Source organism: Saccharomonospora sp. NPDC046836, from assembly GCF_040645195.1.
Taxonomy (GTDB): Bacteria; Actinomycetota; Actinomycetes; order Mycobacteriales; family Pseudonocardiaceae; genus Prauserella_A.
The window spans coordinates 54248-110797 of the sequence record NZ_JBEYXW010000007.1 but is presented as its reverse complement, the minus strand read 5'-3'; the positions used below and the strand labels follow the sequence as shown (position 1 = coordinate 110797).

Here is a 56550-nt window from a genome sequence, read left to right as displayed (position 1 = left end):
TCGATCATCCACGCGGCGCACAGGTGGAAGCCGCCTTCACCGCCGGGCAGCCCGTCGTCGCGGTGGTAGCGGTATACGGTCGAGCCGCTGCGCAGCTCCGCCTCGATGGCCGTGACCGTCGACTGGAACCGCTCGTCCTGGGGATCCACCAGCCCCGCCAGGCCGACGAACAACGACGCAGCGTCGAGGTCGGTGCCGTCGTAGGCCGTTGTGAACGCCTGAACCTCGGCGTTCCAGCCCTTCTCCAGCACATCGGCGGCGATCTCGTCGCGCAGCGCCGCCCACTCCGGCGGGATCGGCCGGTTGTAGACCTCGGCGAGCTTGATGGCCCTGTCGAGGGTCACCCAGCACATCACCCGCGAGTACACGCGGTGGCGTGGCATGTGCCGCTCTTCCCAGACACCGTGGTCGGGCTCGGACCAGCGCCGTTGGACGGCTTCCGCCATCGCGTGGACCATCTCCCAGTCCGCGTCCCGCAGCATGCCGCGCGCCTCGGCGAGCGTGACGACCAGCTCGACCACCGGGCCGAACACGTCGAGCTGCACCTGGTGGTTGGCCAGGTTGCCGACGCGTACAGGGCGGGAGCCCTTGTACCCGGGCAGCGAGTCGATCACGGCCTCAGCGCCCAGCTGCGCACCGGCCAGCGTGTACAGCGGGTGCAGGCGCTCGGGGCCGGCCAACGTCTCCAGGACGCCGTGCAGCCAGCGCAGGAACCCGTCCGCCTCCTCGAGCGAGCCGAGAGTGACCAGCTCGCGCACCGTCATCGCGCCATCGCGGATCCAGCAGTACCTGTAGTCCCAGTTGCGGACGCCGCCGATCTCCTCCGGCAGCGAGGTCGTCGCGGCGGCCATCACGCCGCCCGTGTCGGCGTCGGCCAGCCCGCGCAGCGTGAGCGCGGAGCGAGCCACCAGTTCCGGTTCCACACTCGGCAGCTTGAGCGTGGTCGCCCACGAGCCCCAGTACGCGCCTGCCCGTGCACGCCGCTCCCGCTCGGGCAGCTCGTGCGGGCTCAGGTCGTCGGTGCCGCAACGCAGTTCGAGGACCACCGGGCTGTCCGGCGCCGGCTGCACGAGCGCAGTGGCGGTGTCATGCAGGCCGTCGCTGGTGATCTCCCACCGGACGCCGGGCGCGCGCAGCACGAACGGCTCCGAGGTGCCGAGCACGCGCAGGCCGTCCTCCTCCTGCCGCAGCCGTACCGGCACGCCGCCGAACTCGGGACGCGGCGCGAACACGATCGACGCCGCCGTCTCACCGGAGATCACCCGGATGATGTCGGTGCGGTGCGCGAGCGTGTCCGGCTCCATGTAGTCGGTGACCAGCAGCCGCGACCAGCGTGTCTCGACCGTCATCGTGTTGGGCAGGTAGCGCTGGCCCAGCGGCAGCCCGTTGCGATGCGGCTTGATCGTGAAGTGCCCCGCGGACTCGCCGCCGAGCAGGTCGGCGAACACGGCCGGAGCGTCCGGCCCAGGGTGACACAGCCAGGTCAGCTTCGCATCCGGCGTGACCAGGGCGACCGAGCGGCGGGACGCGAGCATGGACAGCCGCTCGATCGGCGGGGACTGCTCGCCGTAGAGCCAGTTCCGCCGTTCTTCGAGCATGAACGCGAGCACTGTCGCAACCTGCTCGGTGTTCGCGATGCGGTACTGAGCGAGGCTTTCGCCGGCCCCGACCTTGATGCCGAGGTCGGGGCCGGTCAGCCGCGCGAACGCCTTCTCGTCGGTGACGTCGTCGCCGATGAAGAGGGCTGCGGTAGCGCCGACCTGGTGACGCAGAGTGTCCAGCGCCTTGCCCTTGTTGGTCTGGATGACCGAGAGCTCGACGACCTCCTTACCGTCGGTCGTCGAGACGCCCTCCCAGGTGCAGGGGCCATTGTGGACGGCGTCGATGATGCGGTCGGCGTCCTCGCGCGGCGCGCGGCGTACGTGCACTGCGATGCTCGCCGGCTTGATCTCCAGCGAGGCGCCGTTCACGCCCTCGATGACAGCGTCCAGCTCCGTCTCGAGCCTGCGGTGCAGGTCGCGGGCGCTGGCGTCGATCTCATGGACGAAGCCGATGTCGAACTCCGAGCCATGGCTGCCGACGAGATGTACCTCGGAGGGAAGGCGGGACAACGTCGCCAGGTCACGCAGTGCGCGACCGGAGATCACCGCTGTGGTGGTCTCGTGCAGTCCGGCAAGGGAACGGAGCGCACCAACGGACTCCGGACGCGGACGTGCCTCGTCGGGATTCTCGGTGATCGGCGCCATCGTGCCGTCGTAGTCGCAGGCGACCAGCAAGCGCGGCGTACGGGCGATCTGCACGATCGCGCGCCGCAGCTCAGCAGGCAGGGCCTCGGCGGTCAACACTCCTCCTCTGGGAGCTTCGCAATGGTCTGTGGGGTCAGGCGGCGGTCTCGGACCCGAGGGCTTCGAGGAACGAGCGCGCCCACCTGTCGACGTCGTGCGTCAGGACCTGACGACGCAAGGCGCGCATCCTACGCCGACCTTCCGCGGGGTCGAGGGTAATAGCCTGCTCCAAAGCGTTCTTCACCCCGTCCAGGTCATGGGGGTTGACCAGGAACGCACTGCTCAACTCGGCCGCGGCGCCCGCGAACTCGGACAGAACGAGCGCGCCGCCCAGATCGTGCCTGCAAGCAACGTACTCCTTGCAGACGAGGTTCATGCCGTCACGCAGGGGCGTCACCACCATGACGTCCGCCGCGGCGAAGAAGGCCGCCAGTTCCGTGCGGTTCACCGACTGATGCAGGTAGTGCACGACCGGGTGGCCGACACGGGCGAACTCGCCATTGATGCGGCCCACCATCTGCTCGATCTCGCTGCGCATTCGCTGGTAGTGCTCGACCCGTTCCCGGCTCGGGGTGGCCAGCTGGATGAACGTGACGTCCTCCGGTTTGACCCGGCCTTCCTGGAGCAGTTCGTGGAAGGCCTGCAGCCGCAGGTCGATGCCCTTTGTGTAGTCGAGCCGGTCCACGCCGAGCAGGATCTTCTGCGGGTTGCCCAGATCGCTGCGGACCTGGGCGGCGCGGTCGGCGACGGTCTTGGTGCGGGCCAGTACGTCCAGCCCGGCGGCGTCGATGGAGATCGGGAAGGCACCCACGCGCACTGTGCGGTCGCCGACCTGCACCATGCCGGGGCGGGAGCGGACGCCCACCGAGCCGCGGCTCGGTTCGAGGCCGATCAGCTGACGGGCCAGCCACAGGAAGTTCTGTGCCCCACCGGGCCGGTGGAAGCCGACGAGGTCCGCCCCGATGAGACCGCGCACGATCTCCGCTCGCCACGGCAACTGCATGAACAACTCCACCGGTGGGAACGGAATGTGCAGGAAGAAGCCGATGCGCAGGTCGGGCCGCAGCTCCCGAAGCATCATCGGTACGAGCTGCAGCTGGTAGTCCTGTACCCACACGGTCGCGTACTCGCCCGCCACCGCCGCGCTGGCCTCGGCGAAGCGGCGGTTGACCCGGACGTAGGCCTCCCACCAGCCGCGATCGAAGATCGGGCGAGCCACCACGTCGTGGTACAGCGGCCACAGCGTGGCGTTGGAGAAACCCTCGTAGTAGTCCCGGACTTCGGCGTTGCTCAGCGTGACCGGATGCAGGACGAGACCGTCGTCGGTGAACTCGTCCACCTCGACGTCCGGGACGCCGGGCCAGCCGACCCAGGCACCTTTTCGCGAGCGCAGAAACGGTTCCAGCGCCGAGACCAGGCCACCGGGACTCTGGGTCCAGCGCTGTGCGCCGTCATCAGCACGTTCGAGGTCGACCGGTAAGCGGTTGGCGACGACCACGAACTCGGCACGGGCATCCAATGACAATGACTCCGTCGTAGCTGAGGGCGGCATGTTGTGAACACTATCGCGATAACGTCACTCGAGTCGGCGACCAGGATCGAGGGGGCCGACCATACGCGGGCCGGCAAGTTTCCTTTCCAGTCTGCCAAGTCCGGTGCGCACGGGCTGGGCGAGGAACTCGCCGAGCACCACGCCGGCCGCCAGCGCCAGACCGATCGCGACAGCTCCCATGAGCGGGGCGACCGTGCCGTTGTCCGCCAGCTCCGACAGGCCGCGGTAGGTCCCGAACCCGGGAAGCAGGGGCGTGATTCCGGACACGGCGACCACCAGCGGCGTCACCCGCAACCGGCGGGCGAGCACACCACCGCCGAGACCGACGAGGGTCGCCGCGAGTGCCGAAGCGATGATGGGGCTGGTTTCGGCCACCGTGAGCAGCCCGTAGGCACCGGCACCCGCCGCGCCGGCAACGGCTGACACGAGCAGCGGGCGCAGGCTGGAGTAGGAGGCCAGTGCGAAGCAGGCCGCCGCGCCAGAACCGGCCACCACGACGATCGGCAGGTTGACCGCGCTGAGGTCCGGGATGGCGGGGACCGGGGTGCGGCCGGCGCCGACCCGTTCGGCAAGGCTGATGGCGGCCGCCACACCGGTGATGAGGCCCGCGCTCATCAGCCCGACTTCCATGCTGCGGCCGGCGGCGGTGACGTAGTAGCCGGTGATGGCGTCCTGCACCGCGGAGACGGTCGAGAGCCCCGACAACAGCACCGTGAGCGCCGCCGCAACGACCAGTGTCGGTCTTTCCAGTGGCAGCAGCTCCAGGTTCACCACCGCGATCGAGGCGAGTGTGGCGATGAACCCGCCGGCCACCTGCTGGAAGAAGAACGGCAGCGAGGCCTTGTTCAGCAGCCTGCCGACCCGGTCGACGACGGCACTGATGACGAACGCGACGAGCGCTGCCCACAGCGAGCCACCGAGCAGCAGCGAGACGAACCCGGCCATGCCGCCCCAGGCCAGTGTGGAGACGAAGCGCGGGTAGGGGTGCGGTGCGTTGGTGATGCTTTGCAGCTCGGTGAAGGCCTCCTCCGCGCTGAGCCGGTTGCGCAGCAACCGCTGCACCAGCCGCTCGGTTGCGGACAGCCGGGTGTAGTCCAGGCTGCGGGACCGGACTACTCGCAGCGCGGTCACCGGTGGCAGGTCGCTGCCGCGGTGGCAGCTCACGGTGATCGACGTGAAGATGACGTCGACCTCGCAGTGGGGCAGTCCGAGGGTGCTGGTGAGGGCGAGAATCGTCGCGGTCACGTCGGAGGCGCCCGCGCCGCTGGCCATCTGGATCTCGCCGATGCGCACGACGAGGTCGAGGACAAGGTGCAGGGTGGCTTCGTCGGGCAGTTCCGGCCCCAGCGGCGGACCCGTTTCGACGACGGGCAGCTCACCGGTTGGTGCTTCGAGGATGTGCCAGGCACGTTGCCGGAGGCTTCGCCCCCGCGGCACACGCTTGTCGGCCTGGCCGTCGGTCGATGTTTCCAGGATCTGCCACGCGTGCCGGCGGTTGTTCGCCGTTCTCGCGCGCGGCCGCAGCTTCATGTGCCACCTCCGTGTTGGTTCCCGGAAGGCATCGACCCGCATGGCCCGGTCGTTGCACGCTGACCACAGTGGCGTGCACCACGTTGGATGTTGACCGAGGCTGATGTCAACTGGCCTTCAGGATGGGGGTGGGGATGCAGTCGGGGCCGTGGAGTCGCGGGCCACGGGCTCGCCGCGCTGACTCGGTTCGCGTGGTCCATACCGGCGCTCCACCGAATCGAGCTGTACATCGAGCCGTGGAACGGGGCCTCCGTGCGCACGGCCGAACGTGCGGGGTACGAGCGCGAGGGGTTCCTGCGAAGCCATCAGGAGATCGGCGGCGAGCGCGTGGACATGCTCTTGTACGCCGCGATCCGTCAGGCCGGCTGACATCTCCGCGCCCTGTCGAGACGGCACGGACCGGCCGATATAGTGAGCACGCGCCCGTGCGCGGGCCACGCCGGTATAGCTCAGTTGGTAGAGCAGCTGTCTTGTAAACAGCAGGTCAGGGGTTCGAGTCCCCTTGCCGGCTCCACTCTCACCAGGGAAAACAGCCCTGGTGAGAGCCGCGGTCAGAAAGCATGTCCATCACGGTGACTGCGAGTATGATGTCGTCGTGGCTGGTCGCGTTGCTAAGAAGCGCCCGAAGGGCTCAGTACGCAAGCGGGGCAACTCGTACCAGGTCAACGTCTACGCGGGAATCGACCCGTTGACCGGTAGGCGCTTGTACCTGAGCGAGTCGACTACGGACGAGCGCCAGGTTGACAAGATCCTGCGTCGGCTCCTGACGGAGGTCGACGAGCGCGATCACGCCCGAACGAAGGGAACTCTCCGCGCAGCGATCGACGCGTTCATGGAAACGCACGAGATGGAGCCTGCGACGCGGCGCAACTACAAGTTGTTCGACAAGAACTTCATCGGCCCCGCCCTGAGCAACGAGCCCGTATCCAAGATCGACGCCCGCGCGCTCGAAACGTTCTATGCGCAGCTACGCCGGTGTCGACGGCGGTGCGATCGCCGGCCCTTCATCGAGCACAGGACGACGGAGGAGCACGAGTGTCGCGTGGTTCGACACAAGCGCCCACCGGGGCGGCGACCGGCTGGCGGCTACCCGGAGCACAACTGCGCCGAGGCCGGTTGCAAGGTGATCGAGTGCAAGCCGCACGAATGTGACCCATTGCCGCCCGGCACGGTGCTGAAGATCCACTACGCGTTGAGCGCGATTTTTGCGGCCACGGTGCGGTGGGGCTGGTTGCAGTCGAATCCGTGCGATGTAGCCAAGAAGCCGTCGCAAACGCCGCCGCAGCCGAAGCCACCGTCAAGCGACGACGCCGCGAAGCTGGTTAACGCATCCTGGGACGAAGACCCGATGTGGGGCACGCTCGTCTGGCTCGTGTTCGTGACTGGCGTCCGGCGTGGCGAAGTTCTCGCCCTGCGCTGGACCGACCTGGCTGTCGAGCGCCTGCACGGGTGCCCCGATGCTGCCCTTTGCTCGGCCGCGCAGCCTGCCGACTGTCCTAACGCTACGGTCGCCGGGAAACTGGCCGTCAGGCGCGCGGTGTCACGCGTTGAGGGTGTTCTGGTAGAGAAGGACACCAAGACCCACCAGATGCGGCTGATCTCGCTGGACTCGACGACAACGGAGCTGCTCGTGGAGCACCGTCAACGATACGAGGCCACGATGCGCGACCTCGAAGCCCATCCTGCACCAAACGCCTTGTTGTTCTCGTACGCGGCGACCGCCGATCGCCTCGCCGATCCCGACGCCGTCACCCATCGCTACACCAACATGGCCAAGTCGCTCGGCATTGACAGCAACCTGCACGCGTTGCGGCACTACTCCGCAACGGAGCTACTCACCGCCGGCGTCGACCTTCGCACCGTCGCTGGCCGGCTAGGTCACGGCGGCGGAGGCGCAACGACCCTGCGCGTGTACGCCGCCTGGCAGAACGAATCCGACCGCCGTGCTGCCGAGATCCTCGGTGGCCGACTCACCCGTCCCGCACGTAAACCGAATTCCGAGAGCTGACGGCGTGCCCGCCGCGCATGACTGGGGGCAGATCACGGTTCCGGCCGAGATCGTGTGCGCCGCCTGCACACGCTGGCCGAACCGTGGACCCGCCTGGGCAACCTCAGTCAACGCTGAACTCGACGAGTTGTGCCGCCGATACCGTGCCCGTCCCTTGAAAGTCCTGGATGCTCGATACGGGTTCGTTGTGTCGGTACATGCGGCCAACGGTCGCCTGTTGGTCTTGAAGTCCACGCCCGATCCGGCGGGTGCGCTCCAGGCGTCCGCGGCCAGGCAGCTCGCCGCGTTGGGTATCGGTCCGATCGTTCATGAGGTCATAACGTCCGATGTCGCGACGTGGACCGTCATGGACCAGGTCCAGCCGGGAACGCGCGCCGCGGGCTCGTCGTCGCTCGACGAGCTAGCCAGCCTGCTCCGCCCGCTCATGGCCGGGCCACCGATGGGCCGCGCGTTCCCGCCGATTTCGGCGTGGCTGAGGCAGCGTCTGCTCGACGGCGGACTAGCCGACCTACCTCCGGGCGCGGCTCCGGTAAGTCAGTCGGAGCGCGAACGAGCTTTGTCGACATTGGGCGATCTGGTCGTCGACGAGTCTCGGTCGTTGTGCCACGGCGACCCGTCGGACGGCAACGTGCTTCGCGGTTCGCACGGTCTCCAACTGGTCGACCCTCGTGGCGCTTCCGGCGACGTCGAGTACGACGCTGCTGTCCTAGCACTCAAGGCGGGGCAGCAAATTGTTGACCTGGCTCGCAGGATTCCGCTCGACGTTGCGCGAGCGGAGGCGTGGGGGTCGGTCGCGATTGCGGCGAAAGTCTAACTTGGACGATTGAGCGCCACTACAAGGGCGTACCGACACCGACCAGCTCTGACATGTCGTCGATGATTGTGTCCGGTCGAAGGCGTTCGAAGCGTTCGCGCTTGCCAGGCTTGTTCGCATACGCGATCACGCGAGCGCCAGCGGCTTGCGCCGCCTGGATGTCGGTGCTGGAGTCCCCGACCATCACGCAATCTCGCACGCTTCGGTTGAGTAGTTCCGCAGCCTGGAGAAGCAGGTGCGGGTGTGGTTTGAGCAAGTTCGGATCGGGCTCGGTCCTGGCGGAAACACCGACCACGTGGCGGGCAAGGTCATGTTGGTCGAGGTATGTCCGGACGGATAGCGCAGAGTTGTTGCTTACCACGACGACCGGGCGGCCGGATTCGCTGAAACGGTGAAGCACGGCGGTTGCTCCGGGAGTCGGAGTTGCTCGGCTCACTGCGTGAGTTTCGAGCTGGGCAAGTTCTGCTTCTGCGCGCGCAGCCGCTGACGGTTCGCTGCGCGCGACATAAGCCAGGATGTCAAACGGCTCGTTCGTAGCGGGCGCATCAACCAGTTTGAGTCGGGCGCGGAGTTCTTCCGCGACAGCAGCCGGGCTGAAGGCGCTGAAGACCGAGCAGATCGGGCCGTCGAAGTCGAGGAGGACCGCAGATGTCCGTGCGAGGACCGCGGCCAGCGCATCGTTGCTCACTGTTCGAAGTCCCGTGCGACAGTCGACCAGATCGAGTCGAACCACATGCGGGACTGTCGGACGTACTGCGACGCCATGCTGTCCTCCTCGCCGTCGGCAGAGTGGTGGAACAGCGTTGCGTCCTTGCCCATCAAGTCCCAGATCGCCGTCTCCTCACCGTCGAGCTTCAGCTTGTGCTCCTGCACGGGGTAGTAGCCGAAGAACACGTCGGTGTCGTTGAGCAGGTAGAGCTTGAACAGAGGCACTGCGGGGTTGATGCGTACCTGCGCGCGGGCGTTCGGCACGAGCCCGAGCTCGGCAAGCTCATTGACGGCATCGACCACGGCTAGCGTGTGCCGCTGCATGATGCGCGACGCGCGGGCACGAAAGGCCGGGCTGTCGGCCAGGTCATCGACGCGGGCCGGGAGCGTCCACGGTCGGCCGGGGTCCGGGACGAGCAGCCGGACCGACAAGGTTTCCGGACGAAGCCGACCGTCTCGGATCTTGTCGAGCGGCTCCGTGATGGCGCCGTGCAAGGTCTCGCCCGAGAAGCCGGCGAAATCGACCGACACCTCTGGCTCCTCGAACGCGCGTTCCAGGTACGACCGCAGGTCGACGGGCCGCTGCGTTCGCTCTCGAACGTAAACACCGCTGCCCTGCCGGGACACGACGAGCCCTTCGTCGCGTAGCAAGCGAATCGCCTGCTGGACGGTCATCCGTGCGACGCCGAACCGTTTCGCCAGCTCAGGCCCGGACGGCAGCTTCTCGCCGGGCTGGAACGACCTGGTCAGGATCGCAGCGCGCAGTGCGTTCGCGACCTGCTGATACGGCGGCCGCGGGTCGTCAGGGTCGAGTTCCATGCACCAACTTTAGAGCTCATCACCTGTGCACGCTAGGCAGCCTAGACAACCTATTGACATGGCTAGCCAGGCTGGTTAACTTGGAACATGCCTAGGCAACCTAGCAAGGCAGTGCAAGGTTGCCGCTGGCGTAAGTGGCCGACAAAAGGCGGCCCAGGTGGGGAGGCAGCCCCACCCGGGCCCGCATCGGGAGATCTGGAGACCCAATGCAGTCCCAAGCTACGACAGCGACGAACGCGAGTGCTCAGGCGGACCGAGCCGTCGGAGGCAAGCAGACGCGGGAGCTCATGCGCAGCGCCGCGCTCCGCAACGCCATACAGAAGCGCGCCGACGGCGTACCGACCTACACCGTGCCGGAAGCTGCGGCCTTGCTGAGCATCTCGCAGGAGTACCTATACCGCCTGATCCAGGCGGACATGTTCCCCGCGGTCCACATGCGCATTGGCCGCAATCAGGGCCGATACGTCGTGCCCGCGAAGGTCGTCGAGAAACTGCTCGACGACGCAGCGCAGGCCGTCAACAGCCTCGACCTTGCCGACTGGGCCGACCGTTCGGGGCTTGCCGGGGGTGCGGCATGAACGCGCTGAGGTGTCTGGCGCTAGGCGCCGGGCTTATCGCCGTCGGGTTGCTGATACGGGGGACGTCGAACGAGGTCGCGATCTACTGGCCTTGGCCGATCACCGGGGGTGTCCTTGTTCTTCTCGCTAGCGCCGTGGCCTCGATCAGGAACCAGGCGCTGCCCCGGGTGGCGCTCACCGGAGCCGGGCTGACCGGGCTGGGTGTGTGGTTCGCCGGCTGGGTGCCGGAGGCCACGCCAGGCCAGTCGTACTGGCCGTGGGCCATCGGCTCTGGCGCGCTGCTGCTGGGCGGTGCGGGGCTGGTGTGGTCGCGGCAGCGCGGTGGTTCGGCCGGTCTGGTGAACCGCTGGTCGCGGCGGTCGCGCCGCAACGACGGTGTGGCGTCGTGGTGGTCGATTCTGCGGGTGGCGTCGCGGTTCGCGGTGCGCCGCAAGGCGACCGTGCTGCGGCCGAGCCTGCGCAACCTCACGTCGTGGCAGCGGCTGCGGGTGCCGACCCGGGAGATGGCGACCCCAGTGGCCCGTGTTGGTGGGTTGTGGGTGTGGTCGACGGTCGAAGACGTCACCCTGCGCCTGGGCGGCCCCCGCACCGGTAAGACCGGCGAGCTCGCCGGCCGGATTCTGGACGCCCCCGGCGCGGTGATCGCCACCAGCACCCGCACCGATCTGGTGGACATCACGGGCCCGGTGCGGCGCCAGCGCGGTCCGGTGCACATCTTCAATCCCAGCGACGTCGGCGACGGCGCGCTGCCGTCGACGATCACGTTCGACCCGCTGTCCGGCTGCGAGGCGCCGGCGGTGGCGACCAGCCGCGCCGCGGATCTGATCGCCGGGGTGTCCTCGCCGGGCGAGGGTGGGGACCGGGAGTACTGGGCGGGGCAGGCCCGCCGGGTGCTGGCCGCCCTGCTGCACGCCGCAGCCCTCGGTGGGGCCACGATGCGGGACGTTCTGGCGTGGGTGGCCGATCCGGACAGTGCGGCGAATGAGGTGCAGCGGTTCCTGCGCCGCTCACCGGAACCGGCCTATGAGTCGGATGCTCTGCAGTTTTTGGGCACGAACGAGCGCACCCGCTCGTCGATCTGCGCCACGATCATGCCCGCCCTCGGCTGGCTGACCGACGCGAAGGCCGCCGCAGCCGCGGAGTCCGGGTCGTTCGACGTCGTCGAGCTGCTGGAGTCGCGGGGGACGGTGTACATGCTGGGCGCCGAGGACGCCCAGGTCGCCCCGCTGGTCACAGCGTTGACGGGACACATCGCGCGGGAGGCCCGCCGCATCGCCGGTTCCCAGCCGGCCGGGCGGCTGGATCCGCCGTTGACGCTGGCGCTGGATGAGGCGGCGCTGATCTGCCCGTTGCCGTTGGACAACTGGACCGCGGACATGGGTGGCCGCAACGTGACCATCCACATCGCCGCCCAGTCCCGCGCGCAGCTGCGCCAGCGGTGGGGCGACACCGGCGCCGGGGCGATCCTGAACAACGCCGCCACGGTGCTGATCTTCGGCGGCACGCGCGATGCCGACGACCTCAACGCCTACTCCACGTTGACGGGGGAGCGGGACGAGCACGTCGAAACCCGGGACATGGACGGCAGGGTCACATCGATGACCACCCGCCGGGTGCCGGTGCTCTCGCCGGGGCAGTTCGCGCAGCTCCCCGCCGGCCGGGTGGTGATCGTCCGCCGCGGTTTGGCGCCGGCAGTGGGTCGGGTGCAGATGGCGTGGAAACGCCGCGACGTCAAGGCCGCCCGCCGCGCCACGATCTGGGCCGACCGGCTCGAGCGCTGGACCGCGGTTCGCGACCGGGCGGTGGAGCGTTTTGCCGGAGCCGTTGACAGCGCGGCGATGCGCCTGGAACGCCGGCAGCGCCGCGCCCACGACCACGACACCTCCTCCCATTCGGCCCCTGGCCGGTGGGTTGACGCCGACGGGCGGTGGTCGCGATGAACCACAACGACCCCGCCAACAAGGACCAGACCTACGCCAGCGCGTCGGCAGTGGCTGGGCTGGCGCGGGAGGTGGAGGCGCTGCGCAAGGCAGTCGAGCCGGTCACCGCGTTGTCGCGGCAGATCGACGACCTTGCCCGCGTCGTGCGGGACCTCGCCGCCAGCCAGGCCGCCGGCGGGCCGTCGGCGCAGGGAGCACCGTCCTGGTTGGACCTGCCCGCCGATCCGGGTGCCGTGCGGTCGGTGCTGGAGGACCTGACCGGCTGGATGCGGGAGGTGTTCCTGCGCTACACCGACGCCGCGCAACACCTGCCGGAGTGCTGGCTGTGGCACCCCGACGTGGTCGAGGAACTGCTGTGGCTCATGTACGCGTGGTTGGCCGCCTACCGCGACGAGAAGGCCACCGTCGCCCGCGCCGGCGACTGGCACGACCGCTACCGCCCCGGCGTGGTCCGCCGGATCAAAGCCCTGGCCGGCAACTGCTCGCTGGAAAACCACCAGCCCCGCGGAAACCGCCACACCAGCGGCCCGGTCGTCCCGCTGGCCGAGGCCATGGCCCCGATCGCCGAGTGGTGGGCCACCCGGCGCGATGAGATCCCGCCCGAGCCCGACGACGACCAGCTCGCCGCCGCGGCCGCCGCGCACCGCCGTCCGGGAGGTGGCCGGCGATGATCGGGGCACTCACCGTCCTGGCCGTATGCGGGTGGCTGATCCCGTCGGTTGTCGCCCGCCACTGGTGGCGGCAAGCCGCGTTCGATCAGCTGACTGGGTTGCCCAACCGGGGCCGACTGGAACGCCTCGCCGCCCGCGCCCGACGTCGCCGCGCGACCGTCGGCGTGCTGCTGCTGGACGTCGACCGGTTCAAGCAGGTCAACGACACCTACGGCCACCGCGTCGGAGACGAACTGCTGACCGCGTTCGCCGACCGGTTGGCCCACGCGACCGATCGACGCGAGACCGCGATCCGCCTGCACGGTGACGAGTTCGCCGTGTGGCTCGGCGCCGCCCGGTCCGACGAGGCAGCTCGCCGCGCCGTCGAGGTCGCGGCTGAGCTGTCCCGCCCGGTGGTCGTGGCCGGGCACGAGCTGGTGATGACCGCCAGCGTCGGCCACGCCACCGGCCCAGCCAGGGCGCCGCTGGCCGAGCTGCTGCACGCCGCCGACACCGCGATGTATGCGGCCAAGCGCGCCGGGCGTGCCGTGCCCAACCTGCCCGCCGCCGAGCCCGCACCCCGGCTGCGTGATCACGGAAAGGACGCCGCCTGATGGATCGCACCGTGAACAAGCGGCCCCGCTGGGCCGTCTGGGGCCTGTGGCTGCCCGGCCTGCTGGTGGCGCTGGGCGCCGGCGTAGCGACCGCGCACGGCCTGTACGAGGTCGCCGCGGCTGCGGAGGTGCCGGCCGTGATCGCATGGTTGTACCCGCTGATCACCGACGGTCTGGCGTTGGTCGCCTACGTGGCCACGGCGCAGCTGCACGGGCCGGGCCGCCGCTACGCGTGGGCGGTGGTGGTACTCGCCGCCGGGCTGTCCGGCCTTGCCCAAGCCAGCTACCTGGCCGGTGGCGTCGGCGACGCCTCGGCGCTGCTGCGGTTCGGGGTGGGGGCGTGGCCGGCGATCGCTGCCGCGATCGTGGCGCACCTGCTGTTTCTGATCGCCGCCGACCGCCCGTCCGACAACGCCGCCCCAGGCGCGGCGGACGACGAGGAGCGTTCAGCCCTCCCTGCCTCTGCAGTGCGGGAGGCGCACGACACGGGGGACCGGCCGACTGTTCAGCTGCCCGCCGTTCAGCCCGTCGCTGTTCAGGCGTCGGCTGTTCAGCCGCGTGTTCAGCGAGAGCCTGTTCAGCCTGTTCAAGCTCCGCGTCCGGTCGAGGCCGCGCGGGATTCCCGGACAGGTGTTCAGCCGGGCCCGTCCAGTCCGGTTCGGCCGGTGGCCGACAAGCGGGTGCAGTCCCCGGCGCGTGACCGCGCCGACCAGGCCGCCCAGCGCTACGCCGCCGAGCACGACGCCCTGCCGACCGTCACCCAGCTCATGGAACTCGCCGAGGTTTCCCGAGGCACCGCAGGCGAGGCCCTCAAGGCCCTGCGCCAGAAGCCCACACCCCTTCACCTGGTCCACAAGCACGACCAGCAGGAGGCCACCTCATGAGGCCAACCACCACACCCACGACTCCAGCAGTCACCAGAACTCTTTCCAGCAGCACGACCATGACCACGACTCACCACAGCAGCACAGTCACCACGACGACGACACCAGTTGACGCTCAAAGAGAAGGAGCACACCTAGGCATCACGATCCGATGGTCCGGTGCGCCGTGGCCGGCGCCCGGGACGCGACCCGCGTTGTTGATCTTCAACGCTGGCGCGTTGATCTTGGTGGGGTGGTTGTGGTGCTGACGATTTCCACGGGATATTCGGTCGAGTACCTCACAAAGGAGGTCGCCGCCGGGCGGGAGAACTACTACACGGGCGCGGTCGCGGCGGGGGAGCCGCCGGGCCGCTGGTACGGCGCCGGCGCGGAGAAACTCGGCCTCACGGGGCTGGTCGACGAGCAGGACATGACCGCGCTCTACGAACGGTTCGTGGACCCGCGTGACCCAGCGTTCAACGACCCGCAACGGTGGGCGGAGGCGTCCACTTTGGGCCACACCGGACGCCGGTACCAGACCGAGGACGAGTTGTACGCGGCCGCGTTGGAGCGGGAGCCGGACGCCAGCCCTGAACGCCGGGCTGAACTCCGGTTGGACGCGGGCAAGCGCGCCCAAAAGAACGTGGCCTTTTTGGACGCCACGTTCAGCGTTCAGAAGTCGGTGACCGTCCTGCACACCGCGTTCGAGGCCCAACAGGTCGCCGCTGAACGCGCCGCCGAACAAACGGCTGCCGCACTCGCCGCCGCTGAGCCGGGCGCGGTCGACGAGCTGCAGCGCCAGCGGGACGAGGCGCTGCGCGCCGCGGAGTCATGGCGCGCGCACCGCGACGCGGTCGAAGACGCCATCTGGGCCGGCAACCGGGCGGCACTGGACTACCTGGCCGAGCACGCCGGCTACTCCCGGATCGGGCACCACGGCGGCGCCGCCGGGCGGTTCATCGACGCGCATGAGTTGGTGGTGGCGTCGTTCTTCCAGCACGACTCCCGCAACCACGATCCGCAGCTGCACATCCACAACGCCATCCTCAACCGCGTTGAGGGCGCCGACGGACAGTGGCGCACGCTGGACTCGCGCGCGGTCCACAAGTTCCGCGGCGCCGCCGCCGCGGTGGGGGAGCGCACCACCGAGGAGCACCTTGCCCGCGCGCTGGGGGTGCGGTTCGCCGCCCGCCCGGATGGCAAGGCCCGCGAGATCGTCGGGATCAGCCCCGAGGTGATGGAGCTGTTCAGCTCCCGCCGGCGGGCGATCACCGCCCGCACCCGCGAGCTGGTCGAGGCGTTCGAAACCAAGTTTGGACGGGAACCGAACAGCTTGGAGCTGGACCGGCTGCAGCGCCAAGCCACCTTCGCCACCCGCAACGCCAAATCCCACGACGGCGAGACCGTCGAGGCCCGCCTGGAGCGGTGGGACCGCCAGCTGCGCGCCGAGGTCGCCGGCGGCCTGGCCCAGGTCGCCAGCGACGTCCTGCACCAGACCACCGAGCAGGCCGAGCCGGTGGCCTGGTCACCGAGCGAGGTGCTCGCTACCGCGCTCGCTGATGTGCAGTCCAAGAAGGCCGGCTGGACCGCACCCGACCTGACCAGGGCGATCAGCGACGCCCTGCCCGACCAGCTGGGCGAGCTCGCCGGCCCGGACATGGCCCGCCTGCTGGACACCCTGACTGAACAGGGCGTGCAGCTCGCCGTGCCGTTGGACGCCGAACGCCCCGGTGCGAGCGAACTTCCGGACGAGCTCAAGTTGGCCAACGGGGCCTCGGCGTATGAAGCGCCGGGCCGGCGACTGTACGCCACCCCGGACCACGTCCACACCGAACGCGCCCTGGTCGCCTCGACCGCCCGCGCCGAGGCGCCCGCGCTCGCGCCAAGCAGCGGCGAGCGGTTCGTGGCCGCTCTCGCCGAGTCCGGGATCGAACTGGGTGCCGACCAGGCCGCCGCCGTGCGCGGCGTGCTGTCCTCCGGCGCCAGCGTGGAATCCCTCGTCGGCCCCGCGGGGACGGGAAAGTCCTTTGTGGTCGGCACGCTGGCCAAGGCGTGGCAGGACCCCACCCTGTGGGACGGCCAGCAGCGCAAGGTTGTGGGTTTGGCGGCCAGCCAGATCGCCACCGACGTCCTCACCGGAGAAGGACTCACCGCCCGCAACATCGCCCAATGGCTCGGTGCGCAGCGGCGCCTCGCCGACGGCGGCCGCGCACCCGAGGACCAAGCGTGGCGGCTGGCCGCCGGTGATCTGGTGGTGGTCGACGAGTCGGCGATGGCCAACACCGCCGACCTCGCGGCGATCCACCAGCACGTCACCGCCGCCGGAGCCAAGCTACTGCTCACCGGAGATCACCGGCAGCTCGCCGCCGTCGGCGCCGGCGGCGGCATGCACCTCATGGCCGAGGCCGGCGCGAGCTACGAGCTCGTGGAGGCCCGCCGGTTCGCCGCCGAGTGGGAACGCGCCGCCTCCCTGCGCCTGCGCGACGGCGACGAGACCGTGCTCGCCGACTACCACAAACACGGGCGCCTGCTCGACGGCGGCACCCTCGACCAGGCCGAAGCCTCCGCCGCCCGCGCCTGGCTCGCGGACACCCTCGACGGGCAGCACGCCCTGCTCATCGTCGACACCAACGAGCAAGCCGCCCGCCTCTCGGCCGACCTGCGCGCGGAGCTGGTGCGACTGGGCAAGGTCGCCGAGGAGGGGGTGCCGCTGGGGTTGCAGGGCACCTACGCCGGAGTCGGCGACCTCATCCAAGCCCGGCTCAACGGGTGGGACCTCGCCGGGTACGAGGGCAACCGGCGTGGCCCGATCAACCGCGAGCAGTACCGCGTGCTCGACACCCGCGCCGACGGCGGCCTGATCGTCGCGCCCATCCTCGGCCGCGGAGCCGAGGGGGAGCAGCTGGGGGAGCGCATGACCCTGCCCGGCGACTACGTGGCCGCCCATGTCGCCTTGGGCTACGCCTCCACTGTCCACAGTGGCCAGGGCCTCACGGTGGACCGCAGCCACACCGTCATCACTCCGAACACCAGCGCGGAAGCCCTCTACGTCGGCATGAGCCGCGGCCGGCACGGCAATACCGCCCACGTCACCACCCGCGCCGTGCCCGCCGACGCCCCCGACGGCGCCGCACTCGACGCGATCCATCGCACGCCCGCCGCCGTGCTCGCCGGCGCATTCCAGGGTGCCGACCCACAGCGGTCCGCGCTGGCCGCGGCGACCGAGTCCGCCCAGGAAAGCGAGGCGATTCGTACCCCTGCCGAGTTGCTGGGGGATGCGACCGAGCTGGCGACTGCTGGGCGCACCGCCCGGTGGTTGGACCAGCTGGTCGACACCGGGCACCTCACCGCCGAGCAGCGAGCCCGTATCGCGGTCGAGGACGGCGCACCGAGCTTGTCGCGCTTGCTGCGCCGCGCGGAGCTCGCCGGGCACGACCCCCGCCAGGTCCTCACCGACGCGGTGACCAGCCATCTGCTGACTGGGGCACGGCAGTTGACCAACGTGCTGCACCACCGCATCACCGCCAGCACCACGTTGAACCCGGTCGGCGACACCTACGCCGACTGGCTGCCCCAGGTCGACGACCCGCAGTGGCATACCTACCTGCAGTCGCTGGCCGGTGCTGCTGATCAGCGGCGCGACGCCCTGGCTGATGAGCAGGCCGCGCAGCCTGAACAGTGGGTCGTCGAGGCGTTCGGCGCAGCGCCCGCCGAGGCGGACGCACTCGACGTGTGGAAGGCCAAGGTCGGGGTCGTCGCCGCGCACCGCGAGCTTGCCGGTCACGACGACCCCGAAACCGCTCTTGGCGCGGCCCCGAAGGCCGGGCAGGTCGAAGCGTACGCGTCGTGGCGGGCCGCCTGGCGTGCGCTCGGCCGCCCGGAGTCCGGGCGCGACGAGCTGGAGATGTCCGACGGGCAGCTGCTGATGCGCGTCCGCGCCAGCGAGCGCGAACAGGCGTGGGGGCCGGCCTATGTCGCCGACGAACTCGCCGGCACCCGCCAGGCCACCGAAGCACAGCGCCAGACCGCCGCCATGCGCCGCGCCGAAGCCGACGCCGCCACCGACGCCGCCGCGCGGGAACGGCTCGCCCAGGAAGCCGCCGACGCCGATGCCCTGGCCGCCGTGCTCGACGAGCGCGCCCGCCAGCTCGCCGACGCCGACGAGGCCAGGGGGATGTGGTTGGCCCACACCGCCGAAACCCGCGCCGCCGCCGATCGCGCCAAGGCCGAACTGTCTGCCCGGCACGTCGACGACACCGAGGTCGAGCCCGTCGTCACAGCAGAGGAATGGCTGGCCGCTCACGCCGAGGACGCCCAGGTCGAGGACCAGCACCGCCAGGTCACCGACGAGCGCGACCTGGTCGACCTCGCCGAGCAGCGCGCAGCCGACATCACTGCCGTCGAGCAGCAGCCCCACGCCGACGCCCCGGAAACCGTCGTCGACGACGTCCGAGACACCACCGCGACCGAGGATGCGCCGGATCAGTATGACGAGGTGCGGGTGCCCACCGCCGAGGAAACCGCCGACGCCGTCGCCCGCGCCCAGCGCGCGTTGCTGGAGATCGAGCAGCGCCAGCAACTCGACCAGCATCACCTTGCCGAGCAGGCCGAGGCGGCCGAACTCGCGCGGCGGCACGCCGAGGACTACGCCGCCGAACAGCAGGCCACAGCCGACGAGGATGCGGCGGTGCTGCGATGAAGCCCGGCCAGTCAGCCGTGCGTGGTCTCCGGGACGGTGATCGGGGCGGGGCCGGTGCGGCGCCACGCCCATGCCAGCGTCGCCACCACGGCTTCCAGCCAGCCTGGCTGGCTGAGCACGCGCGGCGGAACGGGTCGGCGGAAGAGCATCTTCTCCGCGGCCAGGCACTCCGCGGCGATCAGTTCTTCGTAGGCGGACCCGGAACGCCGGGTCACCGGGGCACTCGCGAGTTCGCGGCCACCAGCGATGCTCGGGACTGTGGCGCCGGCCAGCCACCGGCAGGTTGCGACCACGCCGTAGGTGGCCCAGCTCTGTGGGTCTGCCTCCACCTGGCGTTCCGCGGCGAGCCACACCCGGGCGAACTCGACCACCGGCACACGCACATTCCGCGCCGGGATCCGCTCCAGATCGGCCGCCGTGAGGTCCATGCACCGATGGTGCCACCCACCACCGACAACCCCGCCGCCCCAGATTGTCACACCGTGGGTGAGAGCGACCCGACCTCTGCGGTCGGGGGACGGGGCCGACCTACGGCCGGCGCTGATCTTTCTGGACGCGACAAACGTAGCCACTCACCCCGTCTGCGGCGCACAAGTCCGGTTACCACGACGGCACCTCGCCAGCAAGGGGTCCAAAACATCTTGGCCGCAAAAAGCGCGCGTCCAAGATCTTTTGGCCTGATCCCTTGCTGGCGAGCCTCCGCCGCCGTGGTCGCCCTCGCCCGCGGGCAGGCCCCCCAAAAGCACGGGGGCTGCCCGCAGGCCCAAGGGCCGCGGACAACCCAAAAAGCCACTGACCACGGAGGAAAACACCATGGCGCGCAAGAAGACCGCCGACAAAGACGCCGCCGCCGCGTGCGGCATGAACGTTGACCAATGGAACCAGGTCCGGCAACAAGCCGGCGCGGCCCGCACCCGCGGCCGCCGACCGAGCGGAACCGCCGGCTGCGACACCAAGCTCGCCACCTGGGGCCCGGTCGAGGACCAGATGACCCTCTTCACCGACAGCCCCCAGGACGGTGCGGCCTGATGGGCACTGTCTACTGCGGACCCTACGCCGACAAGATCGGCTACGACCTGCACGAAGGCTACGCCGCGCGAATCCTGCCCGACGGCACCGAAACCGGCACCTGGACCTACGAGACCCGTGAGTTCGTCGGCCACCGCGCGCACTGCACCTGCGGCTGGCGCGGTCAGCACCGCTACCCGGCGACCGACCATGGCGAAAACCTCGCCCACGAGGAATGGGACCACGACCACCTCCGCCCCATGGTCGACGCCGAGGCACGCCGGCACACTGTGCCCGCCACTGTGCTGCTCGCCCTCGCCCGCGAGCTGCGCCATTCGGTGACAACCACGGTCAACGACCGGGGCGAGCAGGTGCTCACCGAACGCGGCCGCAGCATGCACGACGCGGCTCAGCTGCTCGACCAACTTTTGGACGAGCTGGCCCGAGGCGAGCAGTGACGTTTCGTGGCTAAGCGGGCCACTGGAGCCCCACACACGACCGCACACGGAAGGGGACGAACCGGGAACCCGGCAGCAACCCGCTGAACGGGCCACCCAACCACGCCCCCGACCCGCAAAACACGGTCGAAAACTAAATCCGAACCCGATCAGGCCAGCACGACAGCCACGCGAAAGATCCGGGCTAGTACCGTCACCACGGCCGCCACCCCCAGGGCGGCCCCTGCCCCCGCGCGCTCCCAACAGGGTCGAGCGTGCGGGGGCTTCTTTCGTGTGCACTCAGACACTGTGATGCGGACGGCATGTTCGCTGCATTGTGTCGCAGGCGCGTTGTAGGCTTTCTGATCAAGGCGAATGGACTAAACCCCTCGAGTTCGCGCAGGTCGAGCAACTTACCGACGCCGGTAACCTAGGTCCTCGAGCCCATGGGACTACGAACTGACCCGCAGGGCTGCTTACCTCGTCGCGATGAACGGCGATCCAAACAAGTCAGAGGTCGCCGCAGCGCAAGGCTACTTCGCGGAACGCACCAACCAGGCCGAGACGATTGAAAATGATCTCGCGGGCTTGCCGGAGTGACCCCGCCAGCAGATCGACACGATTCTGCGGGTCGGCAAGATCGAGGTCGAGCAGATGCGCCAGCGGGAGCGGCTTGATGACGTTGAGCACCGACTCGGCGGCATCGAAGCTCTGATTCAGTCAGGCAAGCAGTGTGCCTCCGGTTGGAGTAGGCGTGATGCGCCGCATGTTTGATTCCATTCAGTCCATTCCCTTCGTCGTCACCCGGATAGCGGATCTACGTCTTGATCAAACATCGCATAAGATCGATAGGTCTGGTTTTAGTGACGTATTCGACTGGGGCACGTGCATCTTGTGGCGCACATTGGGGGTGAATCAAAAGAATATCTCTTGTGAATTCATATTGCAATTGACGCTGTCCAATTTAAGGTCAGCGGCAACTCTTTCATGTGAGTAGGAATGCAAACAATGAAGCGAAGATTTGGCGCGCTGCTCGCCCTGGTTGTTCTCCTATTGGTTTCATTTCCCGGCATGTCCGTTGCTGAGAATATTGATCCACGTATCCGTGACTTCGTGGAGCGTGTGCACAATAAGTGGGGACTGGATCTAAACCCAATGGACTATGTGGTCTTGGAAGACTCCAGGGGTACCTCGATCACCGAAAAGAGTTCCTCGTCATTGCAAGTTCGAGAAACAGCTGCAAGCTCCGGCGGTGAGGTAATCGAGTACCAGTCGAGTCTGGAAATCTCTGACAAGTCGGGCGAACACGCGATCGCGCAAGAGCCTGTGTGGAAAGCTCCCCGATGTGATGCCCGTGCTCTGAAAACCTGGGAAGGACTTCATATTGCATGGCTCGACTTTTGCACGCAATGGGGGAATATGGACTATGCCGGAGATCCGCTGAACCACCATGTGGTGTTCAGGGGTTGGCTCACCTGCAGGTCGACTCAGAATTTCTATGCGGTGACAGCTTGTGGTGGGGGAATGCACCGAGCAGGCCCGTCAGTTTGGAACGACTGGAGCCCGAAGTCCGACTTGGATCTGCCAACCTGTCGGTCGGAGACTCTGTCCGTGACAGTTGGTCCTGTCTCTGCGTCCACTTCATACAATGCATGTGAAAGACAAGATATGGAGAAGGGCGAAAAGGTCGAATTTATGAACACGTGGCGCGGAAAGGCGCGCGCTTCGGATCGAGAGAGTGCCTTTATGGTTGCATTTCACCAGCCGAAACCGAACTCAATTAGCCTGTATAGTCGAACGACATTCGAAGCTGGCATTTGTCGGGCAATTGGACTCGACCCGTGTGCGGATGTGACACCAGTCTAGCCTCTGGTTGCGCACGTATTCGTTCTGTCAGACGCGCGGATGGTCCGTGGCGGGTTGCTGCCAACTCTTTGACAGCTCACAATCTGGACTGATACAGTTCGGAGGTGCAAGGTTCAGGCCTTTGGTGGGGGATAGTTAAGCTTGGGCGCACTAGGTCGAGCGCGGCTAGAGCGAATCTCGGCGCTACCGTTGCGCTCGGTTTGCTTATTCTCACCTCTGGTTGTCAGGGAAGTTTCGCCGGGGAGAGTCGTTCGGTTGCGGCTGAGGAGCGGCCAGTTGGGCGCGCAGAGGCCCAGCAACTGCTGAACCAGGCGGTAGATCTGGCGCAGGCCGGTGACTATGCTGGCCTGTGTCAGTCCGTGGCAGCTGCGGTGGCTAATTGCCGGATTGCCGTACAGGCCGCCCGTGATGACCGGGCTGAACCCGGAGCGAATTCGCCCGTGATCGTTAATTCCACCTACTTCCAGGAAAAAGGCTACGCTCCCGCGCTTGTTCTCCATTTGCGTGGAACGAACTCAGACGGGGCACCGTACCGAAGTGACTTTGCCGTCATCAGGGATGACCAGAATAGGCTGCGGAGTCTCACCCCGGTTTATTGGTCCGGTGTCGAATTCGTCGGCAGCGAGGCGGAAAGTTCGCCTGGATAGTGTCAGTCTGGTTCCCTGCAGGGAAGTTCGCCCCGCCCTACAACTCCGGGGCGCACCGGATCTGAGAGGCGTAATCAGACCGCCGTCGACAAAGTCACCAGCGATGCGCTGCAGGTGGCTGGCTGGACCTGGCAGGGCACCCTGGTGTGGCACAAGCCGATCGCGCGGCCGCGCCGCGGTGGCTTCAAGGCCGCTGCCGAGTACATCGTGTGGGGAACCAACGGCAAGTTCGACGCCTCCCGCGAGGTCTACCTACCGGGGGTGTTCAGCGCGAGCCAGCCCCGCGGCCGGCAACGCCGCCACATCACCCAGAAGCCCGTCGAGGGCTTGCTGGACGAGTTGGTCCAGATCAGCCCCGAGAGCGGCACCATTCTCGACCCGTTCACCGGCTCCGGCTCGACCGGCGTCGCCGCGCTCGCCGCCGGCCGATCCTTCGTCGGCGTCGAGCTGTCCGAGCACTACCACGCCGTCGCGCGTGAGCGGCTCAGCGCCGCCGCTCCAGTCTCCTGAGCCGCCTTTCTCTCAGTCTTGGCCCGGGAGCTGCAGCTGGGAGGCCTGCACGCCCCCGGGTCAAACCCCCGCCAACGAGGTGCGCTGAGCCGTTGCAGTGCGGAACATGAAGGGGTGTCGCTCCCGACGCCGATCCCGCCGATGCTCGCCTCGCCCGGTGAGCCGCCGGTGGGTGAGCGGTGGGCGTCGAGTGGAAATGGGCGGCGTGCGCGCGATCCTGGCGTGTGCCGGCGGGGAGGTCCGCGCCTACTCCCGCAACGAGCGGGACATCACCGCCAGCTACCCGGAGCTCGCGGCGCTCGGCCAGCTGTTGCGGCGCCGCACCGTGCTGGTCGACGGCGAGATCGTCGCCCTCGACCAGGCGGGCCGGCCGGATTTCGGTCGGCTGCAGGCTCGCATGCACGTTGCCCGGCCGAACGCTCGTCTGCTTAAGGACGTGCCGGTCGTGTTCTACGTGTTCGACCTGCTGCAGCACGGTGACACGAGCCTGCTGCGCGAGCCGTACCTAGAGCGCCGGAAGCGACTCGCCGCGCTGAAGATCGACCGACCGCCGCGGTTCCGCACCCCGGACCACTACCTCGGTGTGGGCGGGCAGGAGCTACTTCGTATCGCCGCGGAGCATGGGCTGGAGGGCGTCGTTGCGAAGCGCATGGACTCCCGCTACCGGCCGGGCGCCCGCTCACGGGACTGGATCAAGACTCCGCTGCGCCTGACACAGGAGGTGGTGGTCGGTGGGTGGGTGCCCGGGGAGGGCCGCCGTGCCGGCACCCTCGGTGCGCTGCTGCTGGGAGTCAACGACGATCAGGGCAGGCTGGTGTACGTCGGGCACGTCGGAACCGGATTCACCGACACCGCGCTCGCCGACATGCTCGAGACACTCCGGCCGCTGGAGCGGCGAGCGAGCCCGTTCGCCGGCCCGCTGCCGCGGGTGCACTCCCGTCCGTCCCATTGGGTCGAGCCGGTGCTGGTCGGCGAGGTCGAGCACCGGCAGTGGACCACTGACGGCTATCTACGCCACCCGTCGTGGCGCGGGCTGCGCCCGGACCGTAAGCCGGGCAAGGTGCGGCGGGTGTGAGTCGTCGACGCGGTGGTACACGGTGCTCATGGCATAGATAGGCGACACGTTCCGCCCAGGTGAACGGGCGCCTGTGAGCGAGTTCTACGAGTGCGACAGCGGTTGCGGACACCGGTGAGTACCAACGTCGAAGGGCATGTCCTGCCCCCACTGCCAGACGGCTGCAAGGGCAAGGGGTTGGAAGCTGGCCGAGGAGCGGCCGACCCACCTAATGTGACCTCCGCCGAGTTGACAAACAGTCGAACACAAGTTCGAATAATGCGGTGCGTGGAGAGTTCGGCGGGGAGAACGTACCGGTCATCGGCATCGCGCAGTGGAAGCCAGGCAGTACCCGCGGGTCGGTAGCGCCGGTCTACCCGGAGACGTGTCCGCGCGGGCATGATGTGCGGCCCTCGGGGAGTATGTGGGTGGGCTGGCACCACGGCCACAGCATGCGCATGTTCACCTGCAAGCGCTGCCACGCCGAGGGCCCCAAGTCTGCGGCTTGGTGCGTCCAGGGGAACGGCGCTGGGATGTGGCAGGCCTTTTTGGACGGTGGTGGCACACTGCCGCCTGGCGAGACCATCGAGTCACTTACACGAGCCCGCGATGCTCCGGCCACCAGGTCGCGATCCGATAGCACAGCGGGCACGCCAGCTGCAGCTGGCGAAGGTCAACAGCCCAGCTGAGCCGCGTAGCGACGAGTAGGAGATCGAGGAGGCTGCGGAACGGCTGGCCCGGTAGTGGCCGGTGGCAGCTTTCGCACGCGGCGTGCCACACCGCTTTGCGCATCGCACGTCCTCCTTCGGGCGTGTGGTGGAGCCCCGGCCGGAGCGATGTTCGGGGCCACCTGCTCCGGCCGGGAGTCAGGGAAGTTCGGCTCGCCCTGGCTGCCGGGCAAGGCAGAGCTCGCAGGGCATGCCGCGGATGCCGTCGAGCTGGTCGAGCGTGCCGGGGCCAAACGTGGCCCCGCAGTAGGCCATGAGCTGCTCGGGCGGCGCGTCCGGGTAGGGGAACAGGTGCACCACGCGGCGCGTCTCGCCAACGACGCCGGAGCGCGGCCTGGCGATGATCAGGCGAACAGTCACAGGATCCCCCAGCGTGTGCGATCAGTCGTCGCTGTCGCTGGTCGGCTGGTCATCATCGGCACTGTCGTGTGGCAGCTCCGTGACCGGCACGTCTGCGATCGGCGCGTCGCCGTGTAAGTCGATCTGCTTGCCGTTCGGGGTATATCGCCAGCTCATGGGCCGATCGTGCGGCTCTTGGGGGAGCAAGAACAGAGCACGGGAGCCGCGACTCTGTGCCGCCGTCTCGGGTGCTAGGCCTTTGAGGCATAGAACCTGCTGCGGGTGGTTCGCCGGGTAGCCTCGGGCGCGTGGAGCTCCTGCCGTTCGACGAGTATGTGCGCTCGCTGCATCGCAAGCGGATGTCTGCAGGCGTGCTGTTCCGCGACGGCGCCGGCCGGGTCGCGGATCGACCACACCGCACGCGCCGGCGACCCCGAGGAAGCGCTGCACCTGGCCGAGGCCATACCTGCCGCGCGCGGTGACGTGCCTGCGTTCTGGGAGGCCGGCCACCGACTGCGGCTCGCCGCCGCCGCGCTCGAACTCCCGCAGGACCGCCGGGCGCTCGCCTACCTCGCCGAGGCCAAAGACCTCGCACCCGACTGGGTCCGGTACCAACCACTCGGCGAGGCGACGATGCGCACCCTGGTCGACCGAGCCCCACGGCGCCGCGGTCAAGCCTTCGCTCACCTGCCCGCCCACTACGGCATCGTCACCACCGAGCGGTAGCCCACAGGTTGAACACAGCACAAGGCCCGGGGCGCGCCCTTTCGCCCGCGCCTCGTTGCAGTCTGTCCCGCGGTGCAGGAGGTCGAACTCGCGCCGTCTCTGGGACTCTTTGCCATACTCGGCCGGGCAACCCAGTTGCCTCTGCCAGGGTCTCGCGCAGCTCTAGCCTGGGGCTTTCGCGCGGGTGTGGTCGGCTGGGACACAGCAAGGTGTACGCGCTGTCGCCCGTCCTCCAAGCTGCGGTTGGACCTGCTGTGAGAAGCTCGTGCGGCCAGATAGAGGCCCCTTGCGACTGTCGGAGAACCATGACGCCGCCGCGCCGCCACAGCGAGGACATGAGGGGGCAAGCCGCCCCCCTCTGCGGTCACCGTCGCATACCCCTTCGGGCATCTGGATCGCGCTCGCCGCGCTGATCGCTAAGGGAAACGGGGCCTCCCTGCGTTCGTCCGCGTCACTTTCGCCCTCCTCTCCGCAGTATTGACCTTCTACGTGGGTAAGAGTGTCGGCTACAGCGTCCTGCACTCGAGTAGTACCTACACGATCAGTCTGTTCTCTTTGGTTCTGCAGACCTGCCTGGCTCTCGTCGGGAGCGGTGCTTGGTCTGGGCCTGCGTTTTGTCGGCGACGGCAGTTGGCGGGGCGTGATCGCCGCAGCGGGCGGCATCGGGCTGGTCTGGGGCGATGTGGTTCGGCGGGCTGGATTCGAGGTCCTGTATGGCCCGGTGTACACGCTGTTCGCGGTCCTGGTGACCGCGCTCTTATTCAAGATCGGCTCCCAAACGCTCGCCGAGTTCACCCGGATCGGTCTGAGGCCATTCCTCTGATCGCTCCGGGCTACCTGCTCATATCGGTCCCCGATTTCCCGGAGCGGGCGCGTCAGCGCGGATGCGAGGTCGCGGCACGCCCTCAGCCAAGAGCCTTTCTCGGCGCCGATACGAGATCGTGTCGTTGGCGTGGCCGTTCGTTGGCCTTCCGTTTAGGGGCCGTCGTGGTTCTGGCGTACCCAGTGACCGCCGAGCTGGCGCCGCAGGTCGCTCATTAGCCAGCGGGCCTGACCGCCCGGGGTCGTGTACAGCGGCTTGACCTTGCCGTCCTGCCACCAGCGAAGCAACGTCGTGCGATGTACACCCAGCAGTCGGGCGGCCTCGCCGCTGCCGACCGGCCTCTCCTGTTGCGCCACGCGTGCAGCATTCCCGCTGTTCTGCCGCGCATCTACTCGAATGCTTCCGATCCTCTAGAATGCATCCGATGCAGCAGTTAGGCTCGCTGGAGCAACGAGGCCGATGGCTGCATTCGATGGAGATGGTCCGCCATGCCACTCGTGACAACCAACGTGGCTGCACAAGCTCTCGGCATACCGCGCCGGACCCTTGCAAGGCTATGGAAGTCCGGTGTCATTGCGCCGGACTCAGTGACAGCGGGCGGTCACGCACGGTGGGACGTTGACACCCTCCGGCGCTCGCTCGCGGCGAACCCCGAGCTTGTCGTGCTGACGGTCGAGCAGTGCGTCGCGGTTAGCGAGGCACTGGCCGACGACGACGCACGGCAAGCCGAAGTGATGCTCTACGCCGCGCGGTATCCGCGTGCGACGTTTTCTGTTGACGAAGGGTTCACCGAGGCAGAGCTGCGCTGGGTCGAACGGATCCGGGCACTGGGGGAGGCGCTCTGCCGAGTGACGAAGCCGCGCTACCAGCTCGATCCGGTTGCCGCCTACTTCTGGCAGCAGGTACGAGATCACCTCGCAGCCCGGATCGAGGCCGGCGAGTTCGACCGATGGTTACCGAACAGGGAGCTGCTTGCACTCGAATACGGTGTCAGCGTGCGGACGGTTGATCGAGCGATCCGCGAACTGGCCGGGAAGGGGCTTGTCGTGTCGTTCCCCAGCAAGGGCACTGCTCTGGCTTGACGCTGAAGCTGTGGTCAATGACAGTCACGATGACTGCGAAACACAGTGAGTGGCCGCCATGGTGTACACCACAGGCAGCGCCGCGGACAGCGTGACCAGGGCAAAGCGCCACGGGTGGTACCTACCGGCGCTCTTGTAAACAGCAGGTCAGGGGTTCGAGTCCCCTTGCCGGCTCAGTCCCGACCAGGGAGTTTCCTGAAGCGGGTCACTCCCTGGTCGTCTCTAGTCTCGGTTTCCGTCTCAGTTGGCCCGGTCAAGCGGGTACAGGAGTGGCTGTCGGACCGTCGTCGTCGCCGTCGTCCGGCCCCTGCCAGAGCAGCTCGCCGAGCTGAGTTGCGATGTTCTGCCAAGTGGGGCGACTGGGTGTCCGACGCGGCGAACGCCGGAGGCGGTGTCGCGTTACAACGCAGCGTGTCGTGCTCAACGATCAGCAGGTGCCCGTCACGCCATTGTCTGTTTTGGCTAGGCGAGTTCGTCGTATCGGGCGACCGTCTGCCGTCGTACGGCTTAGTTGCACTGGCCCGATAAGTCGGGAGAAAAGGACTATTCGACCGTCTGGCGGTGTCAGTAGCAGCGCGCGTCTGTCCATACTGGTTTCGACTCCATAGCGGCGTGGACATAGGCAATAGGGTGGCCCTTATGTTCTCCTAGCTGAGACTTCGATTCGTTACTTTGGTTGCCGTTTGGGGTTCTAAAACCTTTGTAATCGCCTTTCTTTACCTGCGGTAAAATGGAGGAATGAATGAAGAAAGCTCGAAGATCTATCACGCTCACAACATTGGGAATATTGCTGTTCGGGGCAGCGCTTTTCTTGCCAGTAGGAAATAGATATCAGGCTGTGGCGGCGCAATCTCAACTGTCGAATTCTGTGTGCGAGAGTGATGAGCCAATTTCGGCTTCCCAGTTGGCGGAGCCCGTCCGTGTGGCTGACTGTTCGTTGGTTGGGAGGTTGATCACCGGCCCGCGAGGTATCGGTGCTACAGTGCCCAAGGGGGACAATTTACGACTGTGTCAGCCTTATTTCCTGACGGGAGTGTGGGGCTGACAATCGAGAACACTGATGGTGTTGTGGCTGTAGAAGTCGATGACGCCACCACCCCTGTCGCCAGCTCACCTCGGCGCGATGGGCCGGACGTTGGCATCATGGACGCTTGCGCACAAGGCTCTTATAGGCATTTTGATAATCAGCCACGTTGGTATGGCGCGCTGAGCTGGTGGTACAACGCAAGCACGGCGGCGCGGGCAAACTTGCCGGCTGATGGTACGAGGGCTGCGTTGAGGGCGGCTAACCAGCATGTGACACTTGGGCATAATAACTGCGGGCGGCCTACTGGGCAATTCACATCGGTTGGCGCCTATCAAGGTGACCACGAGCTTTTTGCAAATATCAATAGCGTCGGCCAGTGTACGAACTTGTTTCCGAACTCGCATAACACGGTAAGCTGGGGGGCGTCTGACACCGGTTTTCTGGGGGTTTTGTGTGGAAACGGTTTCTGTGTCGGCGGCCTGTGTTCCTTTACTGAATCCGATATGTACTTAGCCTCCAATAGAGGGTTGAGGTTGAGCTTCCCGGGCGGTTGTTCAAATCTGTATGATGCGGAGGGTGTTATGACTCATGAATGGGGTCATGCCTTCGGTCTCGATCACGTTGAGGGTGCTGGCGCAACTGACTTGACGATGTTTCCCTTCCTCGACGCCTGTAGGACAAATTGGCGGTCCCTCGGATTAGGGGACTGGCTGGGGATGGACGCACTTTACTAGTCGCCGTTCCTGTCGTGTCGAGTCTACTGATGGTAAACTCGACACGGCAGTACCCAGCTGGACTGAGTATTCCAAGGCTTGGGGGTTAAGGGAAAAATGCCAAGCGGCATACGTAAGATTCTCTGCGCTGCAGTATTGTCAGCGCTACTCACTCTCTACTTGGGAGCATGCGAAACGCGCGATGACGGCGGACGAGGGCAGTCATCAGCAGCTTGCCCTATGACAGTTCAGTTTCAGAATCGCATCTATTCGGTGACAAGTAACCATTATGTGAACAGCAGTAAAATTGCTGAGGTCGGGACTGGTCGTCAACCTCAAGACTGCAATGATACTGGAAATACAGATGAGAGCGTTTCAAGCGTGCCAGTAAGCGTTGGTGAAATTGAATCGTTGTCACCGGTCAATTACATAGCTATTCGCGATTCGGTCGGATGGAAGCTGGCCGTGCGCGAAGATCTGCAAGGGTCTGTGCCTAATTTTCCAACCTTGACGAGCACTAGCAGGTAAGCTGAATGGTCCGGTGGTATGACAGCCAATGGGTATAGGATGTTATGGACTGAGGTCGGGCTGTGAAGGTTCCTGCTTGTTGGTAGTCACGCAGCATGTCGTTGGCTGTGTCCGCCGGCTCGAAAATGGCCAACGAATGTCCAATAGGCTGCAGTGGCAGATCTAACAGTCGGCGACAGCAGCGGAGCTTCACCAGACAGGTCGTCGTTTCGGCTCTTTCGGCGCGCAACAGCAGGCAAGGTGGTCTTGGTGGGCGTTCGTCTCCCGAGAACGGTCGAGAACCCCGCACTCGACAGCTTGTAAACAGCAGGTCAGGGGTTCGAGTCCCCTTGCCGGCTCAGTGATGTCCCTTCAGGCGAGCAGGTGTTGGAGCTCGGCGACCAGCTCGCGGGCCCTGGCTAGGTCGGCCGGGCCTCCGGCGGGGGCGGGTGCCTCGTCGAGGGTGCCGATCCGCACGGTCTCGACCGTCTCCGAGACGTCGATGTCGAACACCACCCGGTCGGCACGGTGCCACGCGGCGAACCATTCCAGCGGCCTGCCCTGCTGATCGCTGGTCTCGCCCTCCAGCAGCAACAGCGGCCCGCCCGGCTCAACGCCAAGTGCGCCGGCGAGCATGTCGTCTGCCGCCACCGCCCGCACCTGCCGCCTGCCGCTGACCGGGCGGAGCCCGTAGTGCTCGGTGAGCAACTGGTGCAGGGACGCGTCGGTCAGCTGCTCGGCGGACAGTCCCGGCACCCGTTCGGCGGGCAGCCAGGTGCGGACGAACGACAGCGCATCACCATCCACGAGGCGTACCCGCTCCAGGCGCAGAGTTTCCTTGGTACGCAAAAAAGTCTCGGCCGGCGGAGGCGGGGCCTGCGGGCGCAGGGAGCGCACAGTCGTCCGAAGTTCCTGGCCCCGGTTGGCGAACTGCTCGAACAGCCCGGTGGCGCGCTGCACCAGGCGGCGGTACTCCGCGGGCGAGGCCACCACGGTGGGGCGACCCTGTCTGCGGATCACCAGACCCTCGCCGGCCAGCCCCGCCACCGCCTGGCGCACCACACTGCGCCCCACACCGAACGTGGCGCACAGCTCGGCCTCGCTGGGCAGCGCCGCACCGGGTGGGAGGTCGTGGCCGAGGATCTCCTGGCGCAGCGACTGGGCGACCTGCTGGTGCAGTGGCCGTGTGTCGCTCCGGTCGACGCCCATGCGCGGGAGTCTACGAGGCCGTCGCCGAGCGGGCGGTCTCCCACACCTGGTGCCAGCCCGGTGCGAGCTCCGCCGCGCGCCGGGTGGCCAGTACCAGGCTCGCCTCCCGCGCGACGCCCTTGCCCGCGATGTCGAAGGCCGTGCCGTGGTCCACGGAGACCCGCACGACCGGCAGCCCGACCGTGATGTTGACGCCGTCGTCGCCGTAGACCGCCTTGAACGGCGCGTGGCCCTGGTCGTGGTAGCACACGATGACCAGTCGCCAGTTGCCGCGGACCGCGGCTGGGATGAGCGCGTCGGCGGGCAGCGGCCCGACGGCGTTGATGCCCTGGGCACGGGCCTGCTCGATCGCGGGCGCGAGGATGTCGGCGTCCTCGTTGCCGAAGAGCCGGTTCTCCCCGGCGTGCGGGTTGAGGCCTGCCACACCGATCGGCTCGTCGGCGCGGCCGAGTGCGCGCGCGAAAGCGCCCACCAGCCGCAGTACGTTGCCGGTGCGCTGAGGGGTCACGCCCGCGATCGCGTCGCGCAGCGAGACGTGCGTGGTGAGGTGGAAGAAGTACAGCTCGCCCGCGGACAGCACCAGGCTGAAGTTGTCGACGCCGAACTCATGGGCCAGCAGTTCCGTGTGGCCGGGCCACGGATGGCCACCGGCATGCATGGCCGCCTTGTTCAGGGGGGCGGTCACGATGCCGTCGACAGCGCCTTCCCGCGCCAGCGCGCACGCGCTGATCACGAAGCGGGCGGCGGCGTCGCCGGCTTTCGGGCTCAGCTCGCCGTAGGGCACGTCGCCAAGCGAAGGGCCGTCCTGCACCACCTCGATGGTGCGTGGGTCGTTCGTCGCCTCGGCCGGTGAGCCGAGCACGCGCACGGCGGCGGGGTCACCGCCGATGACGCCGACCGCCTTGCGCAGCGCATCGGCATCACCGATGACGACGGGGCGGCAGGCCGCACGCAGCTCGTCGTGCTCCAGCAGGGTGCGGGCCGTGATCTCCGGCCCGATCCCGGCCACATCGCCGAGGGTGAGGGCGAGCGTGGGCACCTGCGAGGCGTTCAAGGGGCGCTCCTCTTCTCTCGGACCGCGTGCGCGGCCTTGATCAACACATCCTGGTCGCCGAACCCGCCCGCCTTCGTGGCGATCGGCAGGCCGGCCGCCCAGCCACCAACGACGGTGCCGAGTGCGACACCGGGCGCGACGTTGCTTTCCAGCCGGATACCGGTGCCCTCCAACGTGGCGAGCAGGGCGCGGGCGCCGTCACCGCCGGTGACGACGACACCGGCGATCTCGCCTGCCCGCAGCACGCGCGCGGCCACGTCGGCAAGCCGGCGTGCGACCAACTCGGGGGAGACGGCGGCGACGTCTCGCTCCGGTGCGCTGATCAGCAACGCGGGCGGTTGTGTGGCAGCGGTGGCCAGCACGCCGGCGACGAACGTGTCCCATGCGGTGTCGTCGAGCAGCTGCTCCTGGCTGGGTTCGTGCCGGTTGCCCGTGTGCTCGGCGAGTGCCCCCGCCTGGTCCCTTGCGGCCGTGTGCAGGCTCGTCACGATGACCAGAGCGGTACCCGCCGACCGGGTGGGCCGCCACAACCGCGCGAGCGGAGCTGCCAGGCCAGCCGATCCCACGGGCAGCGCCGTCTCGCCGAGTTCGGCGACCGTGCGCGCGACGCGGTCCAGCTCGTCGTCACCGGCGGCGTCGAGTACGACGACCGGGCCGTTGTCCCGGACCTGCTCGGCCCAGGCGGCCGGGGACGCCAGCGGATCGAGCCGGACGAGCGGAGCGCCGAGCAGGGTCGGCACATGACTTTCCGCCACGGGTGTCACCGGGTCCCTGCCCACCGCGGTCTCGCTGACCGGTGTCCCGTCCACCAGTAGCGTGCCGTCGACCACCGTGCGCCCGGTCTGCGGGAAGGCGGGGCAGACGACGGCGACGGTCCCGGCAGGCAGTTCCGCCAGCAGCGCGGCGATCTCGGCCCGGATGGGACCGCGCAGCGTCGAGTCGACCTTCTTGAAGAAGCGGGTGGCACCGGCCTCGCGCAGTTCCTTTGCCGCCGCACGCACCCGTGCGGCAGCCTCCGCGTCAGCGCAGGCGCGCGAGTCCGTGGTGACCGCGACAACGCCTGCCTCGCCGATGCCGCCGCGCAGGCGCAGCTCGGCGGCCCAGCCTTCCTGACGGAACTGCACGGCGGTGTCGCCTGCCCCGGTGAGGTCGTCGGCGATGATGGCGATCTCGGGGCTCATGACGGCTGCACCTGCGTTTTGCCGGCGGGGCGTAGGGCTCCCGACCGTTTCAGCGCGATCGATGCCAACGTCGGCGCGAGGATGGCCGTCACCAGTACCGATGCGGCGACCTGGGCGGTGGCAGTGCCGACGAACTCCTGGAACCGGGGGTCGGCTGCGGCGACCACGGCAGGCGTGGCGATGGCGTTGCCCGCGGTTGTGCCCGCCGCGAACCCGATGCCCGACATCGCACCACGACGCAGGATGAAGCGGTAACCGAGGTAGACCAGGAAACCGGTGACCGGGGCGACGATCAGCCCGAGTACCAGGCCGGAGAGCCCGCCGGTGACGATGTCGCCGAGGTCGATGCCTGTGCCGAGGGCGAAAGCGAAGAACGGGATGACGATGTTGGGCACCGGCCGCACCACGCGGCTCCACTCGTTGTCGAGGTTGCCCACGAGCACCCCGAGCAGGAACGGAACGACGGCGGCGACGAGCGCGACCAGCGGGATGTCACCGAAGCCGGAGGCGCCGAGGAACAGCAACGTGAGGAACGGGCCGTCGTTGAGGGCGCTGGCGAGGTAGGCACCCTTGTCGCGCTCGTCGCCGTACTGGCCGGTGAAGGCCAGCCACAGGCCGCCGTTGCTGTTGTCGATCGAGGCGAGCAGGCCGAGCAAGGAGATGCCGAGGATGCCGTCGATTCCGACGAAAACACCGAGCAGGACCACCAGCCCTGCTGGAATCAGGCTCTTCATGAGCAGGACCGTGCCGGCGGTGGCGAGGATCGGGCCGCTGGTGCGCGCGGTGACCTGGGTACCGGTGGCGAAGATGAGCAGTGCGATGAGCGGCAGCGCGCTGTCCTGGAACAGGGCCGTGGTGAAGCTGCCGATACCGAGTGCGCCTGGCGCAAACGTGCCGATGATGGCGCCCAGCACCAGCGGTATCAGCATGAGACCGCCTGGAATGCGCTGCATCGTGGCGAACAGGGGAACTCGCGAGGTTTCCGGACTGCTCACGCCGGCCTCCTTGTCGGCTTGCACGGCACCTTCGCCGCACTTGTGCGTACATGTTGTACGCACAAGATGCCACAAGTGCGCCGCTAACGGAAGTGCGCGAGTCCCCCGCTCCCGCGCGCGAGTCTCCCCGTCCGGTTCGCGAGTTGCCCGGTCCGGTTCGCGAGTTGCCCGGTCCGGTTCGCGAGTTGCCCGGTCCGGCTCGTGAGTTGCCCGGTCCGGTTCGCGAGTTGCCCGGTCCGGTTCGCGAGTTGCCCGGTCCGGTTCGCGAGTTGCCCCTTCTGGCACGCGAGTTGCCCGGTCCGGCGCGGCACCGGAGCGCGCCACTCGTGGTCCCGAGCGCGGGACTCGCGCGCCTGGGCGGGCAACTCGCCAACCTGGGTGGGCAACTCGTGCGCCTGGGCGGGGGACTCGCGGGTCCGGGTGGGGGACTCGCGCGGGCGGTCCTACGCTGCCGGTAACGGTGCTGTGACCTGTCGTGCGAGAAGGGGACTGCCCAATGCTCGATCTGCTGCTGCGCGATGTGCGCGCGCTGACCATGACCGGCGAGCGGCCACGTGCGAACACGGTTGGCGTGCTGCACGGCCGGATCGTCGGCGTGGACGACGAGGTCGCCGGCCTGGCGGCACACCAGGTCGTCGACGGCGACGGCGCCGTACTGATACCCGGTTTCGCCGACGCACACAACCACATGGTCTGGTACGGCCTGTCTCTGGCGGAGCTCGACCTGTCGGTGTGCCGCACGCCGGAGGAGCTGTACGACACCGTCGCCGCCCGCGCGGCAGGCCTGCCCGCCGACGGCTGGGTGATCGGCTCGGGCTATGACGACTTCGTCCTCGGCGGGCATCCCGATCGCGCCGCGTTGGACTCGGCGGGCGGCGGCCGACCGGTCTGGCTCAAGCACCGCTCCGCGCACATGTGTGTGGTGAGCTCGGCGATCCTGGCGCAGGCCGGGGTGCTCGACGGCTCGGCGACGGTGCCGAAAGGCGGTGTCATCGCGCGTGACGATGACGGCGCACCGACCGGGCTACTCGCCGAGCAGGCGCAGCAGCTGGTGGACGCGCTGGTGAAGCCGTACCCGGTCGAGGAGCTGGTCGCCGCTATCGAGCGGGCGGCGCGGGTGTACGTGACCGAAGGCCTCACCCACGTGACCGAGGCCGGGATCGGCGGCGGCTGGATCGGGCACAGTCCCGCCGAGGCGGCGGCCTACCAGCTGGCTCGGCAACGCGGACTGCTGCCGCTGCGGGTGGAACTGATGCCGGCGAGCGAGGTGCTGCACCCGGTGCACGAGGACGCCTTCGGTCTCGATCTCGGTCTGCGTAGCGGGTTCGGCGACGACTTCCTGCGGATCGGCCCCATGAAGATCTTCACCGACGGAGCCCTTTCCAGCCGCACGGCCGCGGTGACCGAACCGTTCTGCGGACACGGCGGCGACGGGGTGCTCGGCGATGATCCCGAGGTACTGCGTGCCCGCATGCTCGCCGCGCATCGCGGCGGCTGGCGCATTGCCGCGCACGCGATCGGCGACCGTGCCATCGACCTCACGCTCGACGTGCTCGAACAGGCCCAGCGTGAGCTGCCAAGGCCGGACGTCCGGCACCGCATCGAGCACGCCGCCATGGTCCGCCCGGACCAGCTGGAGCGTATGGTCGCGCTCGGCGTGGTTCCGGTGCCGCAGGCCCGGTTCCTGTACGAAATCGGGGACACGATGGCCGAGGCCATCGGCGAGCATCGCGTGCCGTGGCTCTACCGACACAAGTCCTTTGTGGACGCTGGGCTGCGCGTGCCAGGTAGCTCGGACCGGCCGTGCGTTTCGGCGGGCGCGCCACTGCTGGGGATCCGCTCGATGCTCGAGCGGACCACAAAGGCCGGTGCCGTGCTCAGCCCGGACGAGAGCGTCGACGCCGAGGAGGCGTTGCGGGCCTACACCACCCACTCGGCCTACGCCGCGCATCAGGAGAACGAGCGTGGTCGCATTGCCGCGGGTGCGTTCGCCGACCTGGTGTTGCTCGACGACGATCCGACGACTGTACCCAGCTCACGCATCGGTGACCTGGAGGTGCTCGCCACCTTCGTCGCCGGACGTGCGGTGCACGGCGACCGTTTCAAACAGGAGTAATTGGTCTGGACGATTCGGCCCAGGCTGGTCTAGCGTGACCCGGCGAGGGCCCACACTGTCCACTGTGGTGACTCGGCCCTCGGGGGAGGTGCCGGTATGCGTGAGGACGTCCGGCTGCTGCTCGACGAGTTCGATGCGCGGCACGACGACCTCGCCCGCGCCGCGCGGATCGTGTTGGCCTCGGTCGCGGCGGGCGGGATCGTGCATGCCGCCGGTGCGGGGCATTCACTGGCGATGGTGTGCGAGACGTTCTACCGAGCGGGTGGGCTGGCGGCGGTGCGGCCGCTGTGGGATCCCGAGGTGTTCCCGCTCGCCGGTGCGTTGCGCAGCTCGACGGCCGAGCGGGAGCCCGGTCGCGGCCGGACGCTCGTGGCCGCCACCGATCCGGCTCCGCCCGACGCGATGGTGGTGTTCTCCACCAGCGGGACCAACCCGTACCCGGTGGAGATCGCGCAGGAGTCGCTGGCCAGGCAGGTCCCGGTGATCGCGGTGACATCGCTGGCCGCGTCGGCAGGTGCGGCGGACCGCTGTGGCGCCCGGCTCGCCGATCAGGCAACGGTGGTGCTCGACACGGGAGTGCCGCCTGGTGACGTGGTGTATCCCGCCGGTGCGCCGCGGACGGCGGCGGTGTCCACGGTCGTGGGTGCGTATGCCTGGTCAGCGCTGCTTGTCGAACTGGACCGGCAGGCGAGCGCGCAAGGCATCCCGCTGCCCTTGTGGACCAGCGCGAACGTACCCGGTGGCGATGAGCGCAACGCCGAGCTCGTCACCCGGTACCGCGCCCGGATCCCCGAGCTCACGGGCCGTCGGGCCGGTTGAACGCAGCCTGACCGATGAGTTCCGCGGTTCCGCGCGGTCCGTACTTGTGAGCGCACGGAAGGAGCCGGCATGAGCGGCGGGCTGGCCCTGCTCGAGCGCGCGATCGGCTACACGCTCGGCAGCCTCGACCTGGTGACACCGGATGCGTTGCCGTTGCCGACTCCGTGCCAGGGCTGGGATCTCGCTGCGCTCCTCAGCCATATGAACGACTCGCTGCTCGCGCTGTGCGAGGCCGCTGATCTCGGCTGGATCGCACTCGATCCGGTCGGCGACGATCCCACTGACCCCGTGGCCACCCTGCGGGAACGCGGGTGCCGGCTGCTCGGCGCCTGGACCAATGCCGAGCGCGACAGGACCGTCTCCGTCGCAGGAAGACCGCTCGCCGCGGAGATCGTGGCCGGTGCGGGTGCTCTCGAGGTCGCGGTACACGGCTGGGACGTTGCCCGCGCGTGCCGCGTGACACGGCCGCTCCCGCCTGCGCTCGCGCGCGAGCTGCTGGAACTGGCGCCGCTGCTCGTCACCGGCGCCGACCGGCTCGGTCGCTTCGCCCCGCCCATCGCCGTGTCACCGGCGGCCGGACCCGGCGACCAGCTGCTGGCCTTCCTCGGCAGGAACCCGCTCTGAAGGAGCCGGCTGCGTGAGCGGCAGTCCGAACAGGTCGAACAGCCGCACATCCAGGAAGTTCGCGACGTGGCTGATCCCGTGCGCGGTCAGTGTCAGTACCTGGAGCGTGAACGCGTGGTAGGTGCCGTGCTCCGGGTCGCGCAGGTACAGCGCGAACCCGGGCTGGCCGTTCGCCTCGATCGGCAGCAGCAGCACACCGCCAGGACGCGCCGGGCACCGGTTGGCCAGGTGGTGGCCCACGTCGGCGGGGCCGGAGTACCACTCGACGTACGGCGGCATCTCCCAGACGACGTCCTCGGTGAACAACGAGACGAGCGCGTCGACGTCCTTCCGCTCGAACGCCGAGGCGTAGCGGTCGAGCAGTGCACGCTGCTCGGCGCTGCTCGGTTCGGCCGCACCGTCCGGCGTCGGGGATGCCTGAGCGAGCTGGGCACGGGCACGTTGCAGGACGCTGTTGACGGCGGTGGTCGTGACACCGACCGCGTCCGCCACCTCGGCGGCACGCCACTTGAGCACGTCGCGCAGGATCAGCACCGCCCGCTGCCGGGGTGGCAGGTGCTGCAGTGCCGCGATGAACGCGAGCCGGACGCTCTCCCGCTCGGTGACGATGGTGGCCGGATCGTTCTCGCTGCCGACGACTCCGTTGGGGATCGGTTCGAGCCAGTGGATGTCGGTGCGCTCGGCGAGGTCGTCCGCGGGATCGGCACTTCCGCCGAGTCCTGTGGGCATGGGGCGCTTGGCGCGCTGTTCCAGCGCCGTCAGGCATGCCGTCGTGGCAATGCGGTGCAGCCACGTGCGCAGCGACGACCTGCCTTCGAATTGGTCGTAGGCACGCCACGCGCGCAGGTAGGTCTCCTGCACCAGGTCTTCGGCGTCGTGTGCCGAGCCCAGCATGCGGTAACAGTGCGCCAGCAGCTCACGGCGGAACGGATCCGCCTGCCGCAGGAACTCGTCGTCGGTGTCGGCCATGGCCATGCCCTTTCGCTCCCCTCGGATGTGCCCATCGTGACAGACCCCACCGACAGAAAGAGCTGATCGCCGATGAGTCACGGCATGGCGCGCAGGGCGTAACCACGCGTGGTGACCCGTTGCCAGCGGTAACGGGTCACCGGCGGACACTCAGCGATTGACAGCGTCGATCCTGAGCATGCGAGCGATGACCTTGTCGAGCTCGCTGTCGTCGAAGATCTTCTTCCAGTCGTCCTTGATGATCGTCTCCCGCCCGTAGTCCATGGCGATCAGGCAGGCGTCGGAGAACGGGTTCGAGCCACGCAGTGTGTTGGTCAGCGCCACCTGAACGTGGCCGAGCAGCATCGCCCGCGCCGCGGATTCCGGCACGCCCACGGTGTGCACCGTCTCGTGCAGGGCCTCGTTGAGCAGCGAGCCCACCATGCACGCGACCGTCTCCACCAGCGTCGGCTCCAGCACGGCCAACTGCTTCACGGTCACCCAGTGGACATCCACTACCGGCGCGTACATCGTCCGGACGACCTCGTCGGCGAGCTTGCGCGCGGCCTCGTTGTCCGATTCGAACGCGGCGACGACCTCCTGCGGCGCGGCGATGCCGCCGAAGGTGTCGGCGTACTCCTCCTTGGTGGTGCGTTCGAGGAACACCGACGGGTGGCAGGGGTGCGCCACGGCGTACTCGATGTCCTCGCGCTTGAGCAGCAGGTTGGCGTAGGCCGCCGCCGGGTCGAGGGTCAGCACGATCGTGCCCGGCTTCAGCTCCGGCACCAGAACCTCGGAGACCTTGCCGAGCACCACGTCCGGCACGGCGAGAATCACGACGTCGCTCTGCCGCGCGGCCTCGACCGAATCGGTGACCTCACGGCCCTGGCTGCGCAGGAGCTCCTGCCCGGCTGGCGAGTTCTCGCTGTAGAGCACGTGGTAGTCGCTCTTGGCGAAGTTGTTGGACACGCGCTGGCCCATCTTGCCGCCGGCGCCGACAACCGTAACGGTGGTCATGATCTGCTCCTCTGTGCTTGTTCCAAACGCGCAACACGATCGTGTCGCCGGGGCTTCCCGATTTGCCTATGCATCTTGTGTCTCACTGTTCGGAAGCCCCGCCGCCACGATCACGGGGGCTTCGCCCGGGTGCGTTCGAGCGCTAGACATCGCGGTCCGCTCCAGTTGCGGCGCTGCTCCTAAGAAATTCGACACTGTGCCGCGTCCACTCGTCTTCGAGCCGGCAGGTCTCCGCGAAGTCGTCCTGCCGGGGAAGCCAGTGCTCCACGATCTGGTTGATGTTCTTCTCGCCGGGCCGGACGCGCTCGATCATGGCGTCGTAGTCCAGGCGGCCCTCACCGAGCTTGCAGCCGGACAGGGTGAAGCCGACCCAGCCCGCCTGGCGCGCGAAAGTGAAGTCCTTGACGTGGATGTTCGCCACGTGCCGCGCGGTCGTCTCGATCACCTGCCGTGGCAGCTCCAGGTTCGCCACGCAGTTCGCCGGGTCGAGGCAGATGCCAAGGTGTTGACTGCCGACGGCGTCCACCACGTCCACCAGGTCGGCGGCGCGGACCTGCTCGTATGTCTCCAGTGCGAGGGTGACGCCGCGCTCGGCGTAGCCCGGCATGGCCTCGCGTAGGTGCTCGGTCGCCTCGGCCAGTGTCGGCCGGTGCTCGGCCGAGTACAGCATGCTGCGTACGAGGGAGACATCCAGCGCCTCGGCGAGTTCGAGGTACCTGCGCAGATGCGCGGGGTGCACGCCGCGCGTGCCCAGCTCCAGCTGGATTCCGTTGGCCGCGGCGGCGGCGCGCACGTCACGCAGGTCTGCTGTGGACAGTTCCTCGACACGCGGGTAGTCGCAGAGCTGGAACACGCTCGCGCCGAGTTCCCGGGTTTGCTCCAGCATGCCGGGCACGGTCAGCGGTTTCTCCGCGTCGGGCGAAATCCGCCAGAAGAACGCGTAGGTGCTCAGGCCGATTGCCATGTTCCTCCCTTCGCCAGTGCCAGCGCTTCGTCCACAATGGTCGCAACGGCGGCCGGGTCGTGGGCGAAACGTCCGAGGAAGAGTCCGTCGACGGCGCTACCGAGCCGGGTGACCAGGCCGGGACCCGCGCTGCCACCGTAGATGACGCGCACGTCACCCGGCAGGTCCTGCTTCAGGGCGGCGCACACCTCGGCGATGTGCTCGTCGGGTGCGGGCTCGGTGGCACCGATCGCCCAGTGTGGTTCGTACGCCACGGTTACCGGACCGCTCGCATATCCCAGTGCTGCCTCGACCTCCCGGCGGCACCAGGCCGCCGCCTCGGTTGCCGGGCCGCGTTCGGGCTCACCGACACACAACACGGGTACCAGTCCGTTGCGTAGCGCGGCGGCGGTCTTGCGGGCGACGATCTCGGCGTCCTCGCCGAAGATCCGGCGCCGCTCGGCATGCCCGACCTCGACGTAGGTGCAACCCAGCTCGCGCAGCTGCTGCCCGCTGACCTCGCCGGTGAAGGCGCCGCTGTCCTCCCAGAACAGATCCTGCGCGCCGAACCGCACCGGTGTGCCCGCGAAGATCTCCGCGACACCCATGATGCTGGGGAACGAGGGCAGCACGAACAGCTCGGCGAGGCCGGTACGGATGGCCTGGTGGTGCCGCGCGATCTCGGCGACGGCGCGACACCAGTCGAGTGTGCTGGCATGCCCGAAGTACATCTTCAGGCTGACGCCCAAGCTCAGCACGAGCCTGCGCTCTCGTACTCGCTGAGGACAGCCACTTTGGCCGCCGACGGCGACGAGTCGTCGAAGCGGTAGGTCAGCCACTCACGGGCGAGCCGGCGCGCGAGTTCGAGCCCGATCACACGCTGGCCGAACGTCAGTACCTGCGCGTTGTTGCTGAGCACCGAACGTTCCACGGAGAAGCTGTCGTGCGCGGTGACGGCACGGATGCCGGGCACCTTGTTGGCCGAGATGGCCACGCCGAGCCCGGTGCCGCACACGAGCAGTGCGCGGTCGGCCTTGCCGGCCACGATCAGTTCCGCGGCGGTGACGGCGATCTTCGGGTACGGCGTCCTGCCGCTCGCGTCGACGCCGACGTCCACAACGGACTCGACGAGCTCGCTGGCTTCGAGGTCGGCCTTCAGTACTTCCTTGTAGTCGAAGCCGGCGTCGTCCGAGCCGACGACGATGCGCCACTTGTCTGCCATCACACACCCTTCGATTCGGTGAGAACGCCATGTACGGCGCCGACGATCAGTGCCAGCGAGATCGCGCCCGCATCGGGCGTGCCGACGCTGCGCTCGGCGAGCGGGCGGGCCCTGCCGATGCGGGGTACCAGGTCCGCGGTGGCCTGCGCCGCAACGTCGGCGACGGCCGCAGCGGTGCCCCACCCCTCGGCGAGCGCCTGCCCCTCGCCTACCGAGTGCGCCAGCGCGTCGGCGAACGGGACGAGTACGTCGACCATCGTCTTGTCGCCGACCTCGGCGCCGCCCACGCGCAGCACGCCGGCCAGGCCCGCGGCGACCCCGTCGGACACGGTCTGCACGGTCGGCTTCGCCTCGTCGCCGAGGGTGCTCGCTACACCACGCAGCAGCAGGCCCCACAGCGCACCGGACGTGCCGCCTGCCTTGTCGGCCCAGGCGTCAGCGGCGCGCGTCAGCAACGTGCCCGCGCCTGCACCGCCGCGAAGGGCCTCGTGCGCGGCATCAACGGCAGCAACGGCGCCACGCTGCATGCCGATGCCGTGGTCGCCGTCCCCAGCGACCGCGTCAATGCGGCCCAGCTCGTCGGCATTGCCGTCGATGACCTTGCGGACTGCCTCCAGCGCCGCGAGTACCGTGCGTGCGGTGTGCCGGGACTCCGCGCTGCCCAACGGAATCGTTGCTTCCGCTGCCGCGGCGTTGTCGTCCTCAGCGGCCGGTGGGGCGGCGGTCACCGCCCCCTTGCGGAACGCCGGCGCGTCCGCCGGAGCGGTCCAGTACTGCTCCAGTTCCTCGTCCAGCCAGAACAGGGTGAGCGAGGCGCCCGCGAGGTCGAAGCTGGTCACGAACTCGCCGACCTCCGGGTCGACGACCTCGATGCCGGCCTCGGCCAGCAGCTGTGCGACTCGCCGGTAGACGACGAACAGCTCCTCGTGCTTGACCGTGCCGAGCCCGTTGAGGATCACCCCGGCACGCTGGCCACGCACGTCGGTGATGTCCGGCGGCAGGTCGGCCAGCAGAGTCCGCACGAACAGCTCGGCCAGCCCGTCGGCGGTGGGCACGTCGTCCTCACCGATGCCGGGTTCACCGTGGATGCCCATGCCCACGGCCATTCTGCCCTCGGGCACCGTGAACAGTGGTTCGCTCGCGCCGGGCAATGTGCATCCGGAGAAGGCGACGCCGAACGACCGGGTGCGCTCGTTGGCGCGCTCGGCAACGCGGTACACCTCGTCGAGGTCGAGCCCTGCCTCCGCGGCCGCTGCGGCGGCCTTGAACACCGCGAGGTCACCGGCGACCCCGCGCCGCTTGGCGCTCTCCTCGCGCGAGGCGCTCGACACGTCGTCGGTCACCGCGAAGGTACGGGTGCGGATTCCGTCCTGGTTGAGGCGTTCCGCCGCCTGTCCGAAGTGGAGGACGTCACCGGCGTAGTTGCCGAAGCACAGCAGCACACCGGCGCCGGTCTCGGCCGCCTTGGCAACCGAGCACGCCTGCTGTGCCGAGGGCGAGGCGAAGATGTTGCCGGACACCGCGCCGTGGGCGAGGCCCTGGCCGACCAGGCCGGTGAACGCCGGGTAGTGGCCGGAGCCACCGCCGACGACGACCGCGACCTGGCCGGGCACCTTCGCGGTGTTGCGCACCACACCGCCGGGCACGCGGCGCACCCAGCGCTGGTGCGCGGCGACGAAGCCTTCGACTACCTCGTCGGCGAAGTCCGCCGGATCATTGAACAGGCGGGTCATGCAGCGCTCACCGCCTCTTCGTGGTCATCCTGCGGTGCAGCGGTCCGGCCTCGCTTGGCGAGCGCCGTCATGAGCACTGCCGAGAGCACCATCAGGCCGCCGACGACGAACATCGGCAGCACGTAGGAACCGCTGACGTCGTTGAGGTAGCCGGTGACGTAACCGGCGGCGAACCCCGCGATGTTGCCAAAGGTGTTGATGAGCGCGATGCCGACCGCCGCGGCCGCCCCGGTGAGGAACTGCGCCGGCACGGTCCAGAAATTGGGCAGCGCCGCGAAGATCGAGCAGGCGGTGAAGGTGATCACCACGATGGTGGCCGCGGGGGAGTCCATGTACAGGGCGAGCGGGACGCTCACGCCGCCGACCAGTGCGGGCACGGTGATGTGCCAGGGCCGCAGGCCGCGCCGGGTGGCGTCGCGCGACCACAGGTACAGCACGATCGCGGCGGGGACGTACGGGATCGCTGTGATGAGGCCCTTCTCGAACACCGTGAACGTGGTGCCGAAGTTCTCCTCGAAACCGCTGATGATCGTCGGCAGGAAGAACGCCAGCGCGTACAGGCCGTAGATGAATCCGAAGTAGATGAACGCGAGCGTCCACACGCGACCGCTCTTCACTGCCGCCAGCATGCCGCCACGGTGCGAGGTGTGTCCGGTCTTCGTCTTCGCCTCACGCTGCAGTGCGCCGGTCAGCCAGGTCTTCTCCTCGGCGGTGAGCCACTTGGCGTCGGCAGGGCTGTCGCTGAGGTAGAACCAGGTGACGATGCCGATCAGGATTGCGGGCACCGAGACGCACAGGAACATGAACCGCCAGCCCTCGAGCCCGAACGCGCCGTCGTGCCCGATGAGCCAGCCGGCCAGCGGAGCGCCGACGACCGTGGTGAGCGGCTGGGCGAGGTAGAACAGCGCGAGGATCTTGCTGCGGTGCCTGGCGGGCACCCACAGGCTGAGGAACAGGATGGCGCCGGGGAAGAAGCCGGCTTCGGCGATACCGAGCAGCAGGCGCAGGGTGTACAGCCCGCCGACACTGTCCACCCAGGTGAACAGCAGCGAGACGATGCCCCAGGACACCATGATCCTGGCCAGCCACTTGCGCGCGCCGAAGCGGTGCAGCGCGATGTTGCTGGGGACCTCGAGCAGGATGTAACCGACGAAGAAGACACCGGACGCGAAACCGAACTGCGCGGCGGTGAGACCGAGGTCGTCGTTCATCCCGTTTGGACCGGCGAACGAGATCGCGGTGCGGTCCAGGTAGTTGATGAAGAACATGAGTGCCACGAAGGGCACGAGACGGACGGCGATCTTGCGGATCGTGGACCGTTCTACGGCAGACTGCTGGGTGGCGTCCACTTCGACTCCTGACGGGGGACCAAAACCACGTTGTTCGGGCTGGGTCCGCCGATGCTAAGCACGGGTAACACGTCCGGCCCAGCCGTCGTGAGAGAAGTTGCAGTGTTCCGGCGAAGTCTGCGCGCAGTTTCGATCAAGTTGGGCCAGCCGATGAGAATCGGTTCAACCGATGAGTCGCTCGGCGGCTTTCGTGTCGACGATCAACTCGGTGACCGCCCCTGCCAGCAACGCTGCCCGTAACACGGGCGCCTTCTCAGCACCGAGTGCGACGCACATCCGCCGGGGGATCCGCCGCAACGTCTCGATCGGCGTGCCGCTGGAACGCTGGTTCATCGCGATGTCCGCGCTGGATCCGCGCGCGTGCAGGAACACCGTGCCCAGATCACCGACGACGCTCTGGTCGGTGAGCGAGCGCAGGTCCTCGCGGTCCAGGTAGCCGGCGCGGTAGAGGTGCCCCGGGATGCTGCCGTTCAGCGCGCCGACCGAGAACAGCGCGATATCGGCCCGTTGCTGCATGCGCAGGATTCGTTGCACGCTGCGTTCGGACCACATGGCCGTGCGGGTGGCCGGCGAGTCGAAGAACGCGGGCACGGGGAAGTGGTGCACGCGGGCGCCGAGCACCGCGCCGAACCGGTCGAATACCCCGGAGGCGTACTCGGCGCCGGAGGAGAAGGTGTTGCCCGACCCGCTCATCTGCACTACCTGCAACCCGGGCACGACGCCAGGGGTGAGATTGCGGGCCAGCGTGGCGATCGTGATGCCCCACGTGATGGCGATCGTCAGATCCGGTGCCAGCGTCAGCCGGAGCTTCGCGGCCGCCTGCGTTGCCACGTGCAGCAGGCGTTCTCCCTCGGTGGCACTGACCGGTGGCACCACGACCGTGGCCTCCACGCCGAAGCGATCGGCGATGAGCCGTTCCAGCGTGCTCGCCGCGCGTCCCTCCCTGTGCACGGTGATCTCCACGAGCCCGGCTGTGCGGGCCTCGCTGACCAGCCTCGACACGGTCGCGCGGGAACAGCTCAGCTCCTGGGCGATGGCTTCCATGGTGCGCTGCTCGCCGTAGTACAGCTCGGCCGCCCGCAGCACGAGCGCCCTGCGTTCGGGATTCATGCGAGGTGCTCGGCGATGGCGGTGACGACGATGGCGAACGACACCGCGCCGGGATCGCGGTGCCCGAGACTGCGGGCAGCCAGCGGCCGTGCCCGCCCGAGCCGGGGGCTCAGTGACGCGGTGGCGTCAGCGGCGCGGGTGGCGACCGTCGAGGCGTTGACCCAGGCGGGTCCCAGCGGCAGCTCGGCGGCGAGATCGGCCTCCAGGCTCTCTACGAACGGCAGGAACGCGTCGACGACGGTCTTGTCACCGACGCGGGCGTTGCCGTGTGCGGTGATGGCGTCGAGCGCGGACCGGCACGCCGCCGGAACACCCTGCGGTGGCAGGTCGATGTCGGAGAGCACTCGCGCGGCGGCCCGCAGGCCGGTACCCCACAGCGCGCCGGAGGACCCGCCGGCGCGGTCACTCCAGGCATCCGCGGCCACCAGCAGCGTCGTCGCCGTGCCAGCGCCCTCGGCGACGGCCCTGGCCGCGGCATCCGCGGCGGCCCGCGCACCTCGCGCCATCACGCGCCCGTGGTCACCGTTGCCCGCGACGGCATCGAGATCGCCCAACTCCCGCTCGTTCCGCGCGAGCGTGTCCGCCGCCGTCTCCAGCGCCGCCTGCACGACCTTCGCGACCTGCCGGGACGCCTCGCTCGCAGCGGGGATCACCCGCTCGGTCACTGGAACGACCGGGCGCGGGGCCGGCGGCGCGGTCATGGCGTGGCCCTTGCGGTAGGCGGGGCTGTGTGCCGGGGCTGCCCACAGCGCTTCCAGTTCGTCGTCGAGCCAGGCCACGGTGAGCGAGAGCCCGGCCATGTCGAGGCTGGTGATGAACTCGCCGACCTCCGGCTCCACCACGTCGACACCCGCGCTCTCCAGCCGTGGCAGCACTTCGTTCCACAGCACGAAAAGCTCTTCGTACATCGTCGAGCCCATGCCGTTGAGCAGTACCGCCGCGCGGCGGGCGCCGTCCGGACGCTCGGCGAGTACCCGTTCGACGAGCAGCCGGGCGAGGTCGGCGGCACGCACCAGTGGCTCCTCGGTCACCCCCGGCTCGCCGTGGATGCCGAGCCCAACGCCCATCCGCCCGTCCGGCAGGGTGAACAGCGGCCGCTCCGCACCCGGCGGGGTGGGCCCGGCGAAGGCGATGCCGAGCGACACGGTGCCCGCGTTGGCGCGCTCGGCGACCTCGACCACGCGTTCCAGGTCGTAGCCCGCCTCGGCGGCGGCACCGGCGATCTTGACGACCACCAGGTCGCCTGCGGTGCCGCGGCGCAGGGAGCGCTCGTCGCGGGGTGCGCTGGCGAGGTCGTCGCTGACGACCACCGAGCGGGTCGGGATGCCCGCCTCGTTGAGCTGGGCCCTGGCTGCCTCGAAGTTCAGCACGTCACCGGCGTAGTTGCCGTAGCTGAGCAGCACACCACCACCCGCTTCCGCAGCGGCGGCGACAGCCATGACCTGCTGCGTCGACGGGGAGGAGAAGACATCGCCGACCACGGCGGCGTCGGCAAGGCCGGGACCGACCCAGCCGGCGAAGGCGGGGTAGTGCCCGCTGCCGCCGCCGATCACCACGGCGACCTTGCCCGGCGCGGCCTGTGTCGCGCGCACCACACCGCCCGGCATCCGCTGGACGAATGCCGGGAACGCGCGCGCGAAACCGGCGAGCATGTCGCCGGCGAAGTCGGCCGGGTCGTTGAAGATCTTGGTCAAGGAAGTCCTTCCGTCCTCGCTCGGGCTTGTGCCACCCGTTTCGAACGGTATCCCAGCTCCGGCACTCGCGACGGGCCTCACTGCTGCTGAGTCCACACTGGACGCTCAGGGGCGGAGCCGCACCAGGGAGTCGAGACCGGAGAGCTCGATGATCCGGCGACTCGCCGAACCGGGCGGCGCGCTGATCTCGCACTGCGTCTGCAGCAGCCGCAACCGGTCCGCCAGCTCGAACAGGATCCGCAGGCCCGCGCTGTCGATGTAGGTCAGCCCTGCCAGGTCGAGTCGCACGGTGGCCAGGTGGTTGGCGATGGCAGCGAAGAGCTCGTCCTGCACGGTCTCGCTGTTGGAAAGGTCGACCTCGCCGGTGATCGCGATCTCGACCGTGTGCTCGTCGAGCGCCAGTACCTCGACGTTCGCTGACGTCATCGCCTATTCGCCACCCGTGAGCCTTCGGCGGATGTGCACAGTGGTGCCGTCCGGCCCGTGTTCGACGCGCAGTTCGTCGGTGAGCTGCTCCATGAGCTGCGTACCCCTGCCCCGATGCGTACCGCGGGGCGGCCTCCATCGTCCCGAGTCACTGATCGTCGCGAAGACGTCCCGGCCATGGGACCGCAGCGCCACGGTGAGCTCGCCGCCGGCGGGGCCGTAGGCGTGCTCGATGACGTTCGAGCCGGCCTCGCCGATGACAACCAGCAGATCGGCGATGTCATCGGGTGACGTGCCGACCGAGGGCAGCCAGCGCCGCAGCGTCGCCCGGATGTCGGCCAGTACCTCCGGGACGGCAGGAAACACCAACGTGATTGCGCCGAGTTCGCCGGTGTCCTGCCTGCGGACGGCGAGCACGGCGATGTCGTCGTCAGTCGGGTCGGCACCGACCAGCCGCGACATCACGGTCGAGCACAGTAGTTCGGTCGACCCCGCGCGGGCCGATTCGCGCAGCAGCCGCAGGCCGTCGTCCAGCGTCCGGTGCCGCCGCTCCACCAGGCCGTCGGTGTAGAACAGGACGGTCGACCCTGCGGGCACGTCGATCGTGGCGACCCGCCGCCGCACTGGCGTCGAACCGACCCCGACGGGCGGATCGACCGGCACGTCCAGGACGCTCGCGGGCTCACCGGGCACGATCAGCACCGGTGCGAGATGCCCCGCCAGTGACAGGTGCATCCGATCAAGGGAGGGCTCCCACATGGCGTAGGCGATCGTCGACATCGTCTGCGGCTCGAAGTGCCGCACGTGCTGGTCGACCTTCGACAGCACCTCGCCGGGATCGGCGGAGTCGAGCGCGTAGGAGCGTACCGTCGTGCGCAGCCTGCTCATCACCGTCGCCGCGGGGAGGCCCCGTCCGACCACGTCACCCATCGCGACGCAGAGCCAGCCCGACGGCAGCGTGAACACGTCGTACCAGTCGCCGCCGACGCCGCCGGCCTCGCCGGGGGCGTAGCGGGCGGACAGTTCGAGTCCGGGCACGTGGGGCAGCCGGGTCGGCAGCAGGTTGCGCTGCAACGCCGACGCCGCGGCCCGCTCGGCGCGGGAGAGGCGGCTGTGTGTCGCGAGCGCGAGCCGGTCGCCGACCACTTGCAACAGTTGCACGTCCTGCTCGGTGAACGGCCTGGGGGCGAGTGTGCCGATGTGCAGCACGCCGATCAGCTCGCCGCCTGCCAGCAGCGGTACCCCGGCCAGTGACGTGATGCCTTTCTCCCACAGCAGCGGGTTGACCACGGTCGTGGGCCCGACCTGCTGGATCATCAGCGGTTGGCGGGTTGCGGCGATGTGCCCGGCGAACCCCTCGCCGACGGCGATCCGGACGCCCTGCCGGACTTCCTCCTCGATGCCCGATGCCGCGGAGGCGATCAGCTGCTGGCCACTGCGGTCGAGCAACAGAACGGTCGCCGTATCGGCCGCGAGCAGGTCCCGTACCCGCACGAGGAGTTCGTTCAAAAGCTGTGCTGCGTCGAGGTGGGCCAGCGTGGTGTCCGTGACCGCCTCGATCCGTCGCAGGCGGTCCGCGGCGCTGTCCGAATCGACCGAGCTCGGCATGATGCGGAGCATAGACCCGCATTCTGAGGTCGGCAGCGCGCGAACGTCTGTCCAGCTCAGACGCATTCTCAGAGTTGCATGCGGTCCTCGGCGAGTAGCGGCTCGAACAGATCGCCGTGCTCGGCGACCCTGTCGAGCACGGTGTCGGCGGTGAAGACGAGGTCATCGGCGGTCTGGCACTCGGCGACCTCGTCCCACAGCAGCGGTGTCGACACGGTCGGCACCGGTTGTGCCCGCAGAGAGTAAGGCGCCACGGTGGTCTTCTGCGTGTTGTTCTGGCTCCAGTCGATGAAGACCTTGTGCGGGCGCAGATCCTTCGCCATGCGGGACACCACCAGCTCCGGCATCGCCCGCGCCAGCCGTTCGGCCAGGTCCTTGGCGTACTCTCGCGTCCGCTCCGCAGTGCTGACCCGCACCGGCGAGTAGAGCTGCATTCCCTTGGAACCGCTGGTCTTCGGGTACGCCTCGATTCCGTCCTCGGCGAGCTCGTCACGTAGCAGCAAAGCCACCTCACAGCATTCGACGATCGTGGCCGGTGGTCCCGGATCGAGGTCGAAGACGAGCAGATCGGGGTCGCGCCGCGCACCCCGCGGGCCGACAGTCCACTGTGGAATGTGCAGTTCGAGGCCGGCCAGGTTCGCCACCCACACCAGCGTCGCGAGGTTCTGCACCAGTGCGTAGTCTGCTTTGTCTGATCCCCGTGAGCTACCGGGTGTCTCGATGCACACGGTGCGCACCCAGTCCGGTGCATGGCGTGACACGTTCTTCTCGAAGAACGACTTGCCGGCGACACCGTTGGGGTAGCGCTTGAGTGTCAGCGGACGGTCCTTGAGGTGCGGCAGCAGGATCGGTGCGATGCGGGCGTAGTAGTCGAGTACCTCGCTCTTGGTGAAACCCGCCTCCGGATACAACACTTTGTCCAGATTGGACAACCGGAGCCGGTGGCCGTCGACCTCGACGAGTGCGTTGTTCATCGGCCCAGCTCCGCGGGGTCGAGATCGGGCCGAAGGCCTCGCCAGGCCGGTGCGCGCAGCCGGCCGTCCCTGGTCCAGTCTTTGAACACGACCTCAGCGACCAGCACCGGCTCCACCCAGTGGGCGCCTTTCGCGCGCTCGCGTGGGAGCTCGTCCGCGAACGGCGACGACGTCCGCTCCAGCTTCCGCAGCCGCGCGAGCAGGTCGCGCAGCATCTCCTCGGTGAACCCGCTGCCCACCTGGCCGACGTAACGCAGCCCGCCATTTTCCGGCACACCGAGCATGAGCGAGCCGAACGTGTCCGACCGCTTGCCCTCACCCGGTCGCCAGCCACCGATCACCACCTCGAGCGTACGAAGGTCGGTGATCTTGAGCCAGTCGCTGGTGCGCTGGCCGGGGCGGTACAGCGAGCTCAGCCGCTTGGCGATCACGCCCTCTAGCCGCTGTTCCGCGGCGGCGTCCACCACGGCTGCGCCACCACCGGCGAAGCTGGGTGACAGCTGCCAGCGCGGTCCGCCCAGCTCGAACTCGCTCAGCAGCTCCCTGCGCTGCGCGTACGGCAGCTGCAGGCAGGAACGGCCCTGCAGGTGCAGCAGGTCGAACACCAGATAGGTCACCGGCTGTTGGTTGGCCAGCTGTCTGGCCCGCTGCTCGCCGGCATGCATGCGCGCCTGCAGTGCCGCGAAGCTCGGCCTGCCCTCCCGCAGTGCGACGATCTCGCCGTCCAGCCACACCTGCGTGCTGCCGAGCTGGGCACCCAGCCCGCGCAGCTCAGGGTAGGTCGCGGTGATGTCGCCGCCGCGCCGGGAGAACAGCGTGACGTGGCCGCCCTCGACGCGGGCGAGTGCGCGCACACCGTCCCATTTGAACTCGTATGCCCATGCTTCGTCCTCCTCGGCGGGAGGCAGGCTGCCGGTCACCGCGAGCATCGGCGAAAGCAGCGCGGGCAGCGGGTCCCAGTCCGGATCCTGAGGTGGGTCGGACCGGATGACCTGCCAGTCCTCGCCGCTGCGGAAGAAGACGTACTTTCCCTCGACGCGGCTGCCGTGCAGTACGACCGACACCTCGCGCTCGGACCATTTGAGGGTCTCGTACCGGCCGGTGTCCCAGATGGTCATCCGGCCCGCCCCGTACTCGCCACGCGGGATCTCCCCCGAGAAGCTCGCGTACTCCATCGGGTGGTCCTCGGTGTTGACGGCCAGCCGCACCGTGCCCGGCTCCGTGGGCAGCCCCTTGGGGACCGCCCACGACACCAGCACGCCGTCGCGTTCAAGACGGACGTCCCAATGGAGGCGGCGAGCGTGGTGCTCGTGGATGACGAACGTGTCGTCGTCACCACGAGGCACCACCTCGCCGTCCGGCAGCGGTTCCGGCGTGCGCCCGGCACGCCGTTTCCGCCGGTACTCAGCTAGGTCTGGCGCCATACGACCGGTTTACCCGCTCGCGGCGCCGCGGTCACCCGCTGACCGACTCCACGATCACCGCGCCACTGCCGATGCGCAGGTCATCCGCACTGCGGACGGTCAGCACACCACGCAGGACCCGTCCCTCACCCGGTTGCCCCGCGGCGGTCACCGTCGCAGGAGCCGTCCAGGTCGAGCCCGTTGGCCGGGGCGCGTCGGTGTCGGTCACCGCGACCGAGCCGAGCGACGGGTTGGCGTAGAGGTCGAGATAGTCGTACTCGGTATTGCCCGATGGCACCGCGTAGCCGTCGATCTCCACGCGCCACGTGCCCGCGTCCGGGTTGCGGATCGTGACCGACTCCTCGGAGTCACCGCCTGCGCTGAAGCCCCACAGCTGGCACGAGCCGTTCGTACAGTTGTAGACGAACAGGTCGAGGTCGGCGCCACCATCGGCGGTGTTGCCGATGGTCGCGGTGAGCGCTGTCGAGCCCGCGGGCACCGTGAGGTCGTAGGTCTGCACCTCGCCGTCGCCGATGGCGGGCCGGTCGATCCGCGCACTGTCCAGCGGTGCGCCGGTCAGCCTGCCGGTGAACTCGCCGAGCGTGCTGGTGACCGTGTACTCGCGGGCCACCGGGACGCCCACCTCAGCCGAGGCGATGACGTCGGGGTTCGGGCTGATCGCAGTGCCCTGCACCGCGACCGTCAGCGCCCACGGAACCCGGGGTGCGTCGGAGGTCCTGCGGGCCTCCACCACGATCTCCCACACGCCTGCCATCGGGTCGGTCACCGACCTGCTGGTCGGCGAGCCCGTCGAGCAGCCGGCGCCCGCGTTCGGGTTGTAACAGCTCGTCGAGGCCGTCGGGTCGATCGGCACGCCCGTCGGGTCGAACCGCACGAACCGCACCTGGCCCGCGCCCGGCTGGTCACCGCCAGCCGCCAGGCTGACCTGCAGCGAGCTGGCGCCCTTCGGCACCCGCACGAACACGCTCGTCGCCTGGTTGCGCCCGATCGTCCCGGACGCGTGGACCTCGTAGTCGTCCGCGGCGGCGAACTCGTGCGGGACGAAGACCGTGTTCATGGTCCGCACGTCGATTCCTGTCGTGCGTGGGTCGTCCAGCTGGAGCAGCGCCGAATGGGCCCCTGGGCGTGCCGGGTTGATCCGCACGTCGAAGCTGACGGGCTGGTTCAGCGGCAGCTCCACCGAGCGCGCCGAGGAGAAGGTGCCGTCGTTGCCGACCCAGCTGACCTTGTACCGCACCGGGTTGTTCTTGCCGGTGGTCCTGGTGAGGGTGTAGGTGCGGGTGTAGGCCTTGCCCTGCGTGACGCCCTCGCGGTCATGGATGCCGACACCGGTGTTCGGGGTCTGCAACTGTCCGGACAGGACCGTGCTGACCGGCACCGACGTGGTCACCGCGTCCGTGAGCGGACCGCGCAAGGCGGTGAGCGCGCGCTCCGTGTCGATCAGGCCGGCGCCCTGGGCGTTGGCGTCGATGCCGTCGATGAACCGTGCGGTGGACGACATCGCCGAGCGCAGCGCCGCGACCGGCGGCCGCTCGCCCCTGTGCAGTGCCTTGTAGGCGCTCACCAGCAGGGCCGCCGCGCCGGTCGCCTGCGGCGCCGCCATGGACGTCCCGTTGAACATGCCGTACCCGGACGGCAGCGAGTAGGTACCTGCCACCGGCTCCGGCTCCTGCCACCGCGGGATCGTCGAGATCGCCGCGCCAGGGGCCACGAGGTTGGGCTTGAAGCCACCGTCCTCGCGCGGACCACGCGAGGAGAACGGGTGCAGCGACTCGGCGACCGGAGATTCGGAGCCGTAGTTCGACAGCCAGGTGTCGTCGGTGATGTAGGAGCCGACGCTGACCGCGTCGGTCGCGACGGACGGGTCACCGACCGAGTTGGCGCCTGCGCCGCTGTTGCCGGCGGAGATGAACAGCTGCACGTTGTAGGTCTCGATGACGCGGTTGTACAGCTCGGCACGCGCGTTGTTGCCGTCGTTGAGCGCGGGCAGCCCGCCGATGGAGATGTTGACGACGTCGGCGCCGTGGGTGGCGGCGTAGACCACGCCGTCGATCAGGCCGCTCGACGTGCACGACGAGGTCGAAAGGCAGACCTTCACCGACAGCACCTTGGCGCCGGGTGCGGCGCCGTCCATCCTGCCGCCGAACAGGTCGTTACCTGCCGCGATGCCCGCAACGTGGGAACCGTGCGCGGCCGCCGCGATACCGATGTTGACGTAGCCCGCCTTGTCGGTCTGCACCACGAACGGCATCCGCTCGGCGATCTCGGTGGCCGGGTCGTCGATGCCGAAGTAGCCGACGTCGTGCTTGACCGCGTAGTCGATCATCGGCTTCTCGTCGGTGAAGTCGCCGTCACCGTCGAGGTCGACGCGGACCTCCTTGGTGGTGTTGTCCTGCAGGACGCCCCACCGGTCCGTGCGGTCACCGTCGCGGTTGATGTCGCCGCCGGTCTCGCTGGCCGCCAAGCCGAGGTCGCCGGAGACCTCGGAGAACACCCCGAAGGTGAAGGTGCCCGCCGGCGCTGTCCACTCGCGGCCCGCGGCGGTGAAGGTGCCCGAGTAGGTCTGGCTCGACATCGGCACCCAGGTGCCGTCGCCGGACGTCGGTGAGTTGGCGTTGTACCAGTCGACGATCTTGCGCTCACCTGTGCTGGTGGTCGCGAGCGCGGGGTGTTCGAGGTCGACACCGGAGTCGAGGATCGCGATCGTGGTGCCGCGGCCGTCCCAGGACCGGAACTTCTGGCTGAACTGCGCGGCCTTGGTGTCGCCGGTCGGGAGGTACGGGTTGACCCGCGGGGTGTTCGCATTCGGAGCGGGCTGCGGCAACGGCTCGATCGCGCCAACGGGCGCCGGCTCGTCGCGCTGGATCAGTCCATCGACGTCGACCGCCTCCACCGAACGCAGTTTCGGCACCAGTTCGGCCTCGCCGATGGGAACCGTCACCTTGAGGTAGTCGAGCTCCGCATTGGTGGAGCGGACCACACCGCCGAGGGAACGGAGCTCACTCGCCGCATTGCCTGCGCGCCTCCGCTCCGCCGCGACGAGCATGGTGACCTCTGATCGCCCTGCGTTCTCGGCCTGTTCGAGCAGTGCCCGGTCCTCGTGGTCGAGCTGCCTCTCGTCACCCGGCACCGCCGGTGCCTGTGGCCTGGCCAGCGCCGCCGGTGCGCTGAAACCGAGCGTGCCGACGGCCGCGACGAGAGTCGTGATGCCGATTCGTCTCGACCAACGGTGTCGTCTGTCTGTCACTACCGCATACCTCCCGCGTAGGCGTGCCCGGAGCATCTCCAGGAGCGTCAACAACGTTTCACATCCGGACTCGGACAGGTGAAACTCCCAACTTTCGTCGGGTAGCTGTGCGTAACCAGTCTTGTGGTACCCGCGCACGGGCTGCGACGGCTTGTTCGTCAGACTGTCGGCCGGTCTTGATCATCCGCATTGGAGGACTGCCCGCCCATGATGGGTCGCACCCACGCGCTCACCGGCTGGTGCGCCGGACTCGCCGTCGCGCCCGCGGTCGGCATCAGCACGCTGGCGCAGGCACTGGTGTTCGCGGCCACGACCGCGGGTTTCGCGCTG

51 protein-coding genes, 1 tRNA gene and 1 pseudogene (2 of these 53 only partly in view) are annotated in these 56550 nt (G+C 68.6%); 24 read left to right on the top strand and 29 right to left on the bottom strand.

Annotated features, from left to right (window positions below; all coding sequences use genetic code 11):
- The 3 genes in view from otsB to ABZ863_RS11770 are tightly spaced (at most 37 nt apart) and all read right to left on the bottom strand, a layout consistent with a single transcriptional unit that may run on beyond the window.
- Positions 1-2342 carry the 5' portion of a trehalose-phosphatase gene (gene otsB, locus ABZ863_RS11780; RefSeq protein WP_358534215.1) on the bottom strand. Its footprint begins 187 nt before the window's first position, so 2342 of the gene's 2529 nt are visible here — the first part of the coding sequence; it begins with the start codon at positions 2340-2342; its stop codon lies off the left edge, out of view.
- Positions 2343-2379: 37 nt separating this feature from the next.
- Positions 2380-3837, bottom strand: a complete 1458-nt coding sequence (locus ABZ863_RS11775; RefSeq protein ID WP_358534212.1) for a trehalose-6-phosphate synthase — start codon at positions 3835-3837, stop codon at positions 2380-2382.
- A gap of 24 nt (positions 3838-3861) precedes the next feature.
- A complete protein-coding gene (locus ABZ863_RS11770) occupies positions 3862-5367 on the bottom strand; it encodes a threonine/serine exporter family protein (protein WP_358534210.1) in 1506 nt (501 codons plus the stop codon).
- Positions 5368-5454: 87 nt separating this feature from the next.
- Between ABZ863_RS11770 and ABZ863_RS11765 the strand changes: the two genes are divergently transcribed.
- The 4 genes from ABZ863_RS11765 (at position 5455) to ABZ863_RS11750 (ending at position 8189) form a co-directional block, all read left to right on the top strand.
- The gene (locus ABZ863_RS11765) at positions 5455-5736 is read left to right on the top strand and encodes a GNAT family protein (RefSeq protein ID WP_358534207.1); all 282 of its coding nucleotides are present in this window, start codon (positions 5455-5457) and stop codon (positions 5734-5736) included.
- Positions 5737-5805: 69 nt separating this feature from the next.
- Positions 5806-5881, top strand: a tRNA-Thr gene (locus ABZ863_RS11760).
- Positions 5882-5962: 81 nt separating this feature from the next.
- Positions 5963-7375, top strand: a complete 1413-nt coding sequence (locus ABZ863_RS11755) for a tyrosine-type recombinase/integrase (RefSeq protein WP_358534204.1) — start codon at positions 5963-5965, stop codon at positions 7373-7375.
- Positions 7376-7598: 223 nt separating this feature from the next.
- On the top strand, positions 7599-8189 hold the full coding sequence (locus tag ABZ863_RS11750; protein WP_358534201.1) for a phosphotransferase: 591 nt from the start codon (positions 7599-7601) through the stop codon (positions 8187-8189).
- A gap of 19 nt (positions 8190-8208) precedes the next feature.
- Here the strand turns inward: ABZ863_RS11750 and ABZ863_RS11745 are convergent, their stop codons facing one another.
- Positions 8209-8877, bottom strand: a complete 669-nt coding sequence (locus tag ABZ863_RS11745; RefSeq protein ID WP_358534198.1) for an HAD-IA family hydrolase — start codon at positions 8875-8877, stop codon at positions 8209-8211.
- Positions 8874-9716, bottom strand: coding sequence for a winged helix-turn-helix domain-containing protein (locus ABZ863_RS11740; protein ID WP_358534195.1), 843 nt, complete (start codon positions 9714-9716; stop codon positions 8874-8876). Before ABZ863_RS11740 ends, ABZ863_RS11745 begins: the two co-directional genes overlap by 4 nt.
- A gap of 206 nt (positions 9717-9922) precedes the next feature.
- Between ABZ863_RS11740 and ABZ863_RS11735 the strand changes: the two genes are divergently transcribed.
- From ABZ863_RS11735 to mobF, 6 genes are all read left to right on the top strand, one after another.
- Positions 9923-10294 (top strand): helix-turn-helix domain-containing protein, encoded by a 372-nt coding sequence (locus ABZ863_RS11735; RefSeq protein WP_358534192.1) that lies wholly within the window; start codon positions 9923-9925, stop codon positions 10292-10294.
- Positions 10295-10428: 134 nt separating this feature from the next.
- Positions 10429-12234 (top strand): TraM recognition domain-containing protein, encoded by a 1806-nt coding sequence (locus ABZ863_RS11730; protein WP_358534189.1) that lies wholly within the window; start codon positions 10429-10431, stop codon positions 12232-12234.
- Complete coding sequence (locus tag ABZ863_RS11725; protein ID WP_358534186.1) at positions 12231-12905, top strand: hypothetical protein; 675 nt, start codon at positions 12231-12233, stop codon at positions 12903-12905. Before ABZ863_RS11730 ends, ABZ863_RS11725 begins: the two co-directional genes overlap by 4 nt.
- Positions 12902-13498 (top strand): GGDEF domain-containing protein, encoded by a 597-nt coding sequence (locus ABZ863_RS11720; RefSeq protein WP_358534183.1) that lies wholly within the window; start codon positions 12902-12904, stop codon positions 13496-13498. The genes ABZ863_RS11725 and ABZ863_RS11720 overlap by 4 nt, the downstream gene beginning before the upstream one ends.
- Complete coding sequence (locus tag ABZ863_RS11715) at positions 13498-14382, top strand: hypothetical protein (RefSeq protein ID WP_358534180.1); 885 nt, start codon at positions 13498-13500, stop codon at positions 14380-14382. Before ABZ863_RS11720 ends, ABZ863_RS11715 begins: the two co-directional genes overlap by 1 nt.
- A gap of 241 nt (positions 14383-14623) precedes the next feature.
- Positions 14624-19060 (top strand): MobF family relaxase, encoded by a 4437-nt coding sequence (gene mobF / locus ABZ863_RS11710; RefSeq protein WP_358534177.1) that lies wholly within the window; start codon positions 14624-14626, stop codon positions 19058-19060.
- Positions 19061-19071: 11 nt separating this feature from the next.
- On the opposite strand, the gene ABZ863_RS11705 is transcribed toward mobF, so the two are convergent.
- Entirely contained in the window at positions 19072-19488 is a 417-nt protein-coding gene (locus ABZ863_RS11705; protein ID WP_358534174.1) for a hypothetical protein, read from the bottom strand.
- Positions 19489-19873: 385 nt separating this feature from the next.
- On the opposite strand from ABZ863_RS11705, the gene ABZ863_RS11700 reads away from it, so the two are divergent.
- The gene (locus tag ABZ863_RS11700) at positions 19874-20089 is read left to right on the top strand and encodes a hypothetical protein (RefSeq protein ID WP_358534171.1); all 216 of its coding nucleotides are present in this window, start codon (positions 19874-19876) and stop codon (positions 20087-20089) included.
- The gene (locus tag ABZ863_RS11695; protein ID WP_358534168.1) at positions 20089-20526 is read left to right on the top strand and encodes a hypothetical protein; all 438 of its coding nucleotides are present in this window, start codon (positions 20089-20091) and stop codon (positions 20524-20526) included. The genes ABZ863_RS11700 and ABZ863_RS11695 overlap by 1 nt, the downstream gene beginning before the upstream one ends.
- A 489-nt stretch (positions 20527-21015) precedes the next feature.
- On the opposite strand, the gene ABZ863_RS11690 is transcribed toward ABZ863_RS11695, so the two are convergent.
- Positions 21016-21195, bottom strand: a complete 180-nt coding sequence (locus ABZ863_RS11690; protein ID WP_358534165.1) for a hypothetical protein — start codon at positions 21193-21195, stop codon at positions 21016-21018.
- Positions 21196-21513: 318 nt separating this feature from the next.
- Here ABZ863_RS11690 and ABZ863_RS11685 point away from each other — a divergent pair, with 318 nt between their 5' ends.
- The 3 genes and pseudogenes from ABZ863_RS11685 to ligD (ABZ863_RS11675) all read left to right on the top strand — a co-directional run bounded on the left by ABZ863_RS11685 (position 21514) and on the right by ligD (ABZ863_RS11675) (position 24603).
- Positions 21514-22371 (top strand): hypothetical protein, encoded by an 858-nt coding sequence (locus ABZ863_RS11685; RefSeq protein WP_358534162.1) that lies wholly within the window; start codon positions 21514-21516, stop codon positions 22369-22371.
- A gap of 662 nt (positions 22372-23033) precedes the next feature.
- Positions 23034-23528, top strand: a complete 495-nt coding sequence (locus ABZ863_RS11680) for a site-specific DNA-methyltransferase (RefSeq protein WP_358534393.1) — start codon at positions 23034-23036, stop codon at positions 23526-23528.
- A gap of 141 nt (positions 23529-23669) precedes the next feature.
- Positions 23670-24603: pseudogene (gene ligD / locus ABZ863_RS11675) on the top strand (non-homologous end-joining DNA ligase).
- A gap of 573 nt (positions 24604-25176) precedes the next feature.
- Here the strand turns inward: ligD (ABZ863_RS11675) and ABZ863_RS11670 are convergent.
- The 3 genes from ABZ863_RS11670 to ABZ863_RS11660 form a co-directional block, all read right to left on the bottom strand.
- Positions 25177-25374, bottom strand: coding sequence for a hypothetical protein (locus ABZ863_RS11670; RefSeq protein ID WP_358534159.1), 198 nt, complete (start codon positions 25372-25374; stop codon positions 25177-25179).
- Positions 25375-25448: 74 nt separating this feature from the next.
- Positions 25449-25670, bottom strand: coding sequence for a hypothetical protein (locus tag ABZ863_RS11665; RefSeq protein ID WP_358534156.1), 222 nt, complete (start codon positions 25668-25670; stop codon positions 25449-25451).
- A 21-nt stretch (positions 25671-25691) separates the two neighbouring features.
- Entirely contained in the window at positions 25692-25826 is a 135-nt protein-coding gene (locus ABZ863_RS11660) for a hypothetical protein (RefSeq protein ID WP_358534153.1), read from the bottom strand.
- 156 nt (positions 25827-25982) lie between these two features.
- Between ABZ863_RS11660 and ABZ863_RS11655 the strand changes: the two genes are divergently transcribed.
- Together ABZ863_RS11655 and ABZ863_RS11650 are read left to right on the top strand one after the other, a co-directional pair.
- Positions 25983-26375 carry a hypothetical protein gene (locus ABZ863_RS11655; RefSeq protein WP_358534150.1) on the top strand — a complete coding sequence of 131 codons (393 nt, stop codon included), beginning with the start codon at positions 25983-25985 and terminating at the stop codon, positions 26373-26375.
- Positions 26376-26967: 592 nt separating this feature from the next.
- Positions 26968-27198: a hypothetical protein gene (locus ABZ863_RS11650; RefSeq protein ID WP_358534147.1), complete on the top strand. Its 231-nt coding sequence runs from the start codon at positions 26968-26970 to the stop codon at positions 27196-27198.
- A 152-nt stretch (positions 27199-27350) separates the two neighbouring features.
- Here ABZ863_RS11650 and ABZ863_RS11645 read toward each other — a convergent pair whose 3' ends face one another.
- Positions 27351-27554, bottom strand: coding sequence for a helix-turn-helix domain-containing protein (locus ABZ863_RS11645; RefSeq protein WP_358534144.1), 204 nt, complete (start codon positions 27552-27554; stop codon positions 27351-27353).
- 231 nt (positions 27555-27785) lie between these two features.
- Here ABZ863_RS11645 and ABZ863_RS11640 point away from each other — a divergent pair, with 231 nt between their 5' ends.
- From ABZ863_RS11640 to ABZ863_RS11630, 3 genes are all read left to right on the top strand, one after another.
- Positions 27786-28280: a GntR family transcriptional regulator gene (locus tag ABZ863_RS11640; protein WP_358534142.1), complete on the top strand. Its 495-nt coding sequence runs from the start codon at positions 27786-27788 to the stop codon at positions 28278-28280.
- A 1143-nt stretch (positions 28281-29423) separates the two neighbouring features.
- The gene (locus ABZ863_RS11635; RefSeq protein WP_358534391.1) at positions 29424-30041 is read left to right on the top strand and encodes a matrixin family metalloprotease; all 618 of its coding nucleotides are present in this window, start codon (positions 29424-29426) and stop codon (positions 30039-30041) included.
- A gap of 96 nt (positions 30042-30137) precedes the next feature.
- The gene (locus tag ABZ863_RS11630; RefSeq protein WP_358534140.1) at positions 30138-30548 is read left to right on the top strand and encodes a DUF6281 family protein; all 411 of its coding nucleotides are present in this window, start codon (positions 30138-30140) and stop codon (positions 30546-30548) included.
- A 351-nt stretch (positions 30549-30899) separates the two neighbouring features.
- On the opposite strand, the gene ABZ863_RS11625 is transcribed toward ABZ863_RS11630, so the two are convergent.
- From ABZ863_RS11625 to ABZ863_RS11610, 4 genes are read right to left on the bottom strand one after another with little or no spacing between them, the layout of a single operon-like run.
- A complete protein-coding gene (locus tag ABZ863_RS11625; RefSeq protein ID WP_358534137.1) occupies positions 30900-31736 on the bottom strand; it encodes a GntR family transcriptional regulator in 837 nt (278 codons plus the stop codon).
- A 10-nt stretch (positions 31737-31746) separates the two neighbouring features.
- Positions 31747-32790: a 4-hydroxythreonine-4-phosphate dehydrogenase PdxA gene (pdxA, locus tag ABZ863_RS11620; protein ID WP_358534135.1), complete on the bottom strand. Its 1044-nt coding sequence runs from the start codon at positions 32788-32790 to the stop codon at positions 31747-31749.
- On the bottom strand, positions 32787-33971 hold the full coding sequence (locus ABZ863_RS11615; protein WP_358534132.1) for a four-carbon acid sugar kinase family protein: 1185 nt from the start codon (positions 33969-33971) through the stop codon (positions 32787-32789). Before ABZ863_RS11615 ends, pdxA begins: the two co-directional genes overlap by 4 nt.
- Entirely contained in the window at positions 33968-34966 is a 999-nt protein-coding gene (locus tag ABZ863_RS11610; protein WP_358534129.1) for a 2-keto-3-deoxygluconate permease, read from the bottom strand. Before ABZ863_RS11610 ends, ABZ863_RS11615 begins: the two co-directional genes overlap by 4 nt.
- A 496-nt stretch (positions 34967-35462) precedes the next feature.
- Between ABZ863_RS11610 and ABZ863_RS11605 the strand changes: the two genes are divergently transcribed.
- The 3 genes from ABZ863_RS11605 (at position 35463) to ABZ863_RS11595 (ending at position 38525) form a co-directional block, all read left to right on the top strand.
- The gene (locus tag ABZ863_RS11605) at positions 35463-37082 is read left to right on the top strand and encodes an amidohydrolase (protein ID WP_358534126.1); all 1620 of its coding nucleotides are present in this window, start codon (positions 35463-35465) and stop codon (positions 37080-37082) included.
- 96 nt (positions 37083-37178) lie between these two features.
- Positions 37179-37901 carry a sugar isomerase domain-containing protein gene (locus tag ABZ863_RS11600; protein ID WP_358534123.1) on the top strand — a complete coding sequence of 241 codons (723 nt, stop codon included), beginning with the start codon at positions 37179-37181 and terminating at the stop codon, positions 37899-37901.
- A 69-nt stretch (positions 37902-37970) separates the two neighbouring features.
- Positions 37971-38525 carry a TIGR03086 family metal-binding protein gene (locus tag ABZ863_RS11595; RefSeq protein ID WP_358534120.1) on the top strand — a complete coding sequence of 185 codons (555 nt, stop codon included), beginning with the start codon at positions 37971-37973 and terminating at the stop codon, positions 38523-38525.
- Here ABZ863_RS11595 and ABZ863_RS11590 read toward each other — a convergent pair.
- The 14 genes from ABZ863_RS11590 to ABZ863_RS11525 all read right to left on the bottom strand — a co-directional run bounded on the left by ABZ863_RS11590 (position 38466) and on the right by ABZ863_RS11525 (position 56220).
- On the bottom strand, positions 38466-39500 hold the full coding sequence (locus ABZ863_RS11590; RefSeq protein ID WP_358534117.1) for a sigma-70 family RNA polymerase sigma factor: 1035 nt from the start codon (positions 39498-39500) through the stop codon (positions 38466-38468). The genes ABZ863_RS11595 and ABZ863_RS11590 overlap by 60 nt on opposite strands.
- Before the next feature lie 144 nt (positions 39501-39644).
- Complete coding sequence (locus ABZ863_RS11585) at positions 39645-40490, bottom strand: phosphogluconate dehydrogenase C-terminal domain-containing protein (RefSeq protein WP_358534115.1); 846 nt, start codon at positions 40488-40490, stop codon at positions 39645-39647.
- 142 nt (positions 40491-40632) lie between these two features.
- Complete coding sequence (locus tag ABZ863_RS11580; RefSeq protein ID WP_358534113.1) at positions 40633-41454, bottom strand: sugar phosphate isomerase/epimerase family protein; 822 nt, start codon at positions 41452-41454, stop codon at positions 40633-40635.
- On the bottom strand, positions 41439-42191 hold the full coding sequence (locus tag ABZ863_RS11575; RefSeq protein WP_358534110.1) for a triose-phosphate isomerase family protein: 753 nt from the start codon (positions 42189-42191) through the stop codon (positions 41439-41441). The genes ABZ863_RS11580 and ABZ863_RS11575 overlap by 16 nt, the downstream gene beginning before the upstream one ends.
- Complete coding sequence (locus ABZ863_RS11570; protein ID WP_358534107.1) at positions 42185-42655, bottom strand: ribose-5-phosphate isomerase; 471 nt, start codon at positions 42653-42655, stop codon at positions 42185-42187. The genes ABZ863_RS11575 and ABZ863_RS11570 overlap by 7 nt, the downstream gene beginning before the upstream one ends.
- Positions 42655-44388: a dihydroxyacetone kinase family protein gene (locus ABZ863_RS11565; RefSeq protein WP_358534105.1), complete on the bottom strand. Its 1734-nt coding sequence runs from the start codon at positions 44386-44388 to the stop codon at positions 42655-42657. Before ABZ863_RS11565 ends, ABZ863_RS11570 begins: the two co-directional genes overlap by 1 nt.
- A complete protein-coding gene (locus ABZ863_RS11560) occupies positions 44385-45737 on the bottom strand; it encodes an MFS transporter (protein ID WP_358534103.1) in 1353 nt (450 codons plus the stop codon). The genes ABZ863_RS11565 and ABZ863_RS11560 overlap by 4 nt, the downstream gene beginning before the upstream one ends.
- Before the next feature lie 162 nt (positions 45738-45899).
- Positions 45900-46847 carry a sugar-binding domain-containing protein gene (locus ABZ863_RS11555; RefSeq protein WP_358534100.1) on the bottom strand — a complete coding sequence of 316 codons (948 nt, stop codon included), beginning with the start codon at positions 46845-46847 and terminating at the stop codon, positions 45900-45902.
- Positions 46844-48541, bottom strand: coding sequence for a dihydroxyacetone kinase family protein (locus tag ABZ863_RS11550; RefSeq protein ID WP_358534097.1), 1698 nt, complete (start codon positions 48539-48541; stop codon positions 46844-46846). The genes ABZ863_RS11555 and ABZ863_RS11550 overlap by 4 nt, the downstream gene beginning before the upstream one ends.
- 105 nt (positions 48542-48646) lie before the next feature.
- Positions 48647-48967 (bottom strand): STAS domain-containing protein, encoded by a 321-nt coding sequence (locus ABZ863_RS11545; RefSeq protein ID WP_358534094.1) that lies wholly within the window; start codon positions 48965-48967, stop codon positions 48647-48649.
- 3 nt (positions 48968-48970) lie between these two features.
- Positions 48971-50575 carry a SpoIIE family protein phosphatase gene (locus tag ABZ863_RS11540; protein WP_358534091.1) on the bottom strand — a complete coding sequence of 535 codons (1605 nt, stop codon included), beginning with the start codon at positions 50573-50575 and terminating at the stop codon, positions 48971-48973.
- 68 nt (positions 50576-50643) lie between these two features.
- The gene (gene ligD, locus ABZ863_RS11535) at positions 50644-51549 is read right to left on the bottom strand and encodes a non-homologous end-joining DNA ligase (RefSeq protein WP_358534089.1); all 906 of its coding nucleotides are present in this window, start codon (positions 51547-51549) and stop codon (positions 50644-50646) included.
- Positions 51546-52973: a non-homologous end-joining DNA ligase gene (ligD, locus tag ABZ863_RS11530; RefSeq protein WP_358534087.1), complete on the bottom strand. Its 1428-nt coding sequence runs from the start codon at positions 52971-52973 to the stop codon at positions 51546-51548. The genes ligD (ABZ863_RS11535) and ligD (ABZ863_RS11530) overlap by 4 nt, the downstream gene beginning before the upstream one ends.
- Before the next feature lie 31 nt (positions 52974-53004).
- Positions 53005-56220: a S8 family serine peptidase gene (locus ABZ863_RS11525; protein WP_358534084.1), complete on the bottom strand. Its 3216-nt coding sequence runs from the start codon at positions 56218-56220 to the stop codon at positions 53005-53007.
- Positions 56221-56427: 207 nt separating this feature from the next.
- Between ABZ863_RS11525 and ABZ863_RS11520 the strand changes: the two genes are divergently transcribed.
- Positions 56428-56550, top strand: partial view of a metal-dependent hydrolase gene (locus tag ABZ863_RS11520; RefSeq protein WP_358534081.1) — the start only. 663 nt of this gene lie beyond the right edge of the window; the window shows 123 of its 786 coding nt (coding positions 1-123); it begins with the start codon at positions 56428-56430; its stop codon lies off the right edge, out of view.

Excerpts from the sequence above, each read along its gene's own strand:
- ABZ863_RS11775 (WP_358534212.1), bottom strand. The coding sequence starts at position 3,837 with ATGCCGCCCTCAGCTACGACGGAGTCATTGTCATTGGATGCCCGTGCC.
- ABZ863_RS11770 (WP_358534210.1), bottom strand. The coding sequence starts at position 5,367 with ATGAAGCTGCGGCCGCGCGCGAGAACGGCGAACAACCGCCGGCACGCG.
- ABZ863_RS11765 (WP_358534207.1), top strand. The coding sequence starts at position 5,455 with ATGTTGACCGAGGCTGATGTCAACTGGCCTTCAGGATGGGGGTGGGGA.
- ABZ863_RS11740 (WP_358534195.1), bottom strand. The coding sequence starts at position 9,716 with ATGGAACTCGACCCTGACGACCCGCGGCCGCCGTATCAGCAGGTCGCG.
- ABZ863_RS11735 (WP_358534192.1), top strand. The coding sequence starts at position 9,923 with ATGCAGTCCCAAGCTACGACAGCGACGAACGCGAGTGCTCAGGCGGAC.
- ABZ863_RS11725 (WP_358534186.1), top strand. The coding sequence starts at position 12,231 with ATGAACCACAACGACCCCGCCAACAAGGACCAGACCTACGCCAGCGCG.
- ABZ863_RS11720 (WP_358534183.1), top strand. The coding sequence starts at position 12,902 with ATGATCGGGGCACTCACCGTCCTGGCCGTATGCGGGTGGCTGATCCCG.
- ABZ863_RS11715 (WP_358534180.1), top strand. The coding sequence starts at position 13,498 with ATGGATCGCACCGTGAACAAGCGGCCCCGCTGGGCCGTCTGGGGCCTG.
- ABZ863_RS11705 (WP_358534174.1), bottom strand. The coding sequence starts at position 19,488 with ATGGACCTCACGGCGGCCGATCTGGAGCGGATCCCGGCGCGGAATGTG.
- ABZ863_RS11700 (WP_358534171.1), top strand. The coding sequence starts at position 19,874 with ATGGCGCGCAAGAAGACCGCCGACAAAGACGCCGCCGCCGCGTGCGGC.
- ABZ863_RS11695 (WP_358534168.1), top strand. The coding sequence starts at position 20,089 with ATGGGCACTGTCTACTGCGGACCCTACGCCGACAAGATCGGCTACGAC.
- ABZ863_RS11685 (WP_358534162.1), top strand. The coding sequence starts at position 21,514 with ATGAAGCGAAGATTTGGCGCGCTGCTCGCCCTGGTTGTTCTCCTATTG.
- ABZ863_RS11670 (WP_358534159.1), bottom strand. The coding sequence starts at position 25,374 with ATGCGCAAAGCGGTGTGGCACGCCGCGTGCGAAAGCTGCCACCGGCCA.
- ABZ863_RS11660 (WP_358534153.1), bottom strand. The coding sequence starts at position 25,826 with ATGAGCTGGCGATATACCCCGAACGGCAAGCAGATCGACTTACACGGC.
- ABZ863_RS11655 (WP_358534150.1), top strand. The coding sequence starts at position 25,983 with ATGTGCGCTCGCTGCATCGCAAGCGGATGTCTGCAGGCGTGCTGTTCC.
- ABZ863_RS11635 (WP_358534391.1), top strand. The coding sequence starts at position 29,424 with ATGGACGCTTGCGCACAAGGCTCTTATAGGCATTTTGATAATCAGCCA.
- ABZ863_RS11630 (WP_358534140.1), top strand. The coding sequence starts at position 30,138 with ATGCCAAGCGGCATACGTAAGATTCTCTGCGCTGCAGTATTGTCAGCG.
- ABZ863_RS11625 (WP_358534137.1), bottom strand. The coding sequence starts at position 31,736 with ATGGGCGTCGACCGGAGCGACACACGGCCACTGCACCAGCAGGTCGCC.
- ABZ863_RS11615 (WP_358534132.1), bottom strand. The coding sequence starts at position 33,971 with ATGAGCCCCGAGATCGCCATCATCGCCGACGACCTCACCGGGGCAGGC.
- ABZ863_RS11605 (WP_358534126.1), top strand. The coding sequence starts at position 35,463 with ATGCTCGATCTGCTGCTGCGCGATGTGCGCGCGCTGACCATGACCGGC.
- ABZ863_RS11600 (WP_358534123.1), top strand. The coding sequence starts at position 37,179 with ATGCGTGAGGACGTCCGGCTGCTGCTCGACGAGTTCGATGCGCGGCAC.
- ABZ863_RS11595 (WP_358534120.1), top strand. The coding sequence starts at position 37,971 with ATGAGCGGCGGGCTGGCCCTGCTCGAGCGCGCGATCGGCTACACGCTC.
- ABZ863_RS11590 (WP_358534117.1), bottom strand. The coding sequence starts at position 39,500 with ATGGCCATGGCCGACACCGACGACGAGTTCCTGCGGCAGGCGGATCCG.
- ABZ863_RS11585 (WP_358534115.1), bottom strand. The coding sequence starts at position 40,490 with ATGACCACCGTTACGGTTGTCGGCGCCGGCGGCAAGATGGGCCAGCGC.
- ABZ863_RS11580 (WP_358534113.1), bottom strand. The coding sequence starts at position 41,454 with ATGGCAATCGGCCTGAGCACCTACGCGTTCTTCTGGCGGATTTCGCCC.
- ABZ863_RS11570 (WP_358534107.1), bottom strand. The coding sequence starts at position 42,655 with ATGGCAGACAAGTGGCGCATCGTCGTCGGCTCGGACGACGCCGGCTTC.
- ABZ863_RS11565 (WP_358534105.1), bottom strand. The coding sequence starts at position 44,388 with ATGACCCGCCTGTTCAATGATCCGGCGGACTTCGCCGACGAGGTAGTC.
- ABZ863_RS11555 (WP_358534100.1), bottom strand. The coding sequence starts at position 46,847 with ATGAATCCCGAACGCAGGGCGCTCGTGCTGCGGGCGGCCGAGCTGTAC.
- ABZ863_RS11545 (WP_358534094.1), bottom strand. The coding sequence starts at position 48,967 with ATGACGTCAGCGAACGTCGAGGTACTGGCGCTCGACGAGCACACGGTC.
- ABZ863_RS11540 (WP_358534091.1), bottom strand. The coding sequence starts at position 50,575 with ATGCCGAGCTCGGTCGATTCGGACAGCGCCGCGGACCGCCTGCGACGG.
- ligD (WP_358534089.1), bottom strand. The coding sequence starts at position 51,549 with ATGAACAACGCACTCGTCGAGGTCGACGGCCACCGGCTCCGGTTGTCC.
- ligD (WP_358534087.1), bottom strand. The coding sequence starts at position 52,973 with ATGGCGCCAGACCTAGCTGAGTACCGGCGGAAACGGCGTGCCGGGCGC.